Here is a 49243-nt window from a genome sequence, read left to right as displayed (position 1 = left end):
GGCCTCCCACATCTGTGGCTCTACCGGCCAGGACCCACTCCTGTCGGCAACCCACGCTTACATGCGGAGAGGCCCCAGCCAAGACCTCCATACCGTCTATCGCACGGCGCTCGAGCCGGTCAGCGCCTGCCCGATCACCAGCTGATGGACCTCGGACGTGCCCTCGTAGGTGAGCACGGACTCGAGGTTGTTGGCATGCCGAAGCACCGGGTACTCCAGCGTGATTCCGTTGGCCCCCAGGATCGTTCGGCATTCTCGAGCAATCTTTATGGCCTCACGCACGTTGTTGAGCTTGCCCAGGGACACCCGCTCGCCCGGCAGCTGACCCTTGTCCTTGAGTCGCCCCAGGTGCAGTGCGAGTAGCTGTCCTTTACCGAGTTCGAGGGCCATGTTCGCGAGCTTGGCCTGGGTGATCTGATACCCGGCGAGGGGCTTGTCGAATACCGCGCGGGTCTTCGAGTACTCGATGGCCGATTCGATGCAGTCCCGAGCTGCGCCCATCGCGCCGAAGACGATGCCGAAGCGGGCCTCGTTGAGGCAGCTCAACGGTCCGCTCAGGCCGCGGGCCTCGGGCAGCATCGCGTCGGCGGGCAGTCGTACGTCGTCGAAAACCAACTCACCGGTGATCGAGGCACGCAGCGAGAGCTTCTTCTTGACCGTGTTCGCGGTGAATCCCGGCGTGTCGGTCGGTACGACGAAACCACGGATCTTGTCGTCGGTCTGCGCCCAGACGACGGCGACGTCGGCGACCGGCCCGTTGGTGATCCACATCTTGCTGCCGTTGAGGATCCAGTCGTCACCGTCGCGCTTGGCGCGGGTGAGCATGCCGCCGGGGTTCGATCCGAAATCGGCTTCGGTGAGACCGAAACAGCCGATCAGTGAACCCTCGGCCATTCCCGGGAGCCACTGTTGCTTCTGCTCCTCGGAGCCGTACTTCCAGATCGCGAACATCGCCAGCGAGCCCTGCACCGAAACCAGCGAACGGATGCCGGAGTCGATGGCTTCGAGTTCGAGGCAGGCCAGGCCGTATGCCGTCGCGGACGTTCCGGCGCAGCCGTAGCCCTCGAGGTGCATGCCGAGCAGGCCGAGCGAGCCCAGTTCCTTGGCGAGTTCTCGCGCCGGCACCGTGCCCTCGTCGAACCAGTCGGCGATGTGCGGACGGATGCGCTCGTTGCCGAACTTGCGGACGGTGTCCCGGATCTGGCGTTCCTCGTCGTCGAGGAGTGAATCGATCGCGAACAGTTCGTCGACGCTCTGGGAGTTGGCCACGGTGCCTCTTTCCGCTGGGGGTTGTCTTCGCAGGTTACCCACGCCCCCGCCGGGCGACGCAGGCCGATTAGGGTGGAGGCCATGAGTGAGCAGCGCAGCAAGGCAGACAACACCTCCTGGCAGGGCTTTTCCACCAAGGCGGTCCACGCCGGCTACGAGCCGGATCCGCTGACCGGCGCAGTGAACGTGCCGATCTATGCCAGCTCCACCTTCGCCCAGGACGGCGTCGGCGGTATGCGCAGCGGATTCGAGTACGCGCGTACCGGCAACCCGACGCGTCGGCCGCTCGAAGCCAATCTCGCGGCCATCGAGTCCGGCACCTACGGTCGGGCGTTCTCCTCGGGCATGGCGGCGACGGACTGCCTGCTGCGTTCGGCGCTGCGTCCCGGTGACCATCTCGTCATCCCCAACGACGCCTACGGCGGCACGTACCGATTGATCGACAAGGTGTTCACCCAGTGGGGCATCGAGTACTCGGTGGCCGCGGTGTCGGACGTCGACGAGGTGCGCGCGGCGATGCGCCCGAACACCAAGCTCGTCTGGGTGGAGACGCCCACCAACCCGTTGCTCAACGTCGGCGATATCGAGGCGCTGTCGGGCGTCGCACACGAGGGTGGGGCCAAGCTCGTCGTCGACAACACCTTCGCGTCGCCGTACCTGCAGCAGCCTCTGAGTCTCGGTGCCGACGTGGTGCTGCACTCGACCACCAAGTACATCGGCGGACACTCCGATGTCGTCGGTGGCGCGTTGGTGACCGACAGCGAAGAACTCGATACGGCGTTCGCGTTCCTGCAGAACGGAGCGGGCGGAGTTCCGGGGCCGTTCGACGCGTTCCTGACCTTGCGCGGCATCAAGACCCTTGCGCTGCGGATGGAACGGCACAGCGACAATGCCGAGAAGATCGTCGAATTCCTCGACGGGCACCCGGCCATCTCGCAGGTGATCTACCCCGGACTCGAATCGCATCCGTCTCACGCGGTCGCCGCGAAGCAGATGCGACGCTTCGGCGGCATGGTCTCGGTTCGCTTGGCCGGCGGCAAGCAGGCGGCACTCGACTTCTGCGCCAAGACCGAAATCTTCACTCTCGCCGAGTCTCTCGGTGGCGTCGAATCGTTGATCGAACATCCCGGTGCCATGACCCACGCGTCGACTGCCGGTTCGTTGCTCGAAGTTCCCGACGACCTGGTTCGGCTGTCGGTCGGTATCGAGGACGGCGCCGATCTGGTCGGTGACGTCGAGCAAGCGCTGGCATGATCGTCGCACTGATCGACTCGGGCCTGGGAATGGTCCCGACGGCTGCGCGGCTGCGTAGCCTACGTCCCGAGCTCGATCTGGTGCTGATGATGGACCCCGACAACGCTCCGTGGGGCCCCAAGCCGGACCGGTGGGTCATCGACCGGGTGGTCGGTACCGCGCAGCATGCCGTCGACCTCGGTGCCGAGGTGGTGGTGCTCCCGTGCAATACCGCCAGTGTGACGGCGCTGAGCCACGTGCGGGCCGCGCTGGGCGATTCCGTGCCGGTGGTGGGGACCGTACCGGCGATCAAACCTGCTGCGGCGGTGAGTGATCGGATTGCGATCTGGGCGACGGCAGCGACGACGGCAAGTGCATATCAAGCGCGCTTGATCGAGGATTTCGCGTCGCATCGGACGGTGACGAGTGTGGCCTGCCATGGTCTTGCCGATGCGATCGACCGAGGAGACGCGACTTGCATCAGCGCAGCGATCACCGCTGCAGTCGCGTCCACTCCCGACGACGTCGAGTCCATCGTGATGGGGTGCACGCACTACCCGTTGGTTCTCGACGAGATCGTGGCGAAGCTGCCCACCCGGGTGACGATGTTCGACAGCGCCGAGGCCGTTGCCAACCAGACGGTTCGACGCGTCGACGAGGTCGGATCGGCTGTTTCCGGAACCGGTCGCGTATCGGTGTGGCTCAGTGGAGTCGAGGGCGAACTGCCTGCGAGCGCGCAGCGTTACCGTGAGGGACAGCTGCTGCTCGACAGCGCAGGAGTGCACCGATTCTGAGTCGTCGGGAATGTAAGACCTACCTACGCGTTGTCCTTCACTGAGGTAACGGTCGCTGCAGTGGAGGGACAACACATGGTCGACGTGGACGTGCGGAGTAGCACCGGAAGGACTGCGGTACGGATGCCGCACCGGTACGCCTTCTGGGTGGTCGGTGTCGCCTTCATCGTGCTGATGGCGTCCTCGGCAGCACCGTCCCCGTTGTATCCGGTCTACCAGCAGTCCTGGGGATTCAGCGCGATCACGCTCACGGTCATCTTCGCCGTCTATGCACTTGCTCTGCTGTTCACGTTGCTCACCGTCGGTAGTCTGTCGGACCACATCGGGCGCAAGCCGATTCTGATCGCGTCGCTGCTGTTGCTGATCGTCAGCCTGTTGCTGTTCATCGTCGCCGACAGTGTGCCGCTCCTCATCGCGGCTCGCGTCGTGCAGGGAATTGCTGCAGGCGCGGCCACGGGTGCCATGAGCGCAGCGGTCATCGATCTGCAGCCGAACGTATCCACCGGGCCGTTGCTCAACAGCATCGCGCCCTCCCTCGGGTTGGCGGGCGGGGCACTCGGTGCCGGGTTGCTGGTGCAGTTGGCACCGGCACCGGAGATCCTCGTGTTCGCTCTGTTGGTCGGCGCGGCGCTCGTCCTCGCGGTGGCGCTGCTGTTCGTGCCTGAGACGTCGGCGATGCGCGGCTTCGATTCCCGACGCCACCTCGCGTCGACACTGCTGCCGCGAGCGTCGATTCCGAAGTCCGTACGGGCACCGTTTCTTCTCATAGCGCCGGCTCTGTTCGCCACCTGGTCACTGGGCGGGTTTCACCTTTCGCTCGGTCCGTCGATCATCGGCAGTGTCTTCGGTGTCGACAACCACATCGTGGGCGGGTTGGAGATCTTCGCACTGTTCGGTTCCGGTTCGATAGCAGCTGCCGTGGTGCGCAACGGATTTCCTCGCAGGGTGATGATGATCGGCGCTTCTGTGCTCGCAATCGGTGTGGCGCTCACCTTGGTATCGGTCGAGATCGGCTCGATCGGGCTGTATTTCGTCAGTGCTGTCATCGCCGGGTCGGGCTGGGGAGCAACTTTTCTCGGCGCGATGCGCACGCTCGGTGCGCTTGTCCCCGCAGCCGAGAGAGGCGGAGTGTTCGCCACGACTTTTGTCATCAGCTACCTCGCGTTCAGCGTGCCCGCAGTGGTCGCCGGGCTGGCGGTGCACCGCCTCGGTCTGAGCACGACGGTGGAACTGTACGGAGGATTCGTCATCGCGCTCGCGCTCATCTCGGTTCTCGGATTCTCGGTGGCTCGACGTCGAGATCGCTAGTGCAGCAATCTCGGTCGAGTGGCCCCTACCGAGGATGAGCGAGGAGCCCTGCCCGATCGGGTAGTTCGGTGCGTCGTTGGCAGAGTTCACCCGGCTGGGTGTTCCCATCGCGGTGCCGGGCAGTGGAGTGTGGTCACCAGTGAGACGCCGATCACAGAGGAAGGCGTCTTCGACTCACACTCACCGAGGAGACACCGATGGTTATCGAGCTCAATCAGATCTGGGAATTCCCCATCAAGGAGTTTCACCCGCTGCCGCGCGCCAAGCTGGGAGTCGGTGCCCACGACATGATCGGTGTCGAGGCCAAGGAACTCGGGTTCAAGCGCTCGCTGCTCGTCACGACCGGTCTGCGCGGATCGGGCATCATCGAGGAACTGATCGGCAAGATCGAGTACCAGGGCGTCGAGGTGGTCCTCTACGACAAGGTCGAGTCGAACCCCAAGGACTACAACGTCATGGACGGCGCCGCGCTCTACCAGAAGGAGAAGTGCGACAGCGTCATCTCCGTCGGTGGTGGCTCGAGCCACGACGCAGCCAAGGGCATCCGCGTCGTCGTCGCGCACGACGGCCGCAACATCAACGAGTTCGAGGGATTCTCCAAGTCCACCAACAAGCAGAACCCGCCGCACATCGCCGTATCGACCACTGCCGGAACGGGTTCGGAGACGTCCTGGGCCTACGTCATCACCGACACCTCGGACATGGAGAAGCCGCACAAGTGGCTCGCCTTCGACGAGGCGTCGACACCGACTCTGGCACTGGACGATCCGCTGCTCTACTACACCTGCCCCCAGCAGTGGACCGCGTTCTGCGGCTTCGACGTTCTCGCACACGGTGCCGAGCCGTACGTCTCGCGTCTCGATTTCGCACCGTCGTTGGGTAACGCGATCTACTCGATCGGCTTGGTGTCCAAGCACCTCCGCGAGGCCGTGTACGACCCGGGCAATCTGAAGGCTCGCGAGGGCATGATGAATGCCCAGTACATCGCCACGCAGGCATTCAACTCCGGCGGACTCGGTGTCATTCACTCGATCTCGCACGCGATCAGTGCGTTCTACGACAGCGCTCACGGCCTGAACAACGCCATCGCGCTGCCGCGCGTGTGGGAGTACAACCTGCCCTCACGCTACGAGCGCTATGCGGAGATCGCCGTGGCCATGGGCGTCGACACCAAGAACATGACCACCGTTCAGGCCGCCGACGCTGCCGTCGAAGCCGCCATCCGCCTCGCCAAGGACGTCGGCATTCCCGACAACTTCGGATCGATTCGCTCGGCGACCTACGACAAGAACCGGATGAACACCGGCAAGTACGCCGGCAAGGGCGACGTGATCAAGGGCGACGAGAAGTCGGTTCTGAAGATCTCCGAGCACATCCAGGAAGACTGGTGCACCCCGGGCAACCCGCGTGAGGTCACCGTCGAATCGATGATCCCCGTCGTCTCGCACGCGATCAACGAGTCGTACTAACCGCCATCCATGTGAGCGGAACTTCGTAGCAGGGTGCGAAGTTCCGCTCACATGCGGCGCAGCCGCCTTCCGAAGGGAAACACATGACCTCGCTGTCGACAGTGCGTAGCGACGACACCGGCACCGTTCGATTCACCGACGCCGCCGATCTGCAGCGCGCGCTCGGGGAGCAGGACTACATCGCCGACGACGACCTCGCCACCGTGGTGCATCTGGCGACAGCGCTCGATCGCCCGCTTCTTCTCGAAGGCCCTGCGGGAGTCGGCAAAACGGAGCTGGCGAAATCCCTTGCTGCGGCGAGCGGTCGCAAGCTCGTGCGCCTGCAGTGTTACGAGGGTCTCGACGACAACCGAGCACTGTACGAGTGGGACTACGCCAAGCAACTGCTGCACGTGCAGATGCTGCGCGAACACATCGGCGCGCTCACCCAGCACGTCACCGACATCGACGACGCCTCGAAGATGCTTGCGGCCAAAGACTTCGGCTTGTACTCCGAACCGTTCCTGTCGGTGCGTCCCCTGCTGGAATCGGTGCTGTCCGAGGAGCCGGTGGTTCTGCTCGTCGACGAGGTCGATCGCACCGAGGAGTCCATGGAGGCACTGCTGCTCGAAGTGCTCGCCGAGAAGCAGGTGACCATTCCCGAGGTCGGCACCTTCACCGCACGCAGCGATCCGTGGGTGATATTGACCTCCAACGACACTCGTGAGCTGTCCTCGGCGCTCAAGCGACGCTGCCTGCACTTCCATCTCGATTACCCGACGGCTGCGCGTGAACGAGAGATCGTCACCGCTCGCGCTCCCGAGGTGCCCGCGCACATCGTGGCCGAGATCGTCGATTTGGCAACCGAACTGCGCGAACTACCGCTGCGCAAGAGTCCGTCGATCTCGGAAGTGATCGACGCGGCTCGTATCGCGTCGGTTCTCGGTCATACCGACGAGACCCGCAAGTACCTGCTCGCGGCCCTGGTCAAATATTCGTCGGACATGAAGATCGCGATGGCGGGACCGATCGCGGAGACAACTCACGCACCGACATCGCTTGGGGCGATAGTCAACACGACCGCGACCGCATTTCGTGGGCACGGCGGACGCGACAAGGGTGGCATCGGAATACGACGATGACTGTGCAACAGACATTCTCGGCATCTGTGGTACTCGATGTCCTCGCCGCAGTGTTCGGGCGGACGCTGCGCCGCTACGGTGTCGCTGCGTCGCCGGCCGAGGTCATCGAAGTGCGACGTGTCCTCGGCCTTCTCGGTGCACGTGACCTGACGGCTCTGCGCGCGGCGTTGCGCGCGACGTGTGCGAAGTACGACCATGAACAGCATGGTTTCGATCTCGCGTTCGAGACTTTGTTTCAGGACGCGGCAGAAAGCGTTGTGGACGAGCATCCTTCGTCGGTCGGCGCGCAAGTGGCAGGCGGACTTCCCACGGACCTGGACGTGGGAGCTGACCAGGAGGCGGCGAAGTACGCCGAGTACAACGAGCGAGCCGTCGAGATCGGCGATCTGCTCGACGCTCCCGAAGCAGACAAGGGCTTCAACCCCCACAAGGACGACGACGACATCAGTCTGTCGTCCGAGGATCACGATCTGTCCATCGACACCGACGGCGACATGGGCCGACGGGGCGTCACCTACACAGTTGACCTCGAGCGTTCCGGGTCGACGGCGGCCGGGGAGTTGGCGTCGAGCACGAGTGGAGCCGTTGCAGGACAGCTGAACTGGGAGGATCCGGCCGGAATCCTGGCGTGGTTCGACGCGTACGATCCGAGCAGCGTCTACGGTGACGGCGGCGATTCCGGCGAGCTGAGTGCGGCAATGTTGGATCGGATCACCGATGCCGTCGAGGCATTCGTTGCGGCGCTGGGAGATGTGACCGGGACGATGTCGTCACCGGTGCCGGTCGACGGTGCGGTGCAGGCGATCGGCCGGCATGCCGAGATCGAGCGTGCGAGTCACGAAGTTCTGAAGCACATGCGGGGAACTCCGCGCCCCCGACCACGCGAACATTCACGCGGCCCACTCGACATGCGACGCACCGTCCGTTCCAGTCTGCGTACCGACGGAATTCCCTTCCGTCTGATGACAAAAACACCTGTACCCGACAAGGTGAGACTGCTCGTACTGGCTGATGTTTCGCTCTCGGTGCGGCCGATCACCGCATTCACGCTCAGACTCGCGCAGGCCATGCATTCGCGCGCGCACCGGTGCACGGTGATGGGCTTCGTGGACGCGCCGGTGGACGTGACGACCACCTTGCTCGGTAGCACGGGCGACGGCGCACTGGCTGCCGTACTCGCAGACGCCCGACTGGACCTCGAAGCCAGCAGCGATTACGGCAAGACCTTCGCCGACCTTCTGGACTCGCATGGGGACGTGCTGAACAAGCGCACTGCCGTGATCATCGTGGGGGACGGTCGATGCAACGGACGGCCGTCCGGACTCGACGCGTTGGAGAAAATTCGGTCCAAGGTGCACCGCATCGCATGGATCACCCCCGAAGCCCGCCGTTACTGGGCGCAGGCCGCGTGCTCGATGGAGGACTACGAGCAGATCTGCGACCGGGTGGTGGTCGCGCGGGACGGGGAGCAGTTGACGGCCCACGCGGCCGAACTGGGGCATGCGCTGTCCTGACCTGATCGCACCGGTACCTACCCGATCGGGTAGGTACGAACCTGGCCCGGTGCTGGTGGGATCGCACCCGTCTCGCTCGTAAGGTTGTAACCTGAATCACAGGTCCGGATAGTGTGGACCGAAGACAGCGAGGGTGTGAACGGTGGACCAGGCAGCTACGGCGAACGTCGGCAAGGCGCTGCACGACCTCGATGCGCAGCGCAGCAGGGCCGAGACACCGCGAGTGCTCAAGTTCCATGCGCCCGAGATCGTGTTCGGTCCGGATTCGCTGGGCGAGGTCGCGCACGCGACGCGCCGCCTCGGCGGGGTCCGGCCGATGCTCGTCACGGACTCGGGGTTGATCGACAGCGGCTGGGCAGGGCAGCTGGTCGACCTACTGGTTGCGCAGGGACTCGAGCCACAGGTCTGGAGTGCGCTGACACCCAATCCCAAAGATGTCGAGATCGAGGCCGGGCACGGTTACTACGCAGACTTCGGCTGCGACGTGTTGGTGGCCATCGGCGGCGGGTCGGTCATGGATGCGGCCAAGGGGATTGCCATCCTTGCGGGCAACGGCGGCAGAATCCTGGACTACGAGGGGGTCGATCAGGCCACTCGGCCGATCCCGCCGCTGGTGATGGTGCCGACGACATCCGGCACCGGGGCCGACGTCTCGCAGTTCTGCATCGTCACCGATACCGCACGCTCGACCAAGATCACCATTCTCGGCCGTGCCCTCGTTCCTGACATCACCGTGATCGATCCGATGTTGCTGACCACGATGCCCGAATGGCTCAACGCTGCAACCGGTTTGGATGCCCTGACGCACGGAATCGAGGCATTCGTCTCGCTGGGTCACAACCAGCTCACCGACCACCATGCTCTCCGAGCCATCACCATGGTGATGTCACAGTTGGCTCGCACCATCGACGAGCCAACCGACATGGCGGCGCGCGGGTCCATGGCACAGGCAAGCCTGGAAGCCGGCCTGGCATTCACGAACGCCATCCTCGGCGCCACGCATGCCATGAGCCATCAGGTGGGAGGACTGCTCGACCTCCCGCACGGAGTGATCAACGGGGTGCTGCTACCGCACGTCATCCGCTTCAATGCCGCGGAGGATCCGTTGCCGTACGTGGCCATCGCCACCAGCCTCGGATTGCCCGAGGGCAGGGCCAGGCCGGAGGAGGCCGCCATGGCCGTGGCGGACCGAGTCGACCGCCTCGCGCGTCAGGTCGGTGTTCCTACCGGTCTTGCGGAGATCGGTGTGAGCGAATCCGATCTGGATGTGTTGGCCACCAACGCCTTACGTGATGCCTGCATGTCCACCAATCCGCGCTCGGCCACACACCGCGAAATGGTCGATCTGTTCAGGAGTGCGCTGTGACATCCGGGCCCGATCTGTCTCTGCTCACCGGGCTCCGCTCGGGCAAGAACACGTTCTACCCCCAGTATCGCGGCGCGGCAGAACGTTTGGAACGTGTTGTCTATGCGCTGGAGCTGATCTCACGGGCGCTGGTGCGCACGGTAGACGGTCCGGAAACCCTGGTGTGCGCTGTGGCCGAGGCCGCCCGCGCTCACCTGAGTGCGCGCTGGGTCGTCTTCGCCCTCGCCGACGGCGCGTTCCCCGATGCCGGACCGCGCCGACTGGTACTCGGTCCCGACGCCACACCGTTTCTGGTGGACAACGTCGAGGGACCACCGCTGCCGGACGACGTCGTCGATTGTCTCGAGTCGATCCGGCAGTCGACGTGCGGTGACGGGCTGACCCCTGTGATCTCTGCTCATCATGCCTTCGTGCCGATCGCGTTCGACGGTGGCGTCGTGGGTGCCTTTGCGGCCTGGACCGGTGAGCAGCGGGTGCTGGACGCCACCGATGCCGCGGTATTGAGCATTCTCGCCAGCCAAACTGCTGTGGCCCTGCAGAATTCGGCTCTGTTTCAGAGTCGGCGGCAGTTGCTCGAGCGCACCGAGAGTGCCTATGCCGAGGCGAACCGAACAGCGGCCGATCTCGCAGCCCGCAATGCCGAACTGTTACTGACACAACGGCAGCTGGGTGCCGCGCATCGCCACCAGGTGCTCGACGACGAACGCCACCGCATCGCTCGCGAACTGCACGACAGCGTTACCCAGGCCGTGTTGTCCGCGGGAATGCAGATCGAAGTGTGTCGAAGCGACATCTCGGCCGAAGAGCGCAGTGACAGGCTGGATCTGGCCAAGGATCTGACTCGTCGAGCTGTGGATCAGCTGCGGTCGGCGATCTACGCGCTCAATCACCCGCAGGACGCCGATCGGACGTCGCTTCCCGAAATGCTCGAACAGCTCTCGGTGGTCCACATGCCCGACGAATTGCAGGTCTCGCTGCGCGTGGAGGGAACTCCCGTCGAGCTGAGCAGCGAATGCGAGCACGCATTGCTCCGCATTGCAGGCGAAGCGCTGTTCAACACAGCGGTGCACGCGCATGCCTCGAGAGCAATTCTCCGTTTGACCTATTCGCCCGATCAGGTGCAGCTGTCGATTGCCGACGACGGTGACGGCGATCCGGCCCACTTACGCATGATGCTGCACATGGCCGAATCCACCGACGTCGACGGCCGTCACCGCGGACTGGCGAACATGGCGGCCCGCACCCGCGAACACGGCGGGGTCCTCGAGATCCGCCGAGCCCGAACTGGGGGAGTGCGCGTTGCAGTGCGTATTCCGTTCCAGAACCAATCCGAGAAGGGCGAAACACAGTGAGCGTTCCGACGGTTCGCACGGGCATGGGGCAGGTGGCGGCACCTACGGTGCGCATCGTGCTGGTCGACGACCACGCAATTCTGCGGGACGGGCTGCGCTCGGTACTCGAACGCGAGTCGGATCTGACGATCGTGGGGGAGGCGTCCACCCGGGAGGAGGGGTTGACCGTCGTGGCGCGGGTCGAGCCCGACATCGTGTTGATGGACCTCAAGCTCTCCGCCAGCTCGGACTACGAGGGGCTTGCTCTGTGCGCGCAACTGGCGAAGGCGCACAACGGAATCGGTCTGCTGGTGCTCACGACGTTTCTCGACGACCGACTCGTGGTGGAGGCCGTGCACGCCGGGGCGCGTGGATACGTGGTCAAGGATGTCGACACCACCGAGTTGGTTCGTGCGATCCGCGCAGTCTCGCGCGGTGAGAGCGCCTTCGATTCACGCAGTGCCTCCGCCGTCGTTCGATCACTCAACGGCACACCGAGCAGCATCGAGCGTCTGACCGAGCGTGAGCTCGAAGTGCTCCGGCTGCTCGCGACGGGCCTGTCCAACAACATGATCGGAACCCGACTGTTCATCTCGGCAACGACGGTGAAATTTCACGTCAGCAACATCATGCGCAAGCTCGCGGTGTCCCGGCGAGCCGAGGCGGTGTACGCAGCGAGTAAGCAAGGCTTGATCTGACTGCAGATCCTTCGGGCGCAGAGTGCAAAGTAGACGGCGCTCGGTGTCCTGTCGAGAGCGTCTGGGCGGTGCAGGCTACGGATAAACACACACCAGTGATATCCATGCCGAGGAGTACCCATGACGACTGTTCAGGACGACACGCGCCCACACGACGCTGCTGCTGGCCGCCCCAAGGAGCTCACCGTTCTCGGGGCGTGCGGGCAGGACTGTCCGGATTCGTGCTCGATGGTGGTCACCGTCGAGGACGGCGTGGCGACGAGTGTCAGCGGAAGCAAGACCAACCCGTACACCAACGGTGGCCTGTGTGTGAAGGTGGACAACTACCTGGACAAGGTCTACAGCCCCGAGCGAGTTCTGTACCCGCTCAAGCGATCCGGACCCAAGGGCTCGGGAATGTTCGAGCGGATCTCGTGGGACGAGGCCGTGACTACCATCGCCGAGAAATTCACCTCCATCGCCGAAGAATTCGGACCCGAGGCGATCATGCCGTGCAACTACCTCGGCACCCAGGGGATCACGCAAGGCCTGAACGTGGGGGATGCGTTCTTCAACCGGATGGGGGCGACCGTTGCCGAGCGTACTTATTGCGACGCGGGGTCCTGTACTGCCTACGCAATGACGGTCGGCGACACGGCGGGTGTCGATCCCGAAAGCTTCGTCCACTCCAAGTTCATTCTGATCTGGGCGTCGAACATCATGAGCACCAATCTGCACCTCTGGCCGTACGTCGCCGAGGCCAAGAAGCGCGGTGCCAAGGTGGTGGTGATCGATCCGGTCAAGACCAGAACCGCGAAAGCTGCCAGCTGGTACATCCCCATCCGTCCCGGCACCGACGGCGCGCTCGCCCTGGCGATGATGCACGTCATCATCGACGAGGGTCTGACGGACGCGGATTACATCGAGCGCCACACGATCGGTTTCGACGAGTTGGCGGAGCGGGTGCAGCAGTACACCCCGCAATGGGCGTCCGAGGAGACGGGCATTCCGGTCGAGGACATCTACACCCTGGCGCGGGAATACGCACAGAGTCAGCCGGCCGTGATCCGCATCGGCGTCGCGATCGAGCGGAGCGCCGGTGGTGGACAGAGCGTTCGGGCAATCTCGTGCCTGCCGTCGCTGGTGGGTGCCTGGCGTAAGCCCGGTGGCGGAATTCTCCAGCTACCCCTGTGGGCGTTCCCGGTGAACTGGCCCGAATTCCTGCAGACGGACCTGCAGACACCTGGCACTCGCGTGATCAACCTGTACCAACTCGGCGAAGCACTGACCGGTGGGTTGAACCTGGACACGCCGCTCAAAGGTCTGATGGTCTACAACTCGAACCCGGTGGTGGTGTGTCCCGATCAGAAGCGAATGACCGACGGGCTCGGTCGTGAGGATCTCTTCACCGTCGTCAGTGACCATTTCATCACCGACACAGCCGATTACGCGGACATCATCCTACCTGCCACGACCCAGCTGGAACAGGACGACATCAACTTCTCCTGGGGCCATCTGTTCGTCACGTACAACAATCGATCGATCGAGCCGCTCGGTGAGGCAGTCCCCAACACCGAGTTGTTCCGCCGGTTGGCCGCGGCGATGGGCTTCACCGAGCCGGTGTTCTCCCGCACGGACGAGGAACTGATCGCACTGTCCTACGACTGGAATGCACCTGCAATGGAGGGCATCTCGATCGAGTCGCTCAAACAGCTCGGGTGGCAGCGGCTCAATCTTCCCGGACCTGACGAGTACGCACCGCACGCAGAGGGAAACTTCCGGACCCCGTCCGGGAAAACGGAGTTCCTGTCCTCGGCAGCGGCGGGCGGCAACTTCGTGCTTCCTCTGTTCCGGCAGGGGTCGAACGATCACCAGCCCGGGCAGCCGGTGGATCCGCTCCCGCACTACATCGCGCCACGAGAGTCGTCACGAACCAATCCGGTTCTGGCAGAGAAGTATCCGCTGAACCTGCTCACGCCCAAGTCGCATGCGTACTTGAATTCGAGTTTCGGAAACCTCGACATGCACCGAAAGGTACAGAAGGAACCGACGCTGTTGATCAATCCTGTCGACGGTGAACACCGGGGTATTTGCTCGGGTGATGTGGTGCGGGTCTTCAACGATCGCGGCGAGTTCACCGTTGTTGCCAAGCTGGACAAATCCGTCATGGTAGGCGTCACTGTGTGTGCGATGGGTGCGTGGCGCAAGAACATGCTGTCGCTCTCGACCCCGGCGTCGCTCAATCCGACAGTGTTCGCGGACCTCGGAAACGCTCCGACGTTCTCCGACACCCTCGTCCAGGTCGCAGCGCTCGACGTCTGACAACCCTTACTCCTACGAACACGAGGATTTCGCCATGGCTTACGTCGTTACCGAAGCGTGCATCGACCTGCTCGACAAGGCATGTACCGAAGAATGCCCCGTCGACTGCATCTACGAGGGCGCTCGGATGATGTACATCAATCCCGACGAGTGCGTCGACTGCGGAAAGTGCATGCCCGCCTGCCCCAACGACGCCATCTTCTGGGAACACAAGATTCCGGACGAGCAGAAGCGATTCGTCGATATCGCAGTCGAATTCTGCGAGGACGCCGACGCGTCGGGAGGGGCGGAGGACCTCGGCCCGGTCGGCCACGACCATCAGGCCATCGACGATGTGGCGAAGAGGTGAGTGGTGCAACGGTTTCCGAGTGTGACCTGATCATCGTCGGCGCTGGTCCTGCCGGTCTGTACGGTGCCTACTACGCAGGTTTCCGAGGACTGACGGTCACCGTCATCGACGCCCTACCGCACCCAGGTGGTCAGCTGGCCGCGTTGTATCCGGAGAAGAAGATCTTCGACGTTGCAGGCTTCCCGGCGATCAAGGCACAGCATTTGGTCGCCGCATTGGTGGAGCAAGCAGAGCAGGCGAAGCCGACGTATCTGATGGGACACGTCGCGACCGAGCTCGAAGAATCCGAAAACTGCGTTCGGATCACGACGGACAAGGGTGTCACCGTGGTCGGGAAGGCCGTGCTGGTGGCAGCGGGGATCGGGAAATTCACGCCGAGACCGTTACCGACGGGATCGGAGTTCCACGATCGTGGGCTCCGCTACTTCGTGCCGAGACTGAACGAGCTGGCGGGCGAACACGTGATGATCGTCGGGGGCGGTGATTCGGCAGTGGATTGGGCTCTGAGTTTGGAGCCGATCGCGAAGTCGGTGGTATTGGTACACCGCCGCAACGAGTTTCGGGCTCATGCTCACAGCTTGGGACTGTTGGAGCGGTCGAGTGTCGATGTCCTGACTCCGTACGAAGTCGAGGAGATCGCGGGATCGGGCGCCGTCGAATCGGTGACGATCGTCGACGGTGCCGGAACCGAACGCCGTCGACTGGCAGTATCGAGTGTTGTTGCTGCACTGGGGTTCAAAGCAGCGCTCGGTCCCATCGGGACATGGGGGCTGGACAAACACCAGCGCGATATCGCCGTCGACCGGACGATGCGAACCAGCCGGCGGCGGGTGTTCGCCGTCGGTGATGTTGCCGGGCATCAGGACAAGGTGAAGCTGATCGCGGTCGGGTTCGCCGAGGCAGCGACCGCGGTCAATCACATAGCACCGCTGGTGGACGGTTCGGCACCGATCGTGCCGGGCCATTCGAGCGATTCGATCCACTGAATCGAATCGCTCGTCGGATCAGTACCTCTGTTCTCGGTCGGTCGGGCGCGTCGAACGCGTCACCGCACGTGGGTCGTCCGACCGGGCGCAGACACTGGCTCGGTACTGCCGCGGACTCATCCCGTACTGCTCCCGGAAAGCGCGGCTGAACACGGCGAGGTCCGCGAAGCCCCATCGCCGACTGATCTGCCCAAGGGATCGATCGAGGGTGATGCTGCCGATGATCTCGCGACGACAGCGCTCGAGTCGTTTGGTTCGGATGGTGCGGGCCACCGTCGTGCCGCTCGAGGCGAACACTCGATGCAACTGACGGGTCGATACCAGCATCGCCGACGCGACCGACGTGGGTGAGAGCTCGGTGTCTGCGAGGTGGTCGTCGATGTACCGTTGCGCTGCTCGCACCAGCGCTGCGCCTGGTGAGTCGATGGTCGAGTTCGAGGTGGTGTTGCGGGCGATCACACTGACGAGGTCGCCGACCTCGTCGGCTATGGCCTGCGCTCCGCTGATGTCCAATGACGAGCGCGTCGAACCCAGGTCGTGGAGGAATCGCGCCAGGAGTCCGCTGAATCCGGCAGATCCGTCGAACGCCATCGCCGTCATGTCACTGGATTCGCGTGCATCGAGCCGAAGCATGTGACGCGGCCAGGTGAAGACTTCCAGTTCCCACTGATCGTCGTCGGGGTGGCCGTCGATGATCCAATCGAACGGGCGCGAGGTGTCGTAGATGGCGAAGTCGCCCCGCGTCAGAGTGCATTCGCGGCCGTCCTGCACGACGACTGCCGACCCGCGCCTGATCATCCCGATCTGGACGTACTCGATGCGATCCTGCTCGATCAGCGAGTCGGTACGCGCGATGTGCTGCGTGGTGGATCGGACACTCGAAACCTGAAGGTGCGCAAGGGACATGGACCGAACAGCTCCGGTGAATCTGCTGTCGGCCACGTCCGCGACGTCGAGTGCGACGAAGTGTTCGTTCAACATGTCGCACCAGTCGCCTCGGCTGGTCGTCCGAGTCGGGATCGAGAATCCGGATCGCGACAGCATGGGAACCCCTTGTCGTAGACGCTCACGGCGATGCAGGAGCTTTCTTCGAGGTTAGCGCGCAATGTTTCCGGTTGATGCGCTGTTCGTAACAATGCCGGAAAGTCGGATCACATCTGCATGCGGCAGTCTCTGCAGGTCAACTAACGGTCGCTGGCGGTCAAGTGACGTGCACATGTCTCGACCATCCTGAGGTCGGACGAACGAAAGGGGTGCGCCGTGTGCGAAGTCGACACTGTCCTACACAGGGACGAGAAAACGAACGGCTGCGAATCCCGTGCGGCTGGCGTGCGTGTCGCCGTGACCTCCGACGTGCTGTCGGTCGAGGCCGCGATCGAGTGGGCAACACTGCCGCGGTGCGGAGCGGTGGTCACCTTCACCGGGGTGGTTCGCGAGTACTCGAAGGACATTACGGGTCTGCGTGCAAACGGGGTCGTGGCGATCGACTACCAGTGCTACGAGTCGGTCGCGCATGCACGGCTACTGGAGATTGCGGAGGTAGCCCAACAGCGTTGGCCCGGAATCGGACGTATCGCCCTGCTGCACCGGATCGGATTCGTCGCAGTCGGTGAGGCCAGCGTCCTGGCCTGCGTGTCCTCGGGCCATCGCGTGGACGCATTCCTGGCGGCTCAGTTCTGCATCGACATTCTCAAGGCGTGCGTTCCGGTGTGGAAGCTCGAACAGCGCGCCGCTGCCCAATCCTGGGTGGAGACAGGTGCGCAGATCGAGACTGTCGAACAGGCAGCCTCGCAGTGGTCGCCGCTCACGTGCGGGGTCGCTTCGTGAGTGACTCCGTGAGTGACGTCGAGGCCGGCACGAGAGACGTTCGGGGGCGACCACTTCGGGATCTACGTATTTCCGTCACCGACCGGTGCAACTTCCGCTGCGTCTACTGCATGCCCCGGGCCGAATTCGGTCCGGACCACGAATTCTTGAACACCGGGAAACTGCTGTCGTTCGACGAGATCGAGAGAGTCGCCCGCGCCGCAGCCACCATCGGCATTCGGAAGGTGCGCCTGACCGGTGGCGAACCTTTACTCCGCGCCGGAATCGTCACGCTCGTCGAACGATTGAGTGCCATCGACGGTATCGATCTGGCGATGACCACCAACGGTTCTCTGCTCGGTGCCCACGCTGCAGCCTTGGCCGACGCGGGTTTGGGGCGCGTGACCGTCAGCCTCGATTCGACGGATCCTGCAACGTTCGCTCGGATGAGTGACACCCGGGTGCCCGTGCAGACCGTGCTCGACGGAATCGATACGGCGGTGCGGGCCGGAATGTCGCCGGTGAAGGTCAATGTCGTGGTGCGTCGCGGTGTCAACGAAGGTTCGATTCTGGCTCTGGCCGAGCGGTTCAGAGGCACCGGCGTCGTGGTGCGCTTCATCGAGTACATGGACGTGGGGGCAACGAATCGGTGGGAGTTGTCCGAGGTCGTCGACGTGAATTCGATAGTGCAGACGATCGGACAGGTCTATCCGCTGGCACCGGTCGACGCGGAGTACGACGGCGAAGTAGCGATTCGGTACCGGTATCTCGACGGTGGCGGCGAGATCGGTGTGATCGGGTCCGTCTCGGAACCGTTCTGTGGATCCTGCACTCGTGCACGGTTGTCCGCGGATGGAAAGGTGTACACCTGTCTGTTCTCCTCCACCGGCACCGACCTACGTGCGTTGCTGCGCTCGGAGGCGTCGCAGGACGACCTCGTCGAACGCCTGTCCACGCTGTGGCTGCGACGCGATGATCGCTATTCGGAACTCCGAGCGGGAACAAACGACGGGCCGGTGCGAGATCGCATCGAAATGTCCTACATCGGTGGATGATCGGAGAGTGGTGATCGTATGGCCGAATTGGCGATGTTCGCTGCGGCACGTCAGATCGCAGGTGAGGCGTCTCGAGAGATTCCTGGATCGACGGTCGGGGAGGTGCTCGACTCCGCCATCGGAAGGTACGGCGCATCCTTTGCGGATGTGCTTGCTGTGTCCAGGATCTGGATCAACGGGCAGTCTCTCGCGCGGGCAGAGGATTCACCGTGCTGCGACACCGATGAAATCGCGGTTCTACCTCCGATCTCCGGAAGATGATGTCGACGGCGGTCGACATCGTTCCTGCCCCTCTCCGAACGGTGGACCAACATCGCTGTGCGATAGGGAAACTGCGAATATCGGCGAAGGCGCGTTCTGTACCGATCGGCGACGCGATGGGCGCGGTGCTGGCCGAGGATGTCGTTGCCGACCGCGCGCTGCCGGCATACGACAATTCGGCAGTCGACGGATTCGCCGTTCGCGCTGCCGATGTCGTCGGTCCGGAATGTCTACCCGTGCGGTTGCTCGTCTCCGCGTGCAGTGTCGCAGGGAGACAGCCGGCACCGCTGTACGTTCGTTCGGGCGAGTCGGTACAGGTCATGACCGGTGCCGTAGTCCCGCTGGGGGCAGACATGGTCGTTCCGGTCGAAGTGACCAGTGGGTTCGTCGAGGCGTTCGGAGTAGAGGAGGTGACGATTCACTCGGTCAACTCCAAGAGCAACGTCCGCAGTCGTGCGTCGGACTTCGAGGTCGGCGACGTTGCCGTCAGGGCCGGCACGGTGGTGACTCCGGCGCAGGTCGGTGTATTGGCTGCCCTGGGCCGCACTCGTGTGCTGGTCGAGTCGGCCCCGGTCGTGGCGGTGCTCTCGACAGGATCCGAGATTCGAGCCGTCGGGACAGAACTCGTGCGGGGCGAATGCCACGACGTCAACTCGGCGATGCTCGTCGCCGATCTGCTTCGGTGCGGTGCCGACGTTCACCTCGAACCGGCCGTTGCCGACGACGTGAACGCGTGTCGGGCGGCACTGGCCCGATGCGCCGCGGTTGCCGACGTCATTGTCACCACCGGTGGGATCAGTGCGGGTACCGAAGAGGTGATTCGGCTCGCACTGCGGGGCCAGGATGTCGAATTCGTTTCGGTAGCAGTCAAACCGGGCAAACCTCAGGCCTGCGGGAAGGTCGAGGGAATACCGATCGTGTGTCTGCCCGGAAATCCGGTCAGTGCGTTGGTCTCGTACGAATTGTTCGTCCGGCCGGTGATCGTGGCGGCATTGCGAAACCCACAGGCAGGCAGGACGATGAGAACGGTCAGGGTGGATGGGGAGACGGTTCCCGCCTCGCCGATACCTCGGGTGATGTTGGGCGTCGTCGACGGTGAAAGCGCCGCGATCGTTCGATCGCACTCGGTCGGTGCGCTCGCCCATGCCAACTGTGTGATCGTAATTCCGCCCTCCGACGGCGGCCTGGGTCCGCCGGGTGAGTACCCCGCCTGGATGCTGGACTCGGTCGCGTCGACGCGGCGAGGTACCTACATCTGAAAACTCGAAGAATCTCTCCGCGACTCTCGCGTCGGTGTGAGGAGAGTGCACGCATTTCGTAACGCAAATGCCTCGGATGGCTTACGCCCTAGGCCTACGGTGGGTGCACTCGAACCTAGCGCGGAGTGCATCATGACGTCGTATTGGACAACCAGTGGACTCGGTCCGGCCGATCAGATGAGCTATTGGGCCGACGTCCTGTGCCAGGCATTCACCCCGCTTGCGCCGTGGCGATCCCGGGACCACGTCGAACACAGTTCGTCACGTTCCGGACTTCCCGGATGGGTGCGCTCCGCGGCGATCGGGGGTGGCAACGCAGCGGAGATCGCCTCCTGCACACAGCGAATCGATCACGGAAAGCGCGAGGTCGCCCGCGCGGACGAGGACGTCGTCTTCGTCAATCTGCAGCTCGACGGACACTGTACGACCACTCAGGACGGGCGGCAGTGCACGGTCTCCCGAGGCGAGTTCGCCATCGTCGACTCGACTCGCCCGTACCGGCTCGAGTTCGTCGAGCCCGGTAACCACGAACTGTGGCGAGTGCTGTCTTTCCGACTGCCGCGCCCTCTGCTGGCAGACGTGGTCGGCCCGTCGGCAGCGACCACTGCGCGGCGTTTTTCGAGCTCGTCGGGTTCTGCTCGCTTGCTCGGCTCGTTGATGGTGGAGACCTGGCGGACCGATTCCTCGCTGCAGACCGCGGAGCGGCAGATGATCGGTGCTGCCCATGTCGATCTGCTGCGCGCAGTACTGGGAGGGACACAACGGGGCACTGGATGCTCGTCGGAGACCGACGAAGCACTTCGGGTCTCCGTAGTTCGGTACATCGACTCCAGGCTTGCATTCGGCCGTGTTCCCGCTACCGATGCGGCCCGCCATGTCGGGGTATCGGTACGCACGCTCCATGCCCTCTTCGAGAGGACGGGAACTACTTTCGGTGCCGTCGTACGTGAGCATCGCGTCGAAGCGTGTCGCCGTGAGCTTGCCGATTCACGTGACACTCGATCGATCGGAACGATCGCTGCAGTGTGGGGATTCTCGGTTTCGGCCCATCTGGCCAAGACCTTTCGATCGCGTTTCGGATGCAGTCCGGTCGAATACCGCGCGTCGGTGAAGACAGGGGAAATGCCGCAGTTGGCGTAGGGGGACTCTCTGTTCGGGAGTGCAGAACGGTACCGATGACGGCGCAGTCCGGTACAAGACCGGGATGCGTCGGGCCGTGAAACATGGTGTGCAGGGCAGCGTCGCCCGATTCCGTTCTTCACCCCCCACCAGGACAGACATCGAGGAGTCTCACATGACCCTGAGTTTCGAGCTCAGCCCCAAGCAGATGGCAGTGCGCATGCAGGCGCGGCAAGTGGCGGACGACATTCTGAGCGAAGTAGCGCCCGCTATTTCCTCCATACCGCGCCCCGAGGATCGCTTCTACGCACTGCAGCCGGTCTACAAGCAGCTGGCCGGTCTCGGATTCGTCAAGGGACTGGTTCCCGATCAATACGGCGGCGCGTACTTCGACAATCTCACCTTCGCGCTCGCGGCCGAGGAACTCGCTCGGGTCGACATCAACACTCCGACTGCATTGCTGGGCACGGGATTGGGACTCAACCCGATCATCAACTTCGGTACCGAGGAGCAGAAGAATCGCTGGCTCCCGTTGTTCTGCGACGGCGAACCCCGATTGGCTGCGATCGCCTACACAGAGGTGACCGGCGGAGCGAATTACGACTCGGAAGACCCGACCGTCGGAATTCGGACCTTCGCGCGTCGCGAGGGCGACGAGTGGGTCATCAACGGTGCCAAGCACTACACCACCAACGCCTCGGGCTGGGACGGTCAGGGTGCCGACCTGATCAGTGTGGTCTGCCGTACCGATCCTGCACTGCCGCCGTCGGAGTCGCTCGCCGTCATCGTCGTGGAGAAGGGGACGCCGGGGGTCGAGATCACAGACATGATCGACACCATCGGACATCGCGCCACCAATTCGCCGCGGGTGGAATTCCGCGACGTACGGGTGCCGGTCGGCAACCTCATCGGCAAGCCGGGCGACGGGTTGGACATCGTCGCCACTGCCTTCTCCTGGACCTGCTCGTCCATCGCTGCCGCGTGCGTGGGCAGGATGCGAGCTGCATTCGACTACTCACTGCACTTCGCCAAGACCGACCATCGGTCCGGTCCGGTACCGGTCATCGAGTATCAGAACGCCGGATACATGTTGGTGGACATCAAGACTCGTATCGAGGCGGTCCGCTACTTCGCATGGAAGGCCGCCGACCATTTCGACCGCACCGGCGGTCGCGATCGTGAATTGGCGAACGAGGCAAAGATTTTCGCGTCCGAGACGGCCGTGCAGGTCGTGTACGACGCGATGCGTCTCGTCGGTGTCGATGCGTACACGAACCTGACACCGATCGCCGCGATCATGGAGGACGTCCTGTGCTTCCCGGTCTACGACGGCGGCAACATGGGGGTCCGACGGCGCAACGTCCACAATCTGCTCAAGGCAGACGGATTCGACTCACTCGCCGCTGCAGAGAATCGACTGTCGGTACCCGAGCACGCCTAGACCCACAGAGGCAGTGGTGTCAGGATCCATTGCGATCCTGACACCACATCGGTCGCTCCCGTCGATCCGAGTCTTGGTAGCCTTTCGAGATGATCGACACTCGACAGGCTTGGTGGTGGCTGCGCTAGCAGCCCGGTCGATCATGTCCCGCGGGCTGTACTCAGCCCGCCGATGTCCTGAATTCGGATCGAAGCGCGGTCGGTACAGCCCTTCGTTCTTTCAGGAGGAATTCGATGGACACTTACTTGTCCAGCATCGGCCGCAGCGAGGCGCTCGCCTCCGACATCGCTGCTGATCCAAGTAGCTACACAACGTTGACCGGTGAACGGCCAACAGGTCCACTGCATCTCGGTCATCTCTTCGGGACAATTCGAGAGCGAGTTCGGCTGCAGGATCTAGGGGTCCGGACAACGGTGGTCTTGGCCGACTATCAGGTGATCACCGATCGCGACGCAATCGGGCAAGTGCGGCAACATGTGTACGACGCTGCGTTGGACAATCTGGCCGCGGGTATCGACCCCGAGAAGTCCATAATCTTTACCCATTCTGCGGTACCCGCCCTCAATCAGCTGATGCTACCGTTCTTGAGCCTGGTGACCGAGGCGGAACTCCACCGAAACCCCACTGTCAAAGCAGAACTCGCCGCCAGTGGCCGCGCACTGAGTGGGCTGTTGCTGACGTACCCGGTGCACCAGGCGGTCGACATCCTGTTCTGCAAAGCGAACGTGGTGCCTGTCGGCAAAGACCAACTCCCGCACATCGAGATGGCAAGGACTATCGCGCGGCGATTCAACTCCCGTTACGGCGCAGTATTCGAGGAACCGCAGGCGCTGCTGACGTCGGCCCCTGCGGTGCCAGGACTCGACGGTCGCAAGATGTCCAAGAGTTTCGGAAATGCGATCACGCTGTCGATGACTCCGGACGAGACAGTGGCAATGGTGCGTCGAACTCCTACCGACTCGGATCGATACATTTCGTACGACCCGGCTGCACGGCCGGGAGTATCGGCACTGCTCACCATCGCCGGCTTGTGTACGGGGCGAGACCCCGGGGTAATAGCCGTCGACATAGGTGGTGGGGGAGCAGGATCACTGAAAGACTGTGTGGCCGAGTCGGTCAACTCCTTTCTCGCAGAACATCGTCGTCGGCGTGCCGACTTGGCCGCGGACCCCGACTATGTGCGGTCGGTGGTGCGTCATGGAAACGAGCGGGCCAACGAGATCGCTGAGCAGACGTTGAGCGAGGTGCGCGCGGCGATGGGCACCGTGTATTAGGCCCACCGGCTCGAGACGGTCGTCGATGCGATCGATAGAGGTTCAGGTCACGACGTCCGGAGTTCGACCTCGGGTGATCGGTCCCGCTCGGAGAAGTCGACACGACCTGCCGAGCTTGCGCTTCGGTTTCCTGTCGGTGGTCCGGGTTACTGTTCTTCTTGTTCGAACAGGCGTTCTTGTTTCGGGTCACCGGGGGGTGAATGGGGATGGCAGTACCGACCGTGTCGCTGGAGGCGTTGACTGCTGTTGCGTGTGCAGAAAATCGTCATGCTGCCCGGAAGGTCGCTGCCTGCTATCGGGTGCACTGCGAGTGGATCGAACGCGACACCGAGCACAAGCACTACAGCCGGTACGGGCGCACCGAAATGGCTGTGGCGTTGGGGTGCTCGAACGCCGTCGCCGAGGCGTATGTGTCCGTCGGCGTTGCGTTGCATACCCGGCTACCGCTGGTGAAGACCGCGTTCGACGCCGGGGAGATCGACCTTCCGCGTGTGCGGACGGTGTGCCGGATCCTCGACAACCTCTCCGACGAGATCGTGAAGTCCGTCGAGGACGAGATCGTCGAGGCGGCCCGACGTCATTCGCCCGGTCCGCTGGAGAAGGAGATCTGGGACATCCTGCTGCGGGTCGCGCCGGAGGAAGCAGCAGCACTACGGGAGTTCGCGAAACGGTTCCGCCATGTTTCCTACAGCCCGGCCGGAGAGTTGGCGCGGATTCGAGCGGAATTGACCGCCCCCGAGGCTGCCGCCGCATGGCAGTTGCTCGAGGAGATGGCCGATACCCTCTGCCCGAAAGATCCTCGCGGCAAACAAGATCGCTTGTGTGATGCGTTCATGGCGCGCATGCACGGCGAACCCCGCTTGGCTTGCCTGTGCCGACGCGCGGATTGCCCGAAAAAAGATGCAGAGCTGCCCGATCGTCGGTTGCCGTTGACGATGGTCACCGTCGATATCGCCACCCTCATCGGGTTGCTCGCGAACCCGGCGTATCTGGCCGGCCACGGTTCGATCGACCCCGATCTCTCGCGCGAGTTGGCGCGGAACAGTCAGTGGCAGGTCCTGCTCACCGAAGCTGTCACCCTCGCAGAGAAGCTGGGACTGGCGGTGCAGAACCCGGAAAGCGGGGAATGGGAACGACGCCCGGACAGCGAGAAGACAGGGGATGCAACAGGACCCGAGACGGTAGAAGGAACGGGAAGCGAGACGGGAACAGCGACAGACACCGACGTCGACAGAAACGAAGACGAAGACGCGGACTCGGCTGCTGATGCTGATGAGGGGATTGGGTCGGCCACGGATTGGGATAGAGAGGCTGATTCCTCGACCGAACCGAATTCGTCCAGTTCGCCTGCTCCTGCTCCTGCTTCTGCGCCGGGGAACACCTCGGCACCAGCAGCACCGGCAGATGAGGTCGGCGAGACCGACCATGCCGAGGAGAACGACGAGTCCGCACCCGTACCTGCGAGCGTCCCATCGACAACTCCCGACCTGGACGCCGTCGATCCTGTCCGGAAGCATGCAGCAACACGCGCGACGGCAACGGCGACGGACCCGCGAGGGGACGCAACGTCGGACACCGGCCCTGCTGCACAAACAGAACCCGAGTCAGCTCCACGATCACCTGCGCGACAGACTTCGCCGGCACCTGATACCGGACCGAACTGTCCGGAATCACGCTCTTCCACAACGGCGTCCGGCTCCGCAACGCCATCCGGCTCCACAACAGCCGGTCCGACGCCAGTACCTGAACCAGCGACGGCCACCGTGTCATCGCCCACTCCGAAGCCGCCAGCCGAGCAAGGTTCAATACCGGATCCAGTCCCAGCAGAGGCTGGCCCGACCGACCCGGCACCGGGCGACGATCGATCTCAGCGTCGTCTGCAGTCGCTGACCTCCGCTGCAGCCCTGTTCTGCACCCACACACCAGTCGGCAGGGGCACACGGCACAGCTCTGCCCTCGATCTGTCCTCCGCGATCCGGCGCAACAACCGCACGATCCCTACAGCAGGCCACACACCCTCGGGCCTCTACCTCGGCAACGCATCACTCGCCGCGGCACTCGAAGCCGCCATCGCCGCCGACCCCACCCTCGGAAAGTCCGTCGCACGCGACCCACTGACCGACCGAGCCCTGATCTACCGACCCGACGCCTTCACCACCGCAGCAGTTCGCTTCCGCGATCGACACTGCCGCTTCCCCGACTGCCACCGCCCCGCCGACCGCTGCCAACTCGATCACGTGATCCCCTTCGACCACGCCAACCCCCTCGGCGGCGGCTGGACCACCGTCAACAACCTCCAATGCCTCTGCGAGTTCCACCACACCGTCAAAACCGCCGGCTACTGGACAGCAGTCATGCTCCCCGGCGGCGCAATACTCTGGCGATCCACCTCGAAGACCACCCGAATCACCCTGCCCACCAACGGAACAGCCGTACCCATCATCGGCAATGACCTGAGACCGCACATCCCCACCAAACCCAGACGATCCGGCATCATCGCCTACCCAGACCCGCCCGCGAGCCCGGAGCCGGAAACCTAACCAACCGCCGAAGAAACCGACGACCCGCCGTTCTAGGTTCGTGCGGGTGCGACGCCCGGGCTCGAAGCCTGTTCAGGCGAACTGGGGTGTCGAGATCTTGTCGATCACGAGCCATCCGCCGTGGTGCTCCGATGTCTCGAACTGCGCACCGGACGACCGACCGAGCTCGACCAACGATGCCTCGTCGAACGTGCGGATGTGTCCGTGGCAGGCGGTGGTCTCGGTCTCGAAGGGCACGGCCACCACGACACGAGTGCGCGCGATGCGTAGTGCTTCTTTCACTATGTGGGAGCCGGTCTCGGCGTCGACGTGCTCGAGGAGATGTAGTGCAGTCACAGTGTCGACACTGCCGTCGGCAACTGGAACATTCGCCGCGTCGCACACCACGGTGTCGAGCGTGATCCCGAGGTGCGGGGCAACGGTGGCGAGCAACCGCATGGTGCCGGCCGACAGGTCCGTCGCAGTCACCGAGTGACCCTTCATCGCCAGGCGTAGCGGAAAGAAGCCGAAACACGAACCCATGTCGAGCACCGATCCAACGACCAGTTTCTCGGCGCGTTCATGGACCGGCGCGAAATCGGCGGTGCCCGAGAGCAGCTCGTCCAGCGAATTTCGGTAATAGGTCGCCCATGCGTCGACCGGATCGGCGACGGTGGTGCGGACGATCCCCACCAACACCAACTCGAACTCGCGCTGAGAAAGACCCACATGACGTGCCTGCGCGGTCACGATCGGAACGAGGCGCTCACCGATCTCGGCCGACGTCAGGCCATGACAGACCTGGACCGTCGAGCCCACACGGACAGCGTCGAATCCGAGTCCACGCATGTGCCGAACCATCACGTTCTCGTGAGCCCAGACTCCATCGGGGCTAGGTGCGAGTGCATCCAATTCAGTCATCGGAGTCATTTCTGCTCGTCGTGTGCCGGTCGTTTGTCAGGGCTGTCCCCTCGGTGAGGTCGAGCGTCCCATACACAGCGGGTGATTCGGCGTCTGTGACCGAGGTCGGCCCGCCCGGGCACCGTCGACCCCGCGCGCCGGACGGGCCGGTACCTACCCGAACGGACGGTTGATCGCGACGGCCGACCAGTTCCGATCGCCATGCCGGTTCATGGACCGTGTGGGCCGTTAGCGTGGTGATCCGAGACACAACCAATTGGATTGTGACCGAGCAAATTTCGTAGGAGGTTTCAGATGTCGAAGAAGAACGAGAACGCTGTGGTCGGTGCGGCTGTCGTCGAATCCGATCTGGTCGAGGAGTCGTTGGTGGAGGAAGTGTCGATCGACGGCATGTGCGGCGTGTACTGATCATGACCACTGCAGTGCGCGAGGACCTCGACGAGTTCGATTTGGATGTGCCGTGGGCTCTGCATCCGCAGGTGGCGTTGCGTCCGGAGTCGTTCGGGGCGTTGCTGTATCACTTCGGAACTCGCAAGCTTTCGTTTCTGAAGAACCGCACGATCGTGGCGATCATCGAATCGCTGCCCGATCACCCGGACATGCGTTCGGCGATCGCAGCCGCGGGGATCGCCGAATCTGCGTCGGCCCCGTATGTGAAAGCACTCACCACGCTGGCTCACTCGAACATGATCACCCGCCCGTAAAGCCCTGACCTACTGCAGAAGAGGACTTCCTCCCATGACCTCCACCCTCGAAAGACCAGCTCCGGTAGGAAAACTGGTCGATCAGTTCGAGCTCGGGCTCGACGCACCGATCTGTCTGACGTGGGAGTTGACCTACGCCTGCAACCTGTCGTGCGTGCATTGCTTGTCCTCGTCAGGTCGTCGTGACCCGCGTGAGTTGAGCACCGAGCAGTGCAAGTCGATCATCGACGAGCTGCAGAAGATGCAGGTGTTCTATGTCAACATCGGTGGCGGTGAGCCGACGGTGCGGTCGGACTTCTGGGAGCTCGTCGATTACGCGACGGCGCATCAAGTGGGGGTGAAGTTCTCCACCAATGGCGTCAAGATCGACAAGAAGGTCGCCGCGCGTCTGGCCGCGTCTGACTACGTCGACGTACAGATCTCCATCGACGGCGCGACCGCAGAGGTCAACGACGCAGTCCGCGGGCCGGGTTCGTTCGACATGGCCTGCCGCGCTCTGGAGAACCTGAAAGAGGCCGGCTTCCGGGACGCGAAGATCTCCGTCGTCGTTACCCGGCACAACGTCAGCCAGCTCGACGACTTCAAGGCTCTCGCCGACAAATACGCTGCAACACTGCGTATCACCCGGTTGCGGCCATCGGGACGCGGCGCGGATGTCTGGGACGATCTGCACCCGACGGCCGGTCAGCAGCGCGAGCTCTACAACTGGCTCGTCGCGAACGGTGAAGGCGTATTGACGGGGGATTCGTTCTTCCACCTGTCGGCATTCGGTGACGCTCTGCCCGGGCTCAACCTGTGCGGTGCAGGCCGTGTGGTGTGTTTGATCGACCCGATCGGCGACGTGTATGCGTGCCCCTTCGCCATTCACGAGAACTTCCTCGCCGGCAACATCGTCCGCGACGCGAAAGACGGAATGGGCGGATTCCAATCGGTCTGGCAGACATCGGAATTGTTCCAGGAACTGCGCTCGCCGCAGACCTCCGGCGCATGCACCAAGTGCGCCCATTTCGATTCATGCCGAGGTGGATGCATGGCAGCGAAATTCTTCACCGGCCTGCCCATGGACGGTCCGGATCCCGAATGCGTCATCGGTAACGGCGAAATGGCGTTGGCGGCGGCGGGGGAGATCCCGAAGTCCAGTGTCGATCATTCGCGGACCGGGCAGCGCAAGACCCCTCGAAAGTCGGTGCCGTTGACGTTGATGATGCGTCCGCCGGCGAAGATCTGCGACGAGAATCCGCTCGCAGGAATGGAACAGGAACAGTCATGAAACAGAAGGCACAGTAATGGCCAAGAGTGAGTGGTTCGAAACCGTTGCCGAAGCGCAGCGGCGTGCGAAGAAGCGTTTGCCGAAGTCCGTGTATGCCGCGCTGGTGGCCGGGTCCGAACGCGGGTTGACGATCGACGACAACATGGCGGCGTTCGGCGAGCTCGGCTTCGCCCCGCATGTGGCGGGGTTGTCGGACAAACGTGACTTGTCGACGACGGTGATGGGGCAGACGCTGTCGTTCCCGGTGATGATCTCCCCGACGGGTGTGCAGGCAGTGCACCCGGACGGTGAGGTCGCTGTCGCGAGAGCTGCTGCAGCGCGCGGGATTCCGATTGGCCTGTCCTCGTTCGCCAGCAAGTCGGTGGAGGAGGTCGCGGCCGCCAACCCGCAGACCTTCTTCCAGATGTACTGGGTGGGTTCGCGTGAGATCCTGCTGCAGCGGATGGAGCGGGCCCGTGCCGCGGGAGCTGTCGGGTTGATCATGACCCTGGACTGGTCGTTCTCGAACGGCCGCGATTGGGGCAGCCCGTCGATCCCGGAGAAGATGGACCTCAAGGCCATGGTTCAGTTCGCCCCGGAAGGCATCATGCGACCGAAGTGGTTGTGGGAGTTCGCCAAGACCGGGAAGATCCCGGATTTGACTACTCCGAACCTGACGCCACCCACCGGTGGTCCCGCGCCGACGTTCTTCGGGGCGTACGGCGAATGGATGGGTACTCCGTTGCCGACGTGGGAGGACGTGGCGTGGCTGCGGGAGCAGTGGGGCGGGCCGTTCATGCTCAAGGGCGTGATGCGCGTCGACGACGCCAAGCGGGCTGTCGATGCGGGCGTGACCGCTATTTCCGTGTCCAATCACGGCGGCAACAATCTCGACGGCACGCCGGCTCCGATCCGGGCGTTGCCTGCGATCGCGGAGGCCGTCGGCGATCAGATCGAGATCACCCTCGACGGTGGAATCCGGCGCGGCAGTGACGTCGTGAAGGCACTGGCGTTGGGTGCGCGGGCGGTGTTGATCGGGCGGGCGTACCTGTGGGGTCTGTCTGCCGGTGGTCAGGCGGGTGTGGAGAACGTGCTCGACATCCTGCGCGGCGGAGTCGATTCCGCGGTACTCGGACTCGGGCACACCTCGGTCCATGACCTCTCACCCTCGGATGTGGTGATGCCGGCCGGGTTCGACCGCAGGCTGGGTGTGTGACCGACTGGTTCGAGACTGTCGCCGAGGCGGAGCGGCGTGCGAAGAGGCGTCTGCCGAAGTCCGTCTATTCGGCACTGGTCGCGGGCTCGGAGCGGGGTCTGACGGCGTCGGACAATACAGCTGCGTTCGCTGAACTCGGATTCGCCCCGCATGTGGCAGGTTTGTCGGACCGCCGTGAGTTGTCGACGACGCTGATGGGGCAACCGCTGGCGTTCCCGGTGATGATCTCCCCGACGGGTGTGCAGGCGGTGCACCCCGGCGGTGAGGTCGCGGTGGCGAGAGCAGCAGCGGCGCGGGGCATTTCGATGGGATTGTCGCTGTTCGCGAGCAAACCCATCGAGGAGGTCGTCGCAGCGAACCCGCGGGCGTTCTTTCAACTTCATTGGGTGGGTTCGCGAGAGTTGTTGCTGCACATGCTCGATCGTGCGCGCAGTGCGGGTGCGGTCGGGCTGATCGTGACGATGGACTGGTCGTTCTCGGAGGGCCGCGACTGGGGGAGTCCGGTGATACCGGAACGCCTCGATGCGAGGGCGATGATGCGGTTGGTGCCGGAAGTGCTGGTGCGCCCGCGATGGCTCGCCCGTTGGGGACATGCGGGTGCGTATCCGGATCTGACTGCCCCGAATCTTGCTCCGCCTGGTGGGCCTGCGCCGACGTTCTTCGCGGCGTACCGGGAGTGGAAGTCGACGCCGTTGCCGTCGTGGGAGGACATCGCCTGGCTGCGTGAGCAGTGGGACGGGCCGTTCATGCTCAAGGGGATTTCGCGGGTCGACGACGCGTTGCGGGCCGTGGACGCCGGCGTTACCGCGATCTCGGTGTCCAATCACGGTGGGAACAATCTCGACGGTTCCCCGGCGTCCATAAGGGTATTGCCGTCCATCGCCGAGGCAGTGGGGGATCAGGTGGAGATCACCCTGGACGGTGGCATCAGGCGGGGAAGTGACGTGGCGAAGGCGCTTGCTCTCGGTGCGCGCGCGGTGTTGATCGGGCGGGCGTATCTGTGGGGTTTGGCGGCGAACGGTCAAGCAGGCGTGGAGAACGTTCTCGAAATTCTGCGCGGCGGTCTGGACTCCGCGGTCCTCGGTCTCGGACATGCATCGGTGCACTCGCTGGGCCCAAGCGACGTCGTCGTACCGCCAGGCTTCGCTCGCTCGACTCAGCCCGCCCGGCGCAGTTGATACGAACCGACAGTCACCATTCGGACAGGTGAGTATGACCGTCCTGGAGCGCCCGAGCGAACAGAGCGGCCTTCGTCGGAGCGCTGCGTCCGACCGCCGCGTATTTCTGCCGAATACGGGTGATGTGCGTGTTGATCGTGCCGACCGAGATATAGACGGACCGAGCTGCAACCGTCTTCGAGTCCGAGGCGAACCAGGCAAGCATGACCTCGATCTCGCGTGCGCTCAGCGCAGGCTTGCGGTGAAGAGGGTCGAGCCGCGCCGGGCGTGCAACGAGTGCCGGCTGTACCGGCGTCCGGAACGAGTGATGCGCCGCCGACGTCAGCATCTGTTCGAGCATGAATTTCCCCCTCGACTTTCGACCGATCTCTTGTACTGCAGCGTCCATCGTCGAAGAAAATTCGGGGCGGATCCAGCGGTGCACCGAACTCCATACAGGGTCAATACGGACGACCTCGGATTCGATGCGACCGTCATTCGAACGGAGTAACTTGCTGTTTCTGCTGCTCAGCGAAGCGTTCGCACGCATCTGTAGGTGATTTACCGGCTCTATAGTGCGCTCATGACCACTGAGCGCCCGGATCCCTCGTCGATCTCGGACCGCAGCGAGTTCGCGGCGGCACTGCGTTCGATCAGGATCGATGCGGGTGCAACAGTTCGTGAAATCGTCGAGCGTTCCGGTGGTCTGCACGGCACCATCAGCGGCTGGTTTTCCGGTCACCACCTTCCGACCAAAGCCAGCGCCGAGATGTTCTCGGCCGTCCTCGTCGCGTGCGGAGTCGACGACGAAGGCGAGCGCGCACGGTGGTGGAATGCGGTGTCGAGGGTGCGGTCCATCCCGGGCAGGCGGACTGTCGATCCGGTGAAGGGCGACCCTCCGTACAAGGGCCTGGAAGCGTTCGAGTCCGCCGATGCAGAATGGTTTTTCGGACGAGACGATGTGATCGAGCGACTCGGCGTGCGCGTCCGTGACGCCCTCGACTCCGGCGGCGGCATTGTCTTCGTGGTCGGCGCTTCGGGCTCGGGTAAGTCCTCGCTCCTGCGCGCTGGATTGGCATCGAGGTTCCCTCGCTCGCAGGTCCATTCCGGCGTCGGCGATATTCGGGCATTCCCCGAGCGAATGGAATCGTTCGCGCCGGGTTCTGTTCTCGTCCTGGATCAAGCCGAGGAGCTGTGGACGCTGGCGTCAGCGGGTGAGCGCGAGAGCTTTCTCCGTGCGGCATCGTCGCTGCCGAACTCTGATTCGGTTCTCGTGGTCGGCCTGCGGGCCGACTTCTATCAGGACGCCGTGTCGGAGGATGCGCTGCTTGCCGGACTTTCGGACAACCCGGTTGTCGTCGGGCGTCTCACCGAAACGCAACTGCGTGAAGTCATCGTGTCGCCTGCCGCGAAGGCCGGCTTCATCGTCGACGACGCCCTGGTGCAGGTGTTGGTCGGCGAATTGGGTCCGCGTGGATCGCAATTCGCCCACGACTCCGGTGCCCTGCCGTTGCTCTCGCACGCGCTGCTGACGACGTGGCAGGTGTCGAGAGGCAGGACGCTGACCGTCGCGGACTATCTCGCGACCGGCGGGATCGGAGGTGCGGTGGGGCAGAGCGCCGAGGAAGTGTTCTTGGCCCTGACCGCCGAACAGCAACGCGAAGCACGACGCATCTTCATGCGTCTGGTCAATCTCGACGACGACGTGGTGACGCGTCGCCGCGTCGATCGTGTCGGGCTGTTCTACGGAAACGAGAACGCAGACGCCGTCACCGACGTCGATGTGGTGGTCGAGCGGTTTGCCGCGCGCAGACTGCTGACCGTCGAAGAAGAGACGGTCCAGGTGACCCACGAGGCGCTGCTCACGGCGTGGCCGCGGCTCGGTGAATGGCTCGACGACGATCGTCAGTGGCTCGTCGAACACCGTCGACTCACCCAGGCGGCAGAACTGTGGAACAACAACGACCGAGACGACGGTTCGCTGCTGTCTGCGTCGAGGCTGCTGCTGGTGCAGGAATCCATCGGCCCGGTGCGTCGGCGCGACCTCAATTCCGTCGAGAGGCTCTACATGGAAGCGAGCGCGGAACGAGTCGAGCAACAGAACCGAAGCGATCGTCGCCGTCGGCGCACCCTCGAGACGCTTGTCGCAGCACTCGCGTTTCTGACCGTGCTGGCCGTGACACTGGCGGTGACCGCGTTCGTTGCCCGATCGGATGCGAACAGTCGGCGGGTCGACGCCGAACGCGCCGAGGCCGAGGCCGTCTCTCGTCAGATTGCTGGTGTCGCAAACCAATTGAGGAACCAAGATCCCGGTCTGGCGGCGTACTTCGCGTTGGCGTCGTACGAGGTGGACCGAACGTCCGAGGCGCGATCGGCACTGCTCGATTCCTCCGCGATCCACACGCCGGTGCGGTTACTCGGTGTGGAGGGCGGGGCGGTGACTGCCGTCGACCCTCGCGGAAGCATCGTGGCAACAGCGGGTTCCGACGGGCGCGTGCGGATGTGGTCCCTCGCGGACGGACACGCGCATCTCGGCGAGATCGTTTCCAGGGACGTGTCCGCGCTGGCGTTCGATCCGCGGGGTGGCGTTCTCGCCGTGGGTGGGTTCTACGGCGTCGAACTGTGGGATGTGTCGGATCCGGCGGCACCGATATTGTTGTCGCGCAACGATGTCGACGAGGTGCGAAGCCTGTCCTACTCTCCTGATGGCCGCTTGCTTGTCGTCGGTACCGGGGCCGAGTCGTTGCCTCTGCTCGACGTCGCCGACCCCGCGCGGCCGACTGCAGCGGCCGAAGTGGCTCAACCCGGTTCGCCGACAGCGACCGAATTCAGTCCCGATGGTCGGTACCTAGTGACGGTCGGCCCCGGGCGCGCGATGCGGTTGTGGGACGCGAGCAGGCTGACCGCGTCTCCAGCAGCCGCCGCTGTTCCGCTGATCGACATCCCCTCGGACGGATCGACCTACACCGCGCAACAGCTGGCCTTCTCTCCCGACGGCACCACGCTGATCGCGGGTACTACAGGTCGCGAGGTTCTGCGGTGGGCTGTCGACGGCGGCCGGTTGTCGCCTCTGCCGGCGTTGACGGGATTCACCAGCTATGTCAACGATGTGGCGTTCAGTGGGGATGGGACTCTGATCGCTGCGGCGAGTTCGGACAATTCATCGAAAGTGTGGGACGCGGCCTCGGGAAAGCCAGAACTGACGCTTCCCGGTCCTTCCGAGGTGAGTTCGCTCGTATTCACGCCGGATCGCTCGTCGATCGTCACTGCCAGTGGCGATGGCATCACCCGAATCTGGCCGCTTCCTGGGCCGGCCCTCGCCGACGCCGGCGACACGATCTTTCAGAACCCCATCGGTGCATCGGGCACCCGTTTGCTCGCCGGAGCAGGCACCCGAGCCTCCGCCACGACGCTCTGGGACGTCTCGGACGTCGAGCATCCGGTGGCGTCGGCACCGTTGGTGGTCGGTGACGGTATGGACCAGACGGGTGCGGTGGCGCTCACCGTCGACGGCAATCGGGCTGCCGTCGGCACGACGACCGGCGGTTTCCAGCTTTGGGACACAACCGATCTCGCTGATCCGGTGGCGCTCGGTACCGTTCGGACGGCAACTACCAGCTTGACTGCTGTGTTGGTCTTCGACCGCACCGGGACCCTGCTGGTCGCGTCCGGCCAGAACTCGAACGACGTGTCGTTGTGGTCGCTGGCCGAGCCCGCAACCCCACGGGCGTTGTCGACCCTGGAGGCGGGGAACTACCCCGCGGGAATGGCGCTGTCGCCCGACGGTTCGGTACTCGCCATCGCCAGTGTGGGGGGCGTGGTCGAACTGTGGGATGTCGGCGACCCGAGCGATCCGCGCCGGACGGCCGTGCTCGGCGGTTTCGGAAGTAGCGTCCAGGCCGTGGCCATCTCACCGGACGGGCACACTCTTGCCGCGGGCAGTGCGGATCGCTCGATTCGATTGTGGGACATGGCGAACTCGGCCGAGCCGCAGCACCTGGCTCGCATCGTCGGGCCGTCCAGCCCGATCTACTCGCTCTCGTTCGATAGGTCCGGTGAACGGATGGCTGCCGGTGACGGGGGATCGACGCTGTGGTTGTGGAACGTAGGCGACCGCACCGCACCCGAGCAGTACGCCGCCCTCTCCGCGTACGGTCAGCGCGTCAACGATGCGGGTTTCGCCGCAGACGGACGCGTGGTGTTCGGCGGTGGTGCGGCCCGTGACGTTCGCATCTGGCGCACCGAGCCGGAGGAGGTGCGCAGTCGCCTGTGTGGATCCGGAGGATCGGTGGTCACAGAGGCCGAATGGGTCCAGTACCTGCCCGGCGTTCCTTACCGAGAGTTGTGTAGCAGCTGACCGGCTGAGGATGGTGTACTTGCGCAATGACCGAAAGGTTTCCGAGAAGCGCTTCGACGTCTGCTCTCGTCGCACTCGTGGCGTCCTGCGTGGTGATCTACGTCGGGTTGTTCGAAAACTCGATGTCCACGGCCCTGCAGGTCGTACTGCTGCTCGTCGGCGTACTGGTTGCCGGCGCAGCAATCGGTTACACCGTCGCCAAGCTGGGTCGGTCCAGGTAACGCTCAGGGCCTACTGAATCCGTCGAGCATCCCTGTATAGAGCTTGGGCGGCGGGGCGGCGAATTCGCCGCGCTTTCCGGTGCGCAGTCCGAGGGTTACAAGGGACTGCACGAACAGTGTTCCCGCGGCCACACCGTCGACGACGGGTACACCGATCTCGGCCGAAATGTGTTGGCAGAGATCGGCCATGCCCGCGCAGCCGAGAACCACAGCATCGCTGCCGTCGGTCTCGACGGCGACGCGACACGCTTCGGTGACGATCTTGCGGGCGTCGGGGTCGGTCTCGAGATCGAGGACCGGCAAGTCGCAGGCATGGATGCCGAGGCAGTGGCGGCCGAAGCCGTAGTGATGCGCCAGATCCTGTGCCCGGCCGACGGTGCGGCCGAGGGTGGTGACGACACTGAATCCGCGGCCCAGAAAACTCGCGGCATGCATTGCCGCTTCCGCGATACCGATGACCGGTCCGGACGCAGATTCGCGGGCCGCGTCGATGCCGGGATCGCCGAAGCAGGCAATGACGTAGCCGTCGACCCCCGCAGCTTCGCCACTGGCGATCTCGGCGAGAATGCCGGGGACGCTGAGGGCTTCGTCCACGTGGCTTTCGATGGATACCGGCCCCATCGAGGGACTGACCGCATCGATGACGGTGCCCGGGCCAACTACGGCCCGGGCACAATCACCGATCGTTGCGGTCATCGAACCGGTGGTGTTCGGATTGATGACCTTGATGAGCACGTACGAAATCCTATGCCTTGGCTGGAACGTCGAAGTTGGTGACAGCGAGCTTGGTCTTCGTCGCCAGATAGAAGTACATGACGAAGCCGATGCCGCAGCCGATGAACCAACTGTACTTCGAGGCCGTCGACATACCGGCGATCTCCATGCCGTCGATTGCTCCGTTGAAGAGCACGGTGAACATGGCTACGAGCGCGCCGACGACGGTCGAGTACACCGCTGCCGGGTTGTAACCCTTCGAGTACCAGTACAACCCGGTCGGCGACATCGAGAACAGTTCGTCGACAACGACTTTCTGCTTGCGGACGAGGTAGTAGTCGGCGATCAGGATGCCGAACAACGGTCCGATGAACGCACCGAGAGTTTCCAGGGTCAGGTGAATGACCTCGGGATTGTTGTACAGGTTCCACGGGGTGATGAGCACCGAGCCGATGGCCGCGATCATGCCGCCGGCACGCCAGCTGATCTTCTGGGGGCTGACGTTGGAGAAGTCGAATGCCGGCGAGATGAAGTTGGCGACGATGTTGATGCCGATGGTGGCGATCGTGAAGGTCAGAGCACCGAGGACGATCGCGAACGTGCTGTCGATTCGGGCGACGGTCTCGACCGGGTCGGTGATCAGCTCACCGAACACCGGCAGCGTCAGCGAGGCAGTGACGACGACGAGAATCGAGAACACCAGGAAGTTCACCGGCAGGCCGAGGAAGTTGCCCTTCTTCACTGCGGCATAGGACTTGCCGTAACGCGAGAAGTCGCCGAAGTTGAGCATCGGACCGGAGAAGTACGAGACCACGAGCGCAATGGCACCGAGCATCACCGGGATCGAGCTCAGACCCGTGTGCTCGACCTCGCCGAGGTTGAGGTCGATCGCGCCCCAGCCGGCTTTCCAGATCAGGTAGCCGCACAGCATGAACATCACGACGTAGACCGCAGGGCCGCAGAAGTCGATGAACTTGCGAATGGACTCCATGCCACGCCAGAAGACCGCGGCTTGCACGACCCAGAGGAACAGGAAGCTCGCCCAGCCGAGCAGCGAGAGTCCGACGAAACCGTAGTCCGCAGTCACCGCGTACGGAGCCAGCGACGGGAACAACTTGATCAGCACGATATCGAGTGCGGCCGAGGCCAGGAACGTCTGAATGCCGTACCAGGCCACCGCGATCAGGCCGCGGATGATGGCCGGGATATTGGCACCGAGGACGCCGAAGACGCTGCGGCAGATGACCGGGTACGGAACCCCCGACACCTGGCTGGGCTTGGCGACGAGGTTGCAGAAGAAGTAGACGATCGTGATGCCGACGAGGAGTGCGATCAGCACCTGCCAACTGGCCAGCCCGAGCGCGAACAGGCTGCCCGCGGTCACGTAGCCACCGACCGAGTGCACATCCGACATCCAGAAGGCGAACAGGTTGTACGAGGTCCAGGTCTGCTTCTTCAGCGGAGCAAGATCCTCGTTGGTCAGTCGCGGGTCGTAACTGTCCTTGATCAGTCCGCCACCGACGGGGTGGCCCGCGGCTTCCACAAGATCTCCCGTTTGGGCGGGACCGTGCGCTGTATCTGTCATCGATGCTCCTGACGGCATGGCGTATGAGGTGAACGAAGGAGATGAATGAGGAAAAGTTAGCGGCGAAGTGTTGCGCGCTCGTGACGTAAGCGATATATCTTTGGCGGAATTTCTATCGCGTCTGGTCGGGTGGCGGATCGGCGAACAATCCGTGGTCGTTCGACAATGTCGAAATGACCGAATTGAGACGCGTGTGATGATGCTGCGCGGCTCGCAGCAGGCCCGCGGAATCGCCGGCGAGAAAGGCCGTGAGCATATCTGCGTGATCGCTGTGCAGTGATGCCCTGTCCGATCCGGCCACGTGAACCATCGGCTGTATGGGTTCGGTTATGTTCCAGGCGGATTCAAGCATGTGAAGCAACCGATGCATCCGGCACGGGCGGGTCAGGGACAGGTGGAATTCACGCGAGAGCCGATGGTATTCACGTGAGTCGTCCTGGGTGAGTGAGGCCTCGAGCAGGCGATTGACCTCGATGAGGTGGGCGCGGTCGTCCTCGGTGGCGAGATCCACCGCGACCGGAAGGGCTGCGGTCTCCAGAACCTCTCGCACGATGTACATTTCGCGAAGCTCGGCCGCGGTCAACTGAGCGACTGTGTAACCGAGATTCGGTCGATGATCGACCAATCCCTCACCGATGAGTGTCTTGAGAGATTCGCGCACCGGGATTCTGCTCACCCCGAAAAGTTCCGCTACCTCGTTGAGCGGGATCGGCGTATTCGGTGGCGCATCGCCGGCGAGAATTACTCGGCGTAACTCTCGAAGAATTGTCGGCTGTGGACCACCCGGCGTCGTTATCGACAATTGCGAGAGAAATATCGACCGGCGACGGGGTGGCACGAACCGAAGGTTAGCGGCGCAGTGTTTCGACGGCGTGACGTTCTCGTTCCATACCGATAGCATCGGCACCCATGGCCACGGACCCCCTCGGTACGCAGTACTGGCCGGACGTCGATGGGTCCGGGACCCTCGTGGTGCCGGTCGGCTCGATCGAGCAACACGGACCGCACCTGCCGCTCGATACCGACACCCGGATCGCCACCGCCGTTGCGCACACCATCGACAACGCGCTCGTTGCTCCCGCGATCGCGTACGGGTCCAGCGGCGAGCACGAGGGATTTCCCGGCACCGTGTCGATCGGCGCTGCAGCACTCGAGACGGTGCTGGTGGAATACGGGCGCTCCGCGTGCCGGTGGGCCGAACGGGTGGTGTTCGTCAACGGGCACGGCGGCAACGGGCCCGCCCTGCGATCTGCAGTGCTGCTGCTGCGCTACGAGGGGCGTGACGTCGTCTGGTTCCCGTGCGCGGTGCCCGGAGCAGATGCTCACGCTGGGCGCACCGAAACGTCGATGCTGCTGCACCTTTCGCCCGAGGTAGTGGATATGAGCAAGGCGGAGGTGGGCAATGTGACCGACATCGCCGCCCTACTTCCTGCGCTGCGCGCCGACGGCGTCGCATCGGTCGCTGCAAACGGTGTGCTCGGCGACCCCTCCGGAGCCGATCCGGAGGAGGGGCGTCGGGCGTTCGAGCTACTTCGAGCCCGCGCCGGCGGTGCGGTGCGGAGATGGAGTCCCTCCGAGCATGGAGTGATCGCGTGACCGACCTGGGCGAAACGCCTGTTCAGCGTCCCGCGATCGAATCCGAAGAAACGGGCAGCAGGTATGTTCCGTCCGATTTTGCGGGTGGCCGACACACCAGAGGCTTGTCCGCTTACGATCTCCTGATGGGTGAAGGTCGGTTGCCTGATGGCTTCGGGGTGAGAGTCGATCCACGCGTACGCACATTCTCCGAAGGACGCGTCCTGATCGGTGGTTCGCCGACACGGATGCTCACACTCGCACCGACGGCGGCCGCGATGATCGGCGACGGTTTCATCGAAGTGACCGACTCGCAGTCCGCACTCGTCGCACGCAAACTTCTCGACTCGGGAGTCGGCAACCCGCGCCCGATGTCGATCCCGTCGCCGTCCGACGTCACCGTCGTCGTTCCGCTCAAGAACAACGAGGCCGGGCTCGAGCGTCTGATCACGGCGTTGCACGGGCTGCATGTCATCATCGTCGACGACGGGTCCGACATCCCGGTCGCAGTGCCGCGGATGGCGTGCAGTGTGGGCAGTGTGACGGTGCTCCGGCACGAGCGCTCACGCGGACCGGCTGCGGCGCGAAATACTGGATTACGCTGCGCTACAACTGATTTTGTCGCATTTCTGGATTCGGACGTCGTGCCGCGCAAGGGCTGGCTCGAGGTGATGCTAGGTCATTTCTCGGATCCTGCTGTGGCGTTGGTGGCACCCCGCATCGTCGCGCTCGAGCCCGAAGGCAGTGCGCTGGCCCGATACGAGCACGCACGCTCGTCGCTCGATCTCGGTCGCAGAGAAGCGGCAGTGCGGGCCGGGAGCTCGGTGTCCTACGTACCCAGCGCCGCGATGTTGCTGCGCCGGTCCGTTGCGATGGACTGCGAAGGATTCGACGAGTCGATGCACGTGGCGGAGGATGTGGACCTGTGCTGGCGGCTGCAGGAGGCAGGGTGGCGGTTGCGCTACGAGCCCGTCGCCCACGTTGCTCACGAGCACCGCGTCACCTTCGTCGAATGGTTCGCTCGCAAGTTGTTCTACGGAACCGGTGCCACACCGTTGTCCGCTCGTCATCCGGGAATGGTGCCGCCGATTGCGATGTCTCCATGGACGCTCATCGCGTGCCTGCTCGCTGCGAGTCTGACGCGGATCGGACTCGTCGGCGCAGCTGCGACACTCGGCGTGACGGTTGTTCGACTTCGCAAGATGTTCGTCGGCTTGGACCAGCCCACTCGCATCGCGGCGATTCTTGCCGCGGAAGGTTTTGTGGCGGGGTTGTGGCAACTGGCGTCGGCCTTGTGCCGACATTATTGGCCGATCACCCTTCTCGCTGTATTGCTGTCCAGTCGAATTCGAAAGATCGCACTCGGATTGGCTGTCGCAGAGGCATTCTCGGATTGGAGTAAGCACCGCGAACTCGGCGGTCTCGATCCGGTGCGCTATGCCTTCTTCAAACGAGCCGACGATATTGCCTACGGTGCGGGGTTGTGGAAAGGCGCTCTGTCGGCCCGAAGCATCGATGCGCTCAAGCCACGCTTGGACGGCTGACGCGGTGCGAACCCGGCCCGATCCGTCGATGGTGTGAACCGGATCGAGTACGCGGACGTCATAGTCGTCGGCGGTGGCTCCTGCGGCTGTGTCGTTGCCTCTCGGTCGAGCGAGAATCCCGATCGATCGGTGTTGTTGCTCGAAGCCGGACCCACGTTCTCTGCTGTCGCTGAAGTCCCGGCCGACCTGACCGACGCATCGATGCTTCCCATCGGACCCGGCAGCGAATGGGTGGGAACGTACTCGGCCGAACTCACCTCCGGCGTCGGCCGAACGATTGCTCGAGGCCGGGTGCTGGGCGGCTCGGGCGCAGTGAACGGTGGTTACTTCGTTCGTGCCACGCCCACGGACTTCGACACCTGGCCGCAGTCGCTGTGGTCTTTCGAGCAGGTGCTGCCGTTCTACCTCGGCTCCGAAACAGATCTCGATGCCGGGATGCAGAGGCGGTGGCACGGATCTCGCGGACCCATGCCGGTCGCGCGCACCCCGGTACACGGTCGACATCCGATCACAACGGCATTCGTCGATTCTGCAGTGAATGCAGGATTTTCGATGCAACAGGACCTGAACTCTCCCGGAGCGTCCGCCGGGGGAGTCGGTGCTGTGCCGTTGAACATCCGCAACGGCACCCGCGTAAGTGCAGCTCTCGCATATCTTTTGCCGATCCTGGATCGGCAGAACTTACGCGTGCAGGGAAATTCGACGGTGACGTCGTTGATGTTCCACGGCAGCAGGGTGATCGGCGTCGAGATGGTCGTCGACGGCGTGCGCAGTATCGTGAGGTCCGACAAAGTGATTCTGTCTGCCGGTTCTGTGCACACCCCGGCACTGTTACTTCGATCAGGTATCGGTCCAGCTGATGATCTTGTTGCGCTGGGGATTTCGGTCGTGGTCGACAGCCCTGGTGTGGGTCGAGGTTTCAGTGACCATCCCGAGGTTGCCGTTCCCGTCGTCGGGAAGAACGAACGTCCGTCGAAATCGCCTGCGCTGGAGGCGGTTCTACATGCAGGCGCTGTGGAAATCAGGCCGTACACCAGAAAGTTCGACCGGCTGATCTCCGGTCTCCAGCCCGGGCCGCACGTAGTCGGCGTCGGCCTGATGCGATCGACGAGTCGCGGGAGCATTGCGCTGCGCAGTACGGACCCGTTAGCGGCTCCGGACGTGCGGTACCACTATCTCGAATCGGAGGTCGACCGGCGCGCTATGCGCGAGGGCGTCGAACTCGCGCGCGATCTGCTGGCGTCGCCGATCATGTCGGAGACCGTGACTGTGTCCACGATCGAGAATCCCCTCGCAGCGCTCGGCACATCACTGCACCTGTCCGGTAGCGCCAGGATGGGGCCCGAGTCGGATCCGAGTTCGGTACTGGACGATCGCTGCCGGGTGCGCGGCGTCGACGGACTCTTCGTCGTCGATACCTCGGCATTCCCGGTGGTGCCCAGCCGTGGGCCACACGCGACGGCCGTCATGTTCGCCGAGCGTGCTGCTGCCTTGATTGCAGACCACGATCGGCGCGGGGAAGCGTAGCGTTCGTGGTCTGGGGACCGTTCAGGTTCCCCAATAGATGGGTTACTGCCATGTCGGACAAATCGCCCCGCAACACGATGACCAAGAAAACCGGCAAATCTCTCAAGGACAAGCGCGCAGACAAGCGGGCGAAGTCCAGTGGTGACACCAGCAACGACATCATCACCTCGGCCGTCAAGAAGAAGTAGCCACTCGCGGTCGACGTGACCGGGCCCGCCGCTCGCGTCGGCCACGGCTGTATCCTTGCTTGTGAGCTGGGTTACAGCAATGTGGACAGGTCACGGAGGAAGCGTCGAATGGCAAGCCGATCGGACAGTGGCGGCAACCCCTGGGTCGCAGTGCGCCCGGGCGAGGACGTCGCCGTTCTGGCGCGCCAAATGTCCAGTGCCCATCAGTCTTTCGTCGACGACATCCGTACGCACGGTTCGACGGTTCGGTCCGTCGTGCTCGATTCGTGGATGCGCAGTCGCACGAAGGGCGTCGATCCCGACGGTGGAAACGACACTCCGATTCTGACCGGGCCGGATCTCGAGCGCTACCGCAACGGTCATCCGATGGCCATCATCCGCCCGGTCATTCGCAAGCTATTGGTCGAGGACGCTTCCGATACGGGATTGCTCGTGGCGATTTCGGATGCGGAGGGACGCCTGCTGTGGGTGGAGGGTGATTCTGCGGCGAAGGATCGGGCGCTCACGATGGACTTCGCCGAAGGCGTCGACTGGAGCGAGGAGAGCAAGGGCACCAATGCTCCCGGTACCGCGCTCGCGGTCGACCACAGTGTGCAGATCTTCGCGTCGGAGCATTTCTCTCGGTCGGTGCACGAGTGGAGCTGCTCGGCGGCACCGGTGCACCACCCCACCAGCGGTCACATTCTGGGAGCCATCGACATCACCGGTGGCCCGCGGGTGGCGGTGCCCGAGGTGCTCTCTCTGGTGCGTGCCACCGTCGCCGCGGCCGAATCCGAGTTGCGTCTGCACTTGATGAACTCGCCGAAATCGTTGGGCGACACGGCTCCTCGACTCGAAGTTCTCGGATCCGGCCGACCGGGAGTGGTTCGCGGATCCGGCCGTGTGCCGCTTTCCCAGCGACACGCCGAAATCTTGCTGCTGTTGGGTGAGCATCCGGAAGGGCTCAGCTCGGACCACCTCGCGGTGCTCCTCGACGAGCAGGAACTCGATTCCGTCACCATCCGCGCCGAGATGTCGAGACTGCGCAAGACCTTCGGCACGGCAGGTCTGGCTTCGCGGCCCTACCGTCTGGTCGGCGAGTTGACCTCCGATGTCGGCGACATCCGGCGCGCGCTGGACCGCGGCGACGTCGACGCTGCTCTACGGATCTACTCCGGCCCAGTACTCCCGGGGTCGTCCGCGCCCGGCATCGAGAGCATCCGGGAGGAACTGCGGTCTCGTATGCAGGCCGCGTTGCTCCGGCTCGGAGACCCGGTGCTGCTCGCGCAATGGACCTCGTCCATCCACGGGCGCACGGACGTCATCGCTTGGGAGGCCTACCGGGCCACTCTGAGCAGGGATTCCGCGCTCTACGGTCAGGTGAGCGCGCGCATCGATCTACTCGATCGCGAACTCGGAATCTGACGCACCCGTCGCGCCCCGCCGGTGCGAAATATCGGCAACGTACTTGCAACGTTGCACGGCCTAGTGTCCTGAATCACACACCGCATCAACTGTGAAGCACGTGTCGATCAGGAGGATTATCAATGTCCGTCTACGCCCGTCCAGGTACCGCCGATTCCGTCATGTCGTTCCAGTCGCGCTACGACAACTGGATCGGCGGCGAGTGGGTACCGCCGGTCAAGGGCCAGTACTTCGAGAACCCGACTCCCGTCACCGGTGAGAACTTCTGCGAGGTCGCCCGCTCCACGTCCGAAGACATCGAACTCGCACTCGACGCGGCACACGCCGCAGCACCAGCGTGGGGCAAGACGTCCGCCGCCGAGCGCGCAGTGATCCTCAACAAGATCGCCGACCGCATCGCCGAGAACCTCGAGTCCATCGCGCTGGCAGAATCCTGGGACAACGGCAAGCCGATCCGCGAAACCCTCAACGCCGATATTCCGTTGGCCATCGATCACTTCCGGTACTTCGCCGGCTGCATTCGCGCGCAGGAGGGCTCGCTGTCCGAAATCGACAGCGACACAGTGGCTTACCACTTTCACGAGCCGCTCGGCGTAGTCGGACAGATCATCCCGTGGAACTTCCCCATCCTCATGGCCGTGTGGAAGCTCGCGCCTGCACTCGCGGCGGGTAATGCCGTGGTGCTCAAGCCCGCCGAGCAGACCCCCGCGTCGATCCTGCACCTGATTTCGATCATCGGTGACCTGCTGCCCCCGGGCGTGATCAACATCGTCAACGGCTTCGGTGTCGAGGCAGGAAAGCCGCTGGCATCGAGCCCGCGTATTTCCAAGATCGCGTTCACCGGCGAGACCACCACCGGCCGCCTGATCATGCAGTACGCCTCGCAGAACCTGATTCCCGTGACACTGGAGCTCGGTGGCAAGAGCCCCAACGTCTTCTTCTCCGACGTGCTGCAGGCCAACGACGATTACCAGGACAAGGCCCTCGAGGGCTTCACGATGTTCGCCCTCAACCAGGGTGAAGTATGCACGTGCCCGTCGCGCTCGCTGATTCAGGCGGACATCTTCGACGAGTTCCTCGCCCTCGCTGCCATCCGCACCAAGGCTGTGCGACAGGGAGATCCGCTCGATACCGAGACCATGATCGGTGCCCAGGCATCGAACGACCAGCTCGAGAAGATTCTCTCGTACATCGAGATCGGCAAGGGCGAAGGCGCGCAGGTCGTCACCGGCGGCGAGCGCGCACAACTCGGCGGCGACCTCAACGGTGGCTACTACATGCAGCCCACCATCTTCACCGGCAAGAACAACATGCGCATCTTCCAGGAAGAGATCTTCGGACCGGTCGTCTCGGTCACGTCGTTCACCGACTACGACAACGCCATCGAGATCGCCAACGACACCCTGTACGGTCTCGGTGCCGGCGTCTGGTCTCGCGACGGCGGCATCGCCTACCGCGCCGGCCGCGATATTCAGGCCGGTCGCGTGTGGACCAACACGTACCACCAGTACCCGGCGCACGCCGCGTTCGGTGGCTACAAGCAGTCCGGTATCGGTCGCGAGAACCACAAGATGATGCTCGATCACTACCAGCAGACGAAGAACCTGTTGGTGAGTTACGCGCAGAAGGCACAGGGCTTCTTCTGATGCTGGACGCTCGGCCGCCTGCGCGGCTGAAGACCACCGTCGAGGCGATGGACTTGCTCCGTCGCCTCGGCGGTATCCACGGGGAACTGATGATGCATCAGTCCGGTGGATGTTGTGACGGATCGTCGCCGATGTGTTATCCCGCAGGCGAATTCATCGTCGGTGACCGCGACGTCCTGCTCGGGTTCATCGACCTGAGGCTCGGAGTGGGTGAGGTTGCGACGACTCTGCCCGAGGGGGCCGACGGGGTCGCGGTCTGGATTTCGGGGTCGCAGTTCCAGGCATGGAAACACACCCAGCTGGTACTCGACGTTGTGCCCGGCCGCGGTGGTGGGTTCTCGCTCGAGTCCCCGGAAGGGGTTCGCTTCCTGAGCCGAGGCCGCGCGTACACCGCCGAGGAGAACGAGATGTTGGCCGAGCACCCGCCGCTCGTCGGCGTCGACTGGGAAGAGGGTCGACGGCCCGAGGTTCCCGACGAACCTCTGGTTGTCGCCGAGGCTGTCGACGCATGTCCCGTCCCGGGGATGCTCCAAGGCTGAGTGCGGCTGCGCCGCAGTGGCGCGGTTGAATGCCGCAGGTGGCACTCGACCGCACCACTGCGCGGAGCGCATACAGTGCGAACGATGAAGAGCTCATCGAAATGCGACGCGGCCGAGGGCGGCGAGAGCCTGCGCACGGTGGTGATCGCGTTCGTCGCCAATCTCGGCGTCGCGATCGCCAAGACGTTCGCAGCGGTGTTCACCGGATCGGCGTCGATGGTCGCCGAAGCCGCGCACTCGTGGGCCGACACCGGTAACGAGATCTTTCTGCTCGTCGCCAATCGTCGGGGTTCACGCGGGCCGGACGATCGTCGGCCGCTCGGCTACGGCCGCGAGACCTACTTCTGGTCGACACTCGCAGCCATCGGGCTCTTCGTCGCCGGTGCCGCGGTATCGGTGTGGCACGGCATCACCTCGTTGCTCGCCGGCGAATCGAGCAGTGAGAACTACCTCGTCGCGTACGTGGTGCTCGCCATCGCATTTCTGCTCGAGGGAGTCTCGTTCCTGCAATCGGTTCGGCAGATTCGCGGTGAAGCAGCCGAATACGACAAGGACTTTCTCGATTACGCACTCGAGACCTCGGACCCGACGCTGCGCGCAGTGTTCGCAGAGGACAGTGCAGCGTTGATCGGCATCGTGATCGCCGGTGCCGGAATCGGATTGCACCAACTGACCGGTAACGCCGCCTTCGACGCCATCGGGTCCATTCTGGTGGGAGTACTTCTCGGAATCGTCGCGTTCGTACTGATCGATCGAAACCGCCGATTCCTCACCGGTGAACCGGGATCGAGAGCATTATGGAATGCGGTGGTGCAGCGAATCGAGCAACTCCCCGAGGTGGCGTCGGTCCGGTTCGTTCGCATCGAGTTCGTCGGTCCCAAACAGATCTACGTGGTGGCGAGTGTCGATCTCGTCGGTGATTTCGCAGAATCACGCATCGCGCACACGCTCCGGCGGCTGGAGCGTGAGTTGGAAACCAACAGAGCTGTGGTGGACGCGGTACTGACAGTCGCCGAACCGGACGAGGGCGACATCGGTGACATCAACGCGGTGGGGCACCAGGCGTAATTCGCCCGTCATTCATCGATGACGCGGCGCTTACATCACGGGCCTATCGTGAACCGATTCGCGCGCCACACGTGTTGTGAATCGTCCCCTCGGGCGTGAACCCGCTCCGAGCGCAACGGCTACGAGAGGCTTGCAATGTCCGTAGTAGACCCCCAGTCGTCTCATCCGAAAACCGGCTCGCACGAGAGCACACAGTCGCACGTCGAGGGCGGTGACTACCTGGCCAAGCGCACCCTGAAGAAGGGGACCGCGGGCTGGGTACTGCTGGCCGGCCTCGGAGTCAGCTACGTGATCTCCGGCGACTACTCGGGGTGGAACCTCGGTCTCGCCGAGGGCGGTTTCGGTGGCCTTCTGATCGCGGCGATCATCATCGCGGGTATGTACCTCGCCATGGTCCTCGGCATGGCAGAGATGTCGTCTGCCCTGCCCGCGGCAGGCGGCGGTTACACCTTCGCCCGCCGGGCCATGGGACCGTGGGGCGGATTCGCCACCGGTACAGCGATTCTCATCGAGTACGCGATCGCGCCTGCCGCGATCGCGACGTTCATCGGTGCCTACGTCGAATCGCTCGGACTGTTCGGGATCACCGACGGGTGGTGGGTCTACCTGGTGGTCTATGCGGTGTTCATCGGAATCCACCTCTCCGGCGCGGGCGAAGCCCTCAAGATCATGTTCGTCATCACCGGCATCGCCTTGGTCGGACTCGTCGTGTTCGCCATCGCAGCAATCGGTCAGTTCGACGCGAGCAACCTGACCGACATCGCGCCCACCGATGCTGCCGGGGCCTCGGGATTCCTGCCGTTCGGCTACCTCGGCATCTGGGCGGCCGTGCCGTTCGCCATCTGGTTCTTCCTCGCCATCGAGGGCGTGCCGCTGGCCGCGGAAGAGGCCAAGGATCCGACCAAGAACGTCCCGCGCGGCATCATCGCCGCCATGGGTGTTCTGCTCGTCACCGGTGCTGTCGTCCTGTTTCTGGTGACCGGAGCAGGCGGGGCCGACGCCGTCAAGGAATCGGGAAACCCGTTGGTGGAAGCCCTCGGTGACGGAACGGCGAGCAAGATCGTCAACTACATCGGCCTGGCCGGATTGGTCGCGTCCTTCTTCTCGATCATGTACGCGTACTCGCGCCAGCTCTTTGCGCTCTCGCGCGCGGGA

The 49243-nt window shown here is 63.8% G+C and carries 43 protein-coding genes (1 of these 43 cut by a window edge); 36 read left to right on the top strand and 7 right to left on the bottom strand.

Annotation, left to right across the window (positions count from 1 at the left end):
- Positions 1 to 96: 96 nt before the first annotated feature.
- The gene (locus CH286_RS01345) at positions 97 to 1269 is read right to left on the bottom strand and encodes an acyl-CoA dehydrogenase family protein (protein ID WP_032376588.1); all 1173 of its coding nucleotides are present in this window, start codon (positions 1267 to 1269) and stop codon (positions 97 to 99) included.
- Positions 1270 to 1350: 81 nt separating this feature from the next.
- Here CH286_RS01345 and CH286_RS01340 point away from each other — a divergent pair, with 81 nt between their 5' ends.
- The 12 genes from CH286_RS01340 (at position 1351) to CH286_RS01285 (ending at position 15739) form a co-directional block, all read left to right on the top strand.
- Complete coding sequence (locus tag CH286_RS01340; RefSeq protein WP_032376589.1) at positions 1351 to 2523, top strand: cystathionine gamma-synthase; 1173 nt, start codon at positions 1351 to 1353, stop codon at positions 2521 to 2523.
- Entirely contained in the window at positions 2520 to 3296 is a 777-nt protein-coding gene (locus CH286_RS01335) for a glutamate racemase (RefSeq protein WP_094608107.1), read from the top strand. Before CH286_RS01340 ends, CH286_RS01335 begins: the two co-directional genes overlap by 4 nt.
- A 75-nt stretch (positions 3297 to 3371) precedes the next feature.
- Positions 3372 to 4604, top strand: coding sequence for an MFS transporter (locus tag CH286_RS01330; protein ID WP_094608106.1), 1233 nt, complete (start codon positions 3372 to 3374; stop codon positions 4602 to 4604).
- 197 nt (positions 4605 to 4801) lie between these two features.
- Positions 4802 to 6073 carry an NDMA-dependent methanol dehydrogenase gene (mdo, locus tag CH286_RS01325; RefSeq protein WP_032376592.1) on the top strand — a complete coding sequence of 424 codons (1272 nt, stop codon included), beginning with the start codon at positions 4802 to 4804 and terminating at the stop codon, positions 6071 to 6073.
- A gap of 83 nt (positions 6074 to 6156) precedes the next feature.
- Complete coding sequence (locus tag CH286_RS01320; RefSeq protein ID WP_094608105.1) at positions 6157 to 7194, top strand: MadB family AAA-type ATPase; 1038 nt, start codon at positions 6157 to 6159, stop codon at positions 7192 to 7194.
- Complete coding sequence (madC, locus tag CH286_RS01315) at positions 7191 to 8708, top strand: MadC family VWA domain-containing protein (RefSeq protein ID WP_094608104.1); 1518 nt, start codon at positions 7191 to 7193, stop codon at positions 8706 to 8708. Before CH286_RS01320 ends, madC begins: the two co-directional genes overlap by 4 nt.
- A gap of 178 nt (positions 8709 to 8886) precedes the next feature.
- A complete protein-coding gene (locus CH286_RS01310; RefSeq protein ID WP_052057986.1) occupies positions 8887 to 10074 on the top strand; it encodes an iron-containing alcohol dehydrogenase in 1188 nt (395 codons plus the stop codon).
- A complete protein-coding gene (locus CH286_RS01305) occupies positions 10071 to 11426 on the top strand; it encodes a MadS family sensor histidine kinase (RefSeq protein ID WP_037176504.1) in 1356 nt (451 codons plus the stop codon). The genes CH286_RS01310 and CH286_RS01305 overlap by 4 nt, the downstream gene beginning before the upstream one ends.
- Before the next feature lie 23 nt (positions 11427 to 11449).
- Positions 11450 to 12103 (top strand): MadR family response regulator transcription factor, encoded by a 654-nt coding sequence (locus CH286_RS01300; RefSeq protein WP_094608121.1) that lies wholly within the window; start codon positions 11450 to 11452, stop codon positions 12101 to 12103.
- A gap of 120 nt (positions 12104 to 12223) precedes the next feature.
- Positions 12224 to 14404 carry a molybdopterin-containing oxidoreductase family protein gene (locus CH286_RS01295; protein ID WP_094608103.1) on the top strand — a complete coding sequence of 727 codons (2181 nt, stop codon included), beginning with the start codon at positions 12224 to 12226 and terminating at the stop codon, positions 14402 to 14404.
- Between the two features lie 34 nt (positions 14405 to 14438).
- Positions 14439 to 14753 carry a ferredoxin gene (gene fdxA / locus CH286_RS01290; protein ID WP_094608102.1) on the top strand — a complete coding sequence of 105 codons (315 nt, stop codon included), beginning with the start codon at positions 14439 to 14441 and terminating at the stop codon, positions 14751 to 14753.
- The gene (locus CH286_RS01285; protein WP_094608101.1) at positions 14750 to 15739 is read left to right on the top strand and encodes an NAD(P)/FAD-dependent oxidoreductase; all 990 of its coding nucleotides are present in this window, start codon (positions 14750 to 14752) and stop codon (positions 15737 to 15739) included. The genes fdxA and CH286_RS01285 overlap by 4 nt, the downstream gene beginning before the upstream one ends.
- An 18-nt stretch (positions 15740 to 15757) precedes the next feature.
- Here CH286_RS01285 and CH286_RS01280 read toward each other — a convergent pair whose 3' ends face one another.
- Positions 15758 to 16720, bottom strand: coding sequence for a helix-turn-helix domain-containing protein (locus tag CH286_RS01280; RefSeq protein WP_230592591.1), 963 nt, complete (start codon positions 16718 to 16720; stop codon positions 15758 to 15760).
- A 348-nt stretch (positions 16721 to 17068) separates the two neighbouring features.
- On the opposite strand from CH286_RS01280, the gene CH286_RS01275 reads away from it, so the two are divergent.
- From CH286_RS01275 to CH286_RS01240, 8 genes are all read left to right on the top strand, one after another.
- Entirely contained in the window at positions 17069 to 17566 is a 498-nt protein-coding gene (locus tag CH286_RS01275) for a molybdenum cofactor biosynthesis protein MoaE (RefSeq protein WP_176458095.1), read from the top strand.
- Positions 17563 to 18600 carry a GTP 3',8-cyclase MoaA gene (gene moaA, locus CH286_RS01270; RefSeq protein ID WP_255182531.1) on the top strand — a complete coding sequence of 346 codons (1038 nt, stop codon included), beginning with the start codon at positions 17563 to 17565 and terminating at the stop codon, positions 18598 to 18600. The genes CH286_RS01275 and moaA overlap by 4 nt, the downstream gene beginning before the upstream one ends.
- Positions 18601 to 18618: 18 nt before the next feature.
- A complete protein-coding gene (locus tag CH286_RS01265; RefSeq protein WP_094608099.1) occupies positions 18619 to 18861 on the top strand; it encodes a MoaD/ThiS family protein in 243 nt (80 codons plus the stop codon).
- On the top strand, positions 18858 to 20120 hold the full coding sequence (locus CH286_RS01260; protein WP_094608098.1) for a molybdopterin molybdotransferase MoeA: 1263 nt from the start codon (positions 18858 to 18860) through the stop codon (positions 20118 to 20120). The genes CH286_RS01265 and CH286_RS01260 overlap by 4 nt, the downstream gene beginning before the upstream one ends.
- A 132-nt stretch (positions 20121 to 20252) precedes the next feature.
- Entirely contained in the window at positions 20253 to 21260 is a 1008-nt protein-coding gene (locus CH286_RS01255) for a helix-turn-helix domain-containing protein (protein ID WP_094608097.1), read from the top strand.
- Positions 21261 to 21414: 154 nt separating this feature from the next.
- Positions 21415 to 22680 (top strand): acyl-CoA dehydrogenase family protein, encoded by a 1266-nt coding sequence (locus CH286_RS01250; protein WP_094608096.1) that lies wholly within the window; start codon positions 21415 to 21417, stop codon positions 22678 to 22680.
- Positions 22681 to 22913: 233 nt separating this feature from the next.
- Positions 22914 to 23954, top strand: coding sequence for a tryptophan--tRNA ligase (gene trpS / locus CH286_RS01245; RefSeq protein WP_094608095.1), 1041 nt, complete (start codon positions 22914 to 22916; stop codon positions 23952 to 23954).
- 206 nt (positions 23955 to 24160) lie between these two features.
- The gene (locus CH286_RS01240; protein WP_176458093.1) at positions 24161 to 26494 is read left to right on the top strand and encodes an HNH endonuclease signature motif containing protein; all 2334 of its coding nucleotides are present in this window, start codon (positions 24161 to 24163) and stop codon (positions 26492 to 26494) included.
- A 72-nt stretch (positions 26495 to 26566) separates the two neighbouring features.
- On the opposite strand, the gene mftM is transcribed toward CH286_RS01240, so the two are convergent.
- A complete protein-coding gene (mftM, locus tag CH286_RS01235) occupies positions 26567 to 27394 on the bottom strand; it encodes a mycofactocin oligosaccharide methyltransferase MftM (RefSeq protein ID WP_094608119.1) in 828 nt (275 codons plus the stop codon).
- A 294-nt stretch (positions 27395 to 27688) separates the two neighbouring features.
- Here mftM and mftA point away from each other — a divergent pair, with 294 nt between their 5' ends.
- From mftA to mftD (CH286_RS01210), 5 genes are read left to right on the top strand one after another with little or no spacing between them, the layout of a single operon-like run.
- A complete protein-coding gene (gene mftA, locus CH286_RS01230) occupies positions 27689 to 27802 on the top strand; it encodes a mycofactocin precursor MftA (RefSeq protein WP_080734238.1) in 114 nt (37 codons plus the stop codon).
- Positions 27803 to 27804: 2 nt separating this feature from the next.
- The gene (gene mftB / locus CH286_RS01225) at positions 27805 to 28098 is read left to right on the top strand and encodes a mycofactocin biosynthesis chaperone MftB (protein WP_032404642.1); all 294 of its coding nucleotides are present in this window, start codon (positions 27805 to 27807) and stop codon (positions 28096 to 28098) included.
- A 34-nt stretch (positions 28099 to 28132) separates the two neighbouring features.
- Positions 28133 to 29368 (top strand): mycofactocin radical SAM maturase, encoded by a 1236-nt coding sequence (mftC, locus tag CH286_RS01220; RefSeq protein WP_032404643.1) that lies wholly within the window; start codon positions 28133 to 28135, stop codon positions 29366 to 29368.
- A gap of 16 nt (positions 29369 to 29384) precedes the next feature.
- Entirely contained in the window at positions 29385 to 30563 is a 1179-nt protein-coding gene (mftD, locus tag CH286_RS01215; RefSeq protein WP_037147782.1) for a pre-mycofactocin synthase MftD, read from the top strand.
- Complete coding sequence (gene mftD, locus CH286_RS01210) at positions 30560 to 31741, top strand: pre-mycofactocin synthase MftD (RefSeq protein WP_094608093.1); 1182 nt, start codon at positions 30560 to 30562, stop codon at positions 31739 to 31741. Before mftD (CH286_RS01215) ends, mftD (CH286_RS01210) begins: the two co-directional genes overlap by 4 nt.
- Positions 31742 to 31754: 13 nt before the next feature.
- Here the strand turns inward: mftD (CH286_RS01210) and CH286_RS28035 are convergent, their stop codons facing one another.
- A complete protein-coding gene (locus CH286_RS28035) occupies positions 31755 to 32081 on the bottom strand; it encodes a LuxR C-terminal-related transcriptional regulator (protein ID WP_230592593.1) in 327 nt (108 codons plus the stop codon).
- Between the two features lie 222 nt (positions 32082 to 32303).
- On the opposite strand from CH286_RS28035, the gene CH286_RS01200 reads away from it, so the two are divergent.
- Positions 32304 to 36077, top strand: a complete 3774-nt coding sequence (locus CH286_RS01200) for an NACHT and WD repeat domain-containing protein (protein ID WP_094608092.1) — start codon at positions 32304 to 32306, stop codon at positions 36075 to 36077.
- A gap of 26 nt (positions 36078 to 36103) precedes the next feature.
- Positions 36104 to 36298, top strand: a complete 195-nt coding sequence (locus tag CH286_RS27555; RefSeq protein WP_141215763.1) for a hypothetical protein — start codon at positions 36104 to 36106, stop codon at positions 36296 to 36298.
- A gap of 3 nt (positions 36299 to 36301) precedes the next feature.
- Here the strand turns inward: CH286_RS27555 and CH286_RS01195 are convergent, their stop codons facing one another.
- From CH286_RS01195 to CH286_RS01185, 3 genes are all read right to left on the bottom strand, one after another.
- Positions 36302 to 37033 (bottom strand): aspartate/glutamate racemase family protein, encoded by a 732-nt coding sequence (locus CH286_RS01195; protein ID WP_037147786.1) that lies wholly within the window; start codon positions 37031 to 37033, stop codon positions 36302 to 36304.
- 10 nt (positions 37034 to 37043) lie between these two features.
- Positions 37044 to 38597, bottom strand: a complete 1554-nt coding sequence (locus CH286_RS01190; RefSeq protein ID WP_094608118.1) for an NCS1 family nucleobase:cation symporter-1 — start codon at positions 38595 to 38597, stop codon at positions 37044 to 37046.
- A gap of 112 nt (positions 38598 to 38709) precedes the next feature.
- Positions 38710 to 39435, bottom strand: a complete 726-nt coding sequence (locus CH286_RS01185) for a GntR family transcriptional regulator (RefSeq protein WP_032404649.1) — start codon at positions 39433 to 39435, stop codon at positions 38710 to 38712.
- A 71-nt stretch (positions 39436 to 39506) separates the two neighbouring features.
- On the opposite strand from CH286_RS01185, the gene mftE reads away from it, so the two are divergent.
- From mftE to eat, 9 genes are all read left to right on the top strand, one after another.
- Positions 39507 to 40193, top strand: coding sequence for a mycofactocin biosynthesis peptidyl-dipeptidase MftE (mftE, locus tag CH286_RS01180; protein WP_094608091.1), 687 nt, complete (start codon positions 39507 to 39509; stop codon positions 40191 to 40193).
- A gap of 125 nt (positions 40194 to 40318) precedes the next feature.
- The gene (gene mftF / locus CH286_RS01175) at positions 40319 to 41716 is read left to right on the top strand and encodes a mycofactocin biosynthesis glycosyltransferase MftF (protein WP_032405014.1); all 1398 of its coding nucleotides are present in this window, start codon (positions 40319 to 40321) and stop codon (positions 41714 to 41716) included.
- A 33-nt stretch (positions 41717 to 41749) separates the two neighbouring features.
- Positions 41750 to 43243, top strand: coding sequence for a mycofactocin dehydrogenase MftG (mftG, locus tag CH286_RS01170; protein ID WP_094608090.1), 1494 nt, complete (start codon positions 41750 to 41752; stop codon positions 43241 to 43243).
- Between the two features lie 50 nt (positions 43244 to 43293).
- On the top strand, positions 43294 to 43431 hold the full coding sequence (locus tag CH286_RS27710) for a hypothetical protein (protein ID WP_165712752.1): 138 nt from the start codon (positions 43294 to 43296) through the stop codon (positions 43429 to 43431).
- A gap of 108 nt (positions 43432 to 43539) precedes the next feature.
- Positions 43540 to 44835: a transcriptional regulator gene (locus tag CH286_RS01165; protein ID WP_032376613.1), complete on the top strand. Its 1296-nt coding sequence runs from the start codon at positions 43540 to 43542 to the stop codon at positions 44833 to 44835.
- Positions 44836 to 44957: 122 nt separating this feature from the next.
- Positions 44958 to 46481 (top strand): acetaldehyde dehydrogenase ExaC, encoded by a 1524-nt coding sequence (gene exaC / locus CH286_RS01160; protein WP_032376614.1) that lies wholly within the window; start codon positions 44958 to 44960, stop codon positions 46479 to 46481.
- Positions 46481 to 47020, top strand: coding sequence for a DUF779 domain-containing protein (locus CH286_RS01155; protein WP_052077824.1), 540 nt, complete (start codon positions 46481 to 46483; stop codon positions 47018 to 47020). The genes exaC and CH286_RS01155 overlap by 1 nt, the downstream gene beginning before the upstream one ends.
- An 84-nt stretch (positions 47021 to 47104) precedes the next feature.
- Positions 47105 to 48088, top strand: a complete 984-nt coding sequence (locus CH286_RS01150; protein WP_094608089.1) for a cation diffusion facilitator family transporter — start codon at positions 47105 to 47107, stop codon at positions 48086 to 48088.
- A 135-nt stretch (positions 48089 to 48223) separates the two neighbouring features.
- Positions 48224 to 49243, top strand: the 5' portion of a protein-coding gene (gene eat / locus CH286_RS01145) for an ethanolamine permease (protein ID WP_032376616.1). 435 nt of this gene lie beyond the right edge of the window; 1020 of the gene's 1455 nt are visible here — the first part of the coding sequence; its start codon is at positions 48224 to 48226; its stop codon lies beyond the right edge, outside the window.

The organism is Rhodococcus sp. WWJCD1 (genome assembly GCF_002258735.1).
Classification (GTDB): domain Bacteria; phylum Actinomycetota; class Actinomycetes; order Mycobacteriales; family Mycobacteriaceae; genus Rhodococcoides.
Note: the sequence above shows the minus strand (reverse complement) of the source record. Positions and strands in the feature narration are given on the sequence as shown.

Excerpts from the sequence above, each read along its gene's own strand:
- CH286_RS01340 (WP_032376589.1), top strand. The coding sequence starts at position 1,351 with ATGAGTGAGCAGCGCAGCAAGGCAGACAACACCTCCTGGCAGGGCTTT.
- CH286_RS01335 (WP_094608107.1), top strand. The coding sequence starts at position 2,520 with ATGATCGTCGCACTGATCGACTCGGGCCTGGGAATGGTCCCGACGGCT.
- CH286_RS01330 (WP_094608106.1), top strand. The coding sequence starts at position 3,372 with ATGGTCGACGTGGACGTGCGGAGTAGCACCGGAAGGACTGCGGTACGG.
- mdo (WP_032376592.1), top strand. The coding sequence starts at position 4,802 with ATGGTTATCGAGCTCAATCAGATCTGGGAATTCCCCATCAAGGAGTTT.
- CH286_RS01320 (WP_094608105.1), top strand. The coding sequence starts at position 6,157 with ATGACCTCGCTGTCGACAGTGCGTAGCGACGACACCGGCACCGTTCGA.
- madC (WP_094608104.1), top strand. The coding sequence starts at position 7,191 with ATGACTGTGCAACAGACATTCTCGGCATCTGTGGTACTCGATGTCCTC.
- CH286_RS01300 (WP_094608121.1), top strand. The coding sequence starts at position 11,450 with ATGGGGCAGGTGGCGGCACCTACGGTGCGCATCGTGCTGGTCGACGAC.
- CH286_RS01295 (WP_094608103.1), top strand. The coding sequence starts at position 12,224 with ATGACGACTGTTCAGGACGACACGCGCCCACACGACGCTGCTGCTGGC.
- fdxA (WP_094608102.1), top strand. The coding sequence starts at position 14,439 with ATGGCTTACGTCGTTACCGAAGCGTGCATCGACCTGCTCGACAAGGCA.
- CH286_RS01280 (WP_230592591.1), bottom strand. The coding sequence starts at position 16,720 with ATGTTGAACGAACACTTCGTCGCACTCGACGTCGCGGACGTGGCCGAC.
- CH286_RS01265 (WP_094608099.1), top strand. The coding sequence starts at position 18,619 with ATGGCCGAATTGGCGATGTTCGCTGCGGCACGTCAGATCGCAGGTGAG.
- CH286_RS01260 (WP_094608098.1), top strand. The coding sequence starts at position 18,858 with ATGATGTCGACGGCGGTCGACATCGTTCCTGCCCCTCTCCGAACGGTG.
- CH286_RS01255 (WP_094608097.1), top strand. The coding sequence starts at position 20,253 with ATGACGTCGTATTGGACAACCAGTGGACTCGGTCCGGCCGATCAGATG.
- CH286_RS01250 (WP_094608096.1), top strand. The coding sequence starts at position 21,415 with ATGACCCTGAGTTTCGAGCTCAGCCCCAAGCAGATGGCAGTGCGCATG.
- trpS (WP_094608095.1), top strand. The coding sequence starts at position 22,914 with ATGGACACTTACTTGTCCAGCATCGGCCGCAGCGAGGCGCTCGCCTCC.
- CH286_RS01240 (WP_176458093.1), top strand. The coding sequence starts at position 24,161 with ATGGCAGTACCGACCGTGTCGCTGGAGGCGTTGACTGCTGTTGCGTGT.
- mftM (WP_094608119.1), bottom strand. The coding sequence starts at position 27,394 with ATGACTGAATTGGATGCACTCGCACCTAGCCCCGATGGAGTCTGGGCT.
- mftA (WP_080734238.1), top strand. The coding sequence starts at position 27,689 with ATGTCGAAGAAGAACGAGAACGCTGTGGTCGGTGCGGCTGTCGTCGAA.
- mftB (WP_032404642.1), top strand. The coding sequence starts at position 27,805 with ATGACCACTGCAGTGCGCGAGGACCTCGACGAGTTCGATTTGGATGTG.
- mftC (WP_032404643.1), top strand. The coding sequence starts at position 28,133 with ATGACCTCCACCCTCGAAAGACCAGCTCCGGTAGGAAAACTGGTCGAT.
- mftD (WP_037147782.1), top strand. The coding sequence starts at position 29,385 with ATGGCCAAGAGTGAGTGGTTCGAAACCGTTGCCGAAGCGCAGCGGCGT.
- CH286_RS28035 (WP_230592593.1), bottom strand. The coding sequence starts at position 32,081 with ATGCTCGAACAGATGCTGACGTCGGCGGCGCATCACTCGTTCCGGACG.
- CH286_RS01200 (WP_094608092.1), top strand. The coding sequence starts at position 32,304 with ATGACCACTGAGCGCCCGGATCCCTCGTCGATCTCGGACCGCAGCGAG.
- CH286_RS27555 (WP_141215763.1), top strand. The coding sequence starts at position 36,104 with ATGACCGAAAGGTTTCCGAGAAGCGCTTCGACGTCTGCTCTCGTCGCA.
- CH286_RS01190 (WP_094608118.1), bottom strand. The coding sequence starts at position 38,597 with ATGACAGATACAGCGCACGGTCCCGCCCAAACGGGAGATCTTGTGGAA.
- mftE (WP_094608091.1), top strand. The coding sequence starts at position 39,507 with ATGGCCACGGACCCCCTCGGTACGCAGTACTGGCCGGACGTCGATGGG.
- mftF (WP_032405014.1), top strand. The coding sequence starts at position 40,319 with ATGGGTGAAGGTCGGTTGCCTGATGGCTTCGGGGTGAGAGTCGATCCA.
- CH286_RS27710 (WP_165712752.1), top strand. The coding sequence starts at position 43,294 with ATGTCGGACAAATCGCCCCGCAACACGATGACCAAGAAAACCGGCAAA.
- CH286_RS01165 (WP_032376613.1), top strand. The coding sequence starts at position 43,540 with ATGGCAAGCCGATCGGACAGTGGCGGCAACCCCTGGGTCGCAGTGCGC.
- exaC (WP_032376614.1), top strand. The coding sequence starts at position 44,958 with ATGTCCGTCTACGCCCGTCCAGGTACCGCCGATTCCGTCATGTCGTTC.
- CH286_RS01155 (WP_052077824.1), top strand. The coding sequence starts at position 46,481 with ATGCTGGACGCTCGGCCGCCTGCGCGGCTGAAGACCACCGTCGAGGCG.
- CH286_RS01150 (WP_094608089.1), top strand. The coding sequence starts at position 47,105 with ATGAAGAGCTCATCGAAATGCGACGCGGCCGAGGGCGGCGAGAGCCTG.